Origin of the sequence: Pseudomonas putida (assembly GCF_028682395.1) — a bacterium.
GTDB lineage: Bacteria > Pseudomonadota > Gammaproteobacteria > Pseudomonadales > Pseudomonadaceae > Aquipseudomonas > Aquipseudomonas putida_AB.
The window spans coordinates 55,947-112,418 of record NZ_JANHLC010000008.1 but is presented as its reverse complement, the minus strand read 5'-3'; the positions used below and the strand labels follow the sequence as shown (position 1 = coordinate 112,418).

Genomic DNA, 56,472 nt, shown 5'->3' with positions numbered 1-56,472 from the left:
AAAACCCACACCGCAAGAGCACGGTCGCCGGCGACGCGATAGAAGTGGAAAAGGGCGAAATCTAGCTAGATCGCTACCTGGTGGGGCTGGCGACGCCAGTCCGGCCGGGAGGGGCGGGTTAAGCCGGGATGGTCGTCAGCGGTCATGGCGGCGAGGATTTCCATGGCGCTGTGGCCCTGTTCGATGGCAATACCGAATTGAACGCTTTCGATCAGGCGCTTCAGGCGCCGTGGGTCGTTGCGCTGGGCGGCGCTGATCAGGCGTTTGGCGACGATCCCGTGGGCGTTGGACAGGGTCAGCACAATGCTGCCATCGAGCCCCTGGATGCTCAGGTTGACCCGGTATTCGGGTTGGAAAGCATCCGTGATGAGTTGAAAGGGATTGTCCATGGTGCGTCACCGGTTGATGGAAAACATGCAGTCATTGACCGGCAGCACAGGGCATTGGTTCGCGCGTTCAGATCGGCGGCCGGCCCGTTTGACTTAGCAAGGCCCATGCCGCCATTTGCCGATGCTCTGCAGGAGCGAGTGTTACGCGATGCAAAGCTCGCGCCTGCAGGTCCCCGGTCAGGCGGTGAAGGAGAACAGGATCGCCGACAGGGCTATCAGCCCGATCACCACCACGAACACATTCGACAGTTTGCCCGAGTACTGGCGCAGCGCGGGCACTCGGCGAATCGCGTACATCGGCATCAGGAACAACAGGCAGGCAATCACCGGGCCGCCAAGGGATTCGATCAGCTTGAGGATGCTCGGGTTGAGGGTCGCGACCAGCCAGCAGGCCAGCACCATAAACAGCGCCGTCAGGCGTTCCAGCCAGACCGCTGAAATCTGTCGGTCGCGCGAGCGCAGGCTCTTGATGATCAGCCCCTGGAAACCTTCGCTGGCGCCGATGTAGTGGCCCAGAAACGACTTGGTAATGGCGACCAGTGCGATCAGTGGCGCCGCATAGGCGATCACCGGTGTCTGGAAGTGATTGGCCAGGTACGACAGGATCGAGATGTTCTGCTCCTTGGCGGCAGCCAGGTCGGCAGGCGACAGTGCGAGGATGCAACTGAAGCAGAAGAACATCACCGTGACCACCATCATCACGTGGGCCGCCGCCAGGATCCGGCTGCTCTTGGCTTCGGCCTGGTCGCCGTAGCGGTGTTTCTGCTCGACCGCAAAGGCGGAAATGATCGGTGAGTGGTTGAAGGAGAAGACCATCACCGGAATGGCCAGCCACAGGGTTTTAAGAAAGGTCGACCATTCCATGCCCTGGGAGGCGGTGGCGAAGAAGGCGCCGTTCCAGTTCGGGATCAGGCTCAAGGCCAGCAGCAAGAGGGCGGCGACAAAGGGATAGACCAGAACGCTCATGGCCTTGACGATCACGCCCTGGCCGCAGCGGACAATCGCCATCACGCCGAGGATCAACAGGAGCGACAACACGACTCGCGGCGGTGGGTCCATGTGCAGCTGGCGTTCCATAAAGCTGCTCAGGGTGTTGGTCAGCGCCACGCTATAGACCAGCAGGATCGGGAAGATGGCGAAGAAGTACAGCAGCGTGATCAGCTTGCCGGCGCCAGCGCCGAAGTGTTCTTCGACAACTTCGGTAATATCTTCGTTGGCCCCGGCCCGACCGGACAGCACGAAGCGCGTCAGGCCACGGTGGGCGAAGAAGGTCATGGGGAACGCCAGCAGCGTCAGCACCAGAAGTGGCCAGAAGCCACCTATCCCGGCATTGATCGGCAGGAACAAGGTTCCGGCGCCAATCGCAGTGCCAAAAAGGCCCAGCATCCAGGTGGTGTCGTGCTTGCTCCAGGCCTGCGAAGTCGCGGAGGCGGGAGCGGTGGCGCATACGTTTTCTACGGCGGAGTTGGCATTGGTCATTGGCATCCGCGGATTTTAGGGTTTTTGCTCGATGAAGAACAGCAACGCCAGTCGGAACGCCTGATCAAGGCGCGCGCCGGTGCCATGCCTGGCAGGGGAAAAGGAGGGCTTGGAAGCGGGTTGCAAGGTGGCTCAACTCCCGACCATAACAGCGCTTTTGCCCTTTGTCCGGCTTTATTTGCGATGCAGGCATTATCTTTTTTTAGGGGTTGAATTGTTCAGCCAACTGCCCAATTCTGTAGGTAAGAGGTCTGGTTTTACACACCGCGAAGGTGTGTCGGGATCCTCTCGCGAGCTAGCTGAAATAAGGGATGAACTATGCAAATCCAGGTCAATAGCGATAACCATATTCAAAGCAGCATCCGACTGGAGGAGTGGGTACGTACTACCGTTGAAAGCACGCTGGAACGCTACGAAGAAGATCTGACCCGTGTCGAGGTCCACCTGCGGGACGAGAACGGCGACAAGCCCGGTCCCCACGATATGCGCTGCCAGATGGAGGCGCGGCCAAAAGGCCATCAACCGATTTCGGTCACCCATAAAGCCGATACGCTGGAACAGGCGATCGATGGGGCGGCCACCAAGCTCGAGCATGCGCTGGAGCACCTGTTTGGCAAGTTGCGCGGCAAACGTGCCGTCGCGGCGCCGACCGAACGCCGGGACCTGGGCGATGCCCTGCTCGAAGAGGAGTTTCTGGAAACCCAACAGGCAGCACTCAATAGCTGACGCCTGACCCCGACAAAAAGGGCCTGCATTGCAGGCCCTTTTTTTTTCTTTGTCGCGCGAGTTTGAAAAACGGCTCGCAGTTCGCAACATCACTTCAGGCCCGTGCACACCAACCGTTGGTGCCTATTCAACTGAACGCTGTTGTTGCTCCGGCTGCCGTCGGCGGGCAGCTGACGTTGATCCCGGGCGCGGGTCATTAGCAGTGAGCTTCGCTGGGGCAATTGCAGTACGCAATCAGTGCGGGCCGACGACGAAGAACCCGGTCGGTCAGAGTGCTTTGCACATGAGAATATTTATCATTAATATTGGCGCCCTGTTCGCGGGCTGTGAATTCATGGCCCGCGCTATCCTTTTTCATCCCAGGGTTCACGCATGAAGCGCAACGCCGGCTCGCCCCCCATTGCCTATCGCCTGGCCGTCACCTCCCGGGTGCTGGCGGCGGTTGTGGGGGGGTATGTGCTGGCGGCGCTGGTCAGCGTCTGCATGGCACTGCTGTTGCCCATGGCGCCGGCCGAGGCCGTGGTCAGCGGAATGCTGAGCTCGTTTGTGGTCTATCTGCTGGCTGTGCTCTGGTGTTTTGCCTGCCGCACGCCGCGTCTGGCGTGGCTCGGGTTGATGCTGCCAGCGTCCGTGCTGGCGACGCTCGCCGCGTTGGCCTATTGGCTGGGGCGCCTATGAAAGAGGGCTTTCGACAGTCCATGGCCTGGCTCCACACCTGGAGCGGGCTGGTCTTTGGCTGGTTGCTGTTCGCGATTTTCCTGACCGGCACCCTGGCGTACTTCAACGATGAGATAACGCGCTGGATGCAGCCGGAAATCCACACCGGCCCCAGTGAGCCCGCCGCGTCCCTGCGCTTGGCCCAAGACTACCTGCAAGAGCATGCCGACGGTTCCGCGCGCTGGTTTATCGGCATGCCGTCGGCCCAGTCGCCAGCCCTCTCGCTGGATTGGCAAAAGCCCGGCACCCCGGGGCGCCGTGGCGATTTCGAGGGGGTCAAGCTCGACCCGCAGACCGGCGCCCGGTTGCAGGGCCGCGAGACTGCCGGCGGCAATTTCTTCTACCGCTTCCACTTCGAATTGCAGATGCCCAGGCCTTGGGGCCGCTGGCTCTCGACGGCGGCGGCAATGATGATGTTGGTCGCACTGGTCACCGGGATCATCACCCACAAGAAAATCTTCAAGGACTTCTTCACCTTTCGTCCGCGCAAGGGGCAACGCTCCTGGCTGGACGGGCACAACGTCCTGGGTGTGCTGGTGTTGCCGTTCCATTTGATGATCACCTTCAGCAGCCTGGTGATTTTTATGCACATGGTGATGCCGGCCGGGATCGCGGCGGTGTATGGCAATGACAGTCGGGCATTTTTTGATGAGGTCTTTCCCGCGAGCAATGCGCCTGCCGCGCAGGGGCAACCGGCGCCGCTGGTGGCATTGGACTCATTGCTCGAGCGCACACAGGCCCGCTGGGGCGGCGAGGTGCCGGGACGGATCACGGTCAGCAACCCCGGTGATAGCAATGCCCATATAACGATCCAGCGCTCTCGGGCCGCCAGCATCGCCCGTGACCCGTATGACCGGCTTGAATTCAGTGGTGCCAGCGGCGAGCTGCGCACGGTGAGCGCCGGGGCGACCCCGACGCCCATGCTGATTGCCGCGACCTTCTATGGCCTGCATATGGGCCAGTTCGCCGGGCCGTTGATGCGCTGGCTGTATTTTCTGGTCGGCCTGGCCGGCACGGCGATGATTGGCACCGGGCTGGTGATCTGGCTGGGCAAGCGCCAGCTCAAGCACGCCAAAAGTGCGGTGATGCCTGTCGAGCTGCGGCTGGTGGAGGTGCTGAATATCGCCAGCATGGCCGGGTTGGTGCTGGCGGTCGCTGGCTACTTCTGGGCCAATCGCCTGTTGCCGGTGGACCTGGTTGCTCGGGCAGATTGGGAGATCAACAGCTTCTTCGGCCTCTGGGGCCTGAGCGTGGTGCACGCCTGCTGGCGTCGCGGGCGGCAGGCGTGGGTCGAGCAGTTGGGCCTGGGCGCGTTGCTGTTCGCGACGATCCCGTTGCTCAATGCCCTGACCACTTCGGCACATCTTGGGCGGTACGTGGCGCAAGGCGACTGGACGCGGGCGGGCTTCGACCTGACCTGTCTGGCGAGCGGGTTGCTACTGGGATGGGCGGCGTGGCAGATGCAGCACCGGGTGTCGCCGGTAACGACGAAGGCAGCCCGCGCCACGCGGGGCACCGTATCGAGTGAGGTGGGTTGATGCTGCTGGCGACCTTGTTGAGCTACGCCGGTTTTAGCGCGTTGTGCCTGTCGCGGGATCGGCACCATAGCGAGGTGTTCGCTGGCAAACCTGGCGTGCTTCGCCGCCTGGCGCTGCGTCTGGGCGGCTGGCTGCTATTGGGCCTGTCTTTGCCCGCCGCGATCCTGGCCAGCGGCTGGAGTTTCGGCCTGGTCGAATGGACGGCTGGATTGATGGCCAGTGCGTCGCTGCTGGTCTGGCTGTTGCCTTATCGACCCCGTGCGGCCGTGGGCCTGGCGGCGCTGGGGTTGCTCGCCTGCCCGTGGGCGGTGCTGTCATGAGCGAGCGGCCGGTCGAGCCGGCTGGCGCCGAGGGCGGCGAGCCACAAGCCGGGCGTGCGCATTTTCTCCGGGTGTTCCTGGCCCAGCGCTCGCAGATGGAGGCCCTGGTCAGCCGGCGTGTGGGTTGTCGGGCGACCGCCGCCGACCTGGTGCAGGACCTGTTTGTGCGGTTCTGGCGCCGGCCCCTGGTGCAGGTCGAAGAATTGAGTACCTACCTGTTGCGCTGCGCGGGCAACATCGCCATCGATCATTTGCGCAGTGAAGGCGCGCGGGTGCGCAGCAGCGAAGGCTGGTTGCCCGAGCAGCAGAGTCACGCCGCCAGCGAACCCCAGGCCGCGCTGGAAGCCGGCAATGATCTGCGTTCCATCGAGGCGGCGTTGCGTGGCTTGCCCGAGCGCACGCGGCAGATTTTCCTGCTCAACCGCATCCATGGCCGCACCTATGCCGAGATCGCCAGGGCCATGGGGCTGACCCAAAGCGCGGTAGAAAAACATATGATGCGCGCCCTCGGGGCCTGCAAGGCGAGCCTGCGGGAACCGACGATCGTACGCCAGCCAGGGACAGCGCCTAGATGAAGCACTCGGATTGCACGATTACACCGGCCCAGGAAGAGGCCGCGCTGGCCTGGATGAGCCTGTTGAACGACTACCCTAGCAGCGGCGATCAGGCCACGTTCAGGCGCTGGTTGCAGGCGGACCCGGCCCATGTCCAGGCCTACGCCCAGGCCCAGGTGCTGTGGGTATTGAGCGAAGGACCGGCGCGCAGGCTGGCCCGGGAAGAGGCGGGTGCGCTGCAAGGCTATCTGGAGGCCATGGACCGTGCGCCTCGATCTTCCCTGCGGCGTTGGTCGGGCGCTCTGGCGATGGCCGCGAGCCTGGTGTTAATGGTCGCCCTGGGCGGTGGCTGGCAACCACTGCGCTGGTTCGATGATCTGGGCGCGGACCATGTTTCCGCACCGGGGCAGATCCGCACCGTGACTCTGGCCGATAACAGCCAGGTCACCCTGGATGCCGACAGCGCTATCGCGGTGAATTTCAGCGCCGGCGAACGTCATGTGCAGCTGCGTCGTGGCGTGGCGTTTTTCAGCGTGGAGCATACCGGCGAGCCGTTTGTAGTCGATGCCGGCGGCGGTGAGGCGCGTGTGCTGGGCACCCAGTTTGAAGTGCGGCTGCAACCCCAGGGGGCGCAAGTGACGGTGTTGTCAGGGCGGGTCGCGGTCACGGCGCGGGCGGGCGAGCCGCGCCAGGTACTGGCGGCCGGCGAGCAGGTGGCCTACGCACAAGGTCGGGCCGATGTGCTACACGCGGTGGATAGCCAGGCCCAATTGGCCTGGCGCCAGGGCTGGCTGAACTACTACAAGACCCCGTTGGCCGAGGTCATCGCCGATCTGGGGCGCTACTACCCGGGGCGGATCGTCTTGCTGAACCGCGAACTGGCCGAACGACGCATCAGCGGCAGCTTTCCCAATAGCGATCCACAGGCGGTGCTGAACTCACTCAGTGGCGTTCTGGGTTTTGAGCAGCACAAGGTGCTGGGACGATTGATCGTCCTGCGCTAAGCGGCTGGGCGAGGGCGGGCTTGGGGCGAGAGTGCTCGCCCCGGTAGGCAGCCTGAATTTTTTTTTGAAAAAAATGTGAGGTATTCCCCGGGTTGTTCCGTGTAGTGAGTGAAAGTGCGATTCATTCGTATCTAAAGCTCCTTAACTCACGAGTCATCAGCATGAAGTCCAGGGCAATATCGGCGACAGGCGGTTTGGTTAAACAATGGTTCGGTGCCTCGGTACTGGTGGTTTCGGGCCTGGCCCTGTTGCCCCTGGCTGTGGCTCAGGCGACAGAAGATCCCAGCCCGCAGCACAGCGCCGTGTTTAGCTTTGCCATCGCTGCCAAGCCCTTGCCCCAGGCACTGAGCGAGTTCAGCCGGGTGACCGGATTGAGCGTGGTCTACACCGACGAAGCGCCCTACGGCCAGCAGGCCCCGGCGCTCAATGGCCAGTTCAGTGCCGAACAGGCGTTGCAGCGTTTACTGGCGCGCTCCGGGCTGACTTTCCGGCGCACCGATGCGCGGACCCTGGCCCTTGAGCCGCTGCCCAGCGAAGGGACGCTGAACCTGGGCGCCACCACCATCAATGCCACGGCCCAGACCTCGGCGACCAGCTATCAGCCGCCGCCCACCTCGTCGATCATGCGTTCCGGCGCAACGCTGCAGGAGACCCCGCAGACCGTCAATATCGTGCCGGCCCAGGTGTTGCGCGACCAGGCCCCGCGCAATCTCGATGACGCCCTGGCCAATGTCAGCGGCATCACCCAGGGCAATACCCTGGGCAGCACCCAGGACTCGGTGATGAAGCGTGGTTTTGGCGACAACCGCGACGGCTCGATCATGCGCGACGGCATGCCGGTGGTGCAGGGCCGTGCGTTGAATGCCACGGCCGAGCGGGTCGAAGTGCTCAAGGGCCCGGCTTCGCTGCTTTATGGCATCCAGGACCCGGGCGGCGTGGTCAATGTGGTCAGCAAGAAGCCTGAGCTACAGGCCTACAACGCCTTGACGCTGCGCGGCTCGACCTACGGCGATGGCAAGAATGGCAGCGGTGGCGGTCTGGACAGTACCGGTGCGCTGGGCGATTCCGCCCTGGCTTACCGCCTGATCCTCGATCATGACGACGAAGACTACTGGCGCAACTTCGGCAAGCATCGCGAGACCCTGATCGCGCCTTCCCTGGCCTGGTACGGCGAGGACACCCAGGTCCAGGTGGCCTACGAACATCGTGAGTTTCTCTCGCCGTTCGACCGTGGCACGGCCATCAACCCGGACACCCTGCGTCCGCTGAATATCCCCCGCGAACGTCGCCTGGATGAGCCGTTCAACAATATGCAGGGGCGCTCGGACCTGTACCGCTTCGAGGTCGACCACGCGCTCAACGACGATTGGAAGGTCCACTTTGGCCTGAGCTACAACCGCGAAACCTACGACGCCAGCCAGGTTCGCGTCACCGGGATCAATACCAAGACCGGCACGTTGACGCGCAAGATGGACGGCACCCAGGGCGCCTTGAGCAATGATCGGTTTGCTACTGTCAGCTTCGAGGGCAAGCTCAATCTGGCCGGCCTGCAGCATGATGTGGTGGTCGGCATGGACGATGAGCATCGCAAGATCTATCGGGCCAAGCTGATTCGCCAGAACAGCCTGACCAGCTTCAGCTACCTCGATCCGGTGTATGGCCGCGAGGTGGCCGGCACCACGGTCGGCCTGCCGGACAGTGCCCAGACCGACAAGCTGCGCAGCGATTCGCTGTTTATGCAGGACTCGATCCACCTGAACGATCAGTGGATCCTGGTGGTCGGTGGGCGCTTCCAGGCCTACGATCAGTACGCCGGCAAAGGCATACCGTTCAAGGCCAATACCGACAACAGCGGGCAAAAATGGGTGCCGCGCGCGGGCCTGGTGTACCGCTACACCGACGAGCTGTCGTTCTACGGCAGCTACACCGAGTCGTTCAAACCCAACTCGACCATTGCCCCGCTGAGTGGCAGCACCATGATCCTTGACTCGGCGGTGGCGCCGGAAGAGGCCAAGTCGTGGGAGTTGGGCGTGCGCTTCGACCGTCCCGGTAGCCTGACCGGGAACATCGCCCTGTTCGATATCACCAAGCGCAATGTGCTGGTGGCCAATGCCGAGGGCCCGGTCACCTTGTACAGCGCGGCCGGGGAAGTGCGCTCGCGCGGGTTGGAAGTGGACATGACCGGGCAGTTGAGCGAGCGCTGGAGCGTGATCGGCAACTATGCCTATACCGATGCCGAGGTGACGAAGGACATCACGTACCAGGACAAGCGCCTGGCGAACGTCGCGAAGAACAGTGGCGCGTTGTCGGCGGTCTATGACGTTGGCAGCCTGTTGGGCGGCGACCAGTTGCGGATCGGTGCCGGGGCGCGCTATGTCGGGGAGCGGGCGGGCAATGCGATCAACGATTTCGACCTGCCGGGCTACACCGTTGCCGATGCCTTTGCCACGTACGACACGCAACTGGACGGGCAGAAGGTCAAGTTCCAGCTCAATGTGAAGAACCTGTTCGACCGCACGTATTACACCTCCAGCGTCAGCCGCTACTTTGTGTCCATGGGCGATGCGCGACAGGTGTCGTTGTCGAGCACGCTGGAGTTCTAGGGCGAGCCTGCTGCCAGGGCGCTGTTAGCGCCACACCGCCAGGCGATATTCTCCCGGCGTGCCACCCAATGCCTGTTTGAAGCGGTTGGCAAAGTGGCTGGCGCTGGCAAACCCGCAGGCCAAGGCAACCTCGCCCAATGGCTGTCGGCTATTGCGCAACAGCTCGCGGGCCCGGGCCAGGCGCCGCGCCAGCAAGTACTGATGGGGCGGCAGGCCAAAGCTTTCGCGGAACATCCGCGCAAAGTGGTACTCCGACAACGCGCATTGCCCGGCCAGTTCGCCGAGGCTGATCGGCTGCTCCAGGTGTTGCTCGATATAGTCGACCAGATGCCGGCGCTGGTGTGCTGCCAGGCCGCCCTTGAGCCGCAGCCCTTGGCGCAGGCCCACCTGGCTGAGCAGGGTATGGCTGAGCAGGGAATGGGCCAGGCTGCTGGTGAGCAAGCGTTCGCCCGGTTCGTCCCAGTTCAGCTCGATCAGTTGGCGAAAGCGCTGGGCCTGCTGCGGGTCTTCGAGGAAGGTGCTTTCGCGCAATTGCATTTCCCGCGGCTCGCGATCGAGCAGGGTGATGCAGCCCAGGGCGAACTGTTCCTGGCTGAAGTACAGGTGCGCCAGGCGAATCTGGCCATTGATGACCCAGGCCGATTGATGACCGGCGGGCAGGATGCAGAGTTTGTCCGGGGCCCCCTTGGCGTCGGGCTGCTCGCGCCTGAACGTGCCCGTGCCACCGGCGATATAGCAGGACAGCGTGTGGTGGCTGGGGCCTTCGTATTCCTGGGCGTCGTGATGGTTGCTCCACAGGGCTGCGGCCATGCCGTCACCGAGTTCGGCGCTGTGCTCCAGGCGAGCATTGGGCGAACGGTTGAGGGCTTGGAACACTTGCAGGGTTTCGAGTGCGGGCATGATCACGTCTCCAACGCTTCGCATCCTACGCCCAGATGGGCCATGTGCCAGCCCTGTTCGCGATAAAAGCGCAAGTTTATGCAAGCGTGCGTTCAGCCCAGGCGCGAGACTTGAGCCAAGCACACTTGCAGTTGGGTCTGGAGCCGTAGCATGAACCTCTCGTTGTATCTGTTGACCGTACTGATCTGGGGCACCACCTGGATCGCCCTGAAACTGCAACTGGGCGTGGTCGCGATCCCCGTCTCCATCGTTTACCGTTTTGCCCTGGCCGCGCTGGTGTTGTTTGCCCTGCTGTTGCTCAGTCGCAAGCTGCAACCGATGAATCGCCGTGGCCACGGTATTTGCCTGGCTCAGGGGGTGTGCCTGTTCTGTATCAACTTCCTGTGTTTTCTCACCGCCAGCCAGTGGATCCCCAGCGGGCTGATCGCCGTGGTGTTTTCCACGGCGACCTTGTGGAATGCCTTGAATGCACGGGTGTTCTTTGGCCAGAAGGTGGCCCGCAATGTACTGCTGGGGGGGGGCTTGGGGCTGTTGGGGTTGGGCCTGTTGTTCTGGCCGGAACTATCCGGGCACAGCGCCAGTCCAGAAACCTTGCTCGGCCTGGGCTTGGCGCTGTTCGGCACGCTGTGCTTCTCGGCGGGTAATCTGCTTTCCAGTCTGCAACAGAAGGCCGGGCTGAAGCCGCTGACCACTAATGCCTGGGGCATGGCCTATGGCGCGGCGATGTTGGCCGGCTATTGCCTGGTTCAGGGGATCCCGTTCGACATGGAGTGGAACAGTCGCTATATCGGCTCGCTGCTGTACTTGGTGATACCCGGCTCAGTGATTGGCTTTACCGCCTATCTGACCCTGGTCGGACGCATGGGACCGGAGCGCGCGGCGTACTGCACGGTGTTGTTCCCGGTGGTGGCGTTGAACGTTTCCGCCTATGCCGAAGGTTACCAGTGGACCCTGCCCGCGTTGTTCGGGCTGGTCCTGGTGATGCTGGGCAATGTGCTGGTGTTTCGCAAACCCAAGCCACTGAACAATGCGCCGGGGCCGGCCAAGCTGGCCTGAGGACTGGGTGATGGCGGCGCTTGGGGCGCCATCACCCAGCAGCGGATCGCTTCAGCCTTTCCAGACCTGGGGATTGACCAGGTCCTGCGGGCGTTCGCCCAGCAGGGCGCTGCGCAGGTTATCCACAGCCCGGTTGGCCATGGCCTCGCGGGTTTCGTGGGTGGCCGAGCCGATATGGGGCAGGGTCACGGCGTTCTTCAACTGGAACAACGGCGACTCGGGCAGTGGCTCCTTCTCGTACACATCCAGTCCGGCGCCGCGCAGGGTGCCGTTTTGCAAGGCCGCGATCAGGGCCGGTTCGTCGACCACCGGGCCGCGGGAGATGTTGATCAGAATCGCGCTGGGTTTCATCAACGCCAATTCGCGTTCGCTGATCAAGTGGTGGGTCTTGTCGCTGAGCGGTACCACCAGGCAGACGAAGTCAGCTTCGGCCAGCAGTGCGTCGAGGCTGCGCATTTGCGCGCCGAGTTCCTGCTCCAGCTCGGTCTTGCGACTGTTGCCGCTGTAGATCACCGGCATATTGAAGCCCAGGCGGCCACGGCGCGCGATGGCGGCGCCGATATTGCCCATGCCGACGATACCCAATGTCTTGCCATGTACATCACTGCCGAAATGGGCGGGTTGCACGGTGGCTTGCCACTGCCCGGCCTTGGTCCAGGCATCCAGCTCCGTGGCGCGGCGGGCGCTGCACATCAACAGGGTGAAGGCCAGGTCGGCGGTGCTTTCGGTCAGCACATCAGGGGTGTTGGTCAGCATCAGCCCGCGTTCATTGAAGTAGGCCAGATCATAGTTGTCGTAGCCCACCGAAACGCTGGACACCACCTCCAGTTGGGCGGCGTTTTCCAGTTGCGCGCGGCCCAGCTTGCGGCCGACGCCGATCAGCCCGTGGCTCTCGGGCAGGGCTTCATTGAACTGTGCATTCATATCGCCGAGCTTGGGGTTCGGCACGATCACGTTGAAGTCCTGCTGGAGGCGCTCAACCATGGCGGGCGTGATACGGCTGAAGGCAAGTACGGTCTTTTTCATTGTTAGGCTGGCTCGTCGGTCGCAGGAGAAAGCAAGCAAGCTAACATTCTCGCTGGTTTTTTGCAGCGTTGGCTTGTACTGGGTCGTGGTTGGAGCTGACAAGCCTGATCGGAGCTTCCAGGCCAAACAGATCTTTGGTTGGGCAGGTCGCAAAGACGGAGTGATGCGTGAGCTGAAACGCCCGCACCGTTCAGGCATGGCACGAAGGCTATATGAATGTGGATAAAAGGCTGCTGGCCGAACTGTTCGCAGCGGTCGGGGAAATTCTGCCGTGTGCGCGGCATACCCTGAGTAGCAGCCGATTTTTTGCCTAGCGGCTTGCCCTCTGCTTTCGCAAAGGGCAAGCCGGTGGCTCAGTTGGCCAGCCGCAGGCTGCTCACGTCATAGGTTGCCAGCTCGGCTTGATGGGCGGCCAGAATCTCCGGCAGCGAGCCGCGCAGGTATTCGACCCAGGTCTTGATCTTGGCATCCAGGTACTGGCGCGACGGGTAGATGGCGTACAGGTTCAGCTCCTGGGAGCGGTAGCTGGGCATCATGCGCACCAGGCTGCCGTTGCGCAGGCTTTCGATGGCGGCATACACCGGTAGCACCCCCACGCCCATGCCGCTGATGATCGCGGTTTTCATCGCGTCGGCGGAGTTCACCAGGAAGGGGGAGCTGTTGATCACCACCTGCTCCTGGCCCTCGGGGCCGTCGAACTGCCATTTTTCCAGAGCAATCACCGGGCTGACCAGGCGCAGGCACGCGTGGTTGAGCAGATCGCTGGGCTTGTTGACGGCGCCGTTGGCTTTTACATAGGCCGGCGAGGCACACACGATGCTGTAGGTGATGCCCAGGCGCTGGGACACAAAGCCTGAATCCGGCAGTTCGCTGGCCAGGACAATGGAAACGTCGTAGCCCTCGTCCAGCAGGTCCGGCATGCGGTTGCTCAGGGTCAGGTCGAAAGTCACGTCCGGGTGGGTCTTGCGATAGCGGGCAATGGCATCGACCACGAAGTGCTGGCCGACGCCGGTCATGGTGTGCATTTTCAACTGTCCGGACGGCCGGGCATGGGCGTCGCTGGCCTCGGCTTCGGCTTCTTCGACATACGCCAGGATCTGTTCGCAGCGCAGCAGGTAGCGCTTGCCGGCTTCGGTCAGGGCAATGCGGCGGGTGGTGCGGTTGAGCAAGCGGGTTTGCAGATGGGCCTCCAGGTTGGAGACCGCGCGCGAAACGTTGGCCGTGGTGGTATCCAGCTGCACCGCAGCGGCAGTGAAGCTGCCAGCCTGGGCGACGGTGCTGAAGGCGCGCATGTTTTGCAAAGTGTCCATGGAGTGCTCTCGGGGGTGATAGCAAATTGTGACATGAAGTAACGGGCGAGTGGGTACTCGACCAAGGGATTATCGCGTTAACGGTAATAAAGATTCACAGGAACGCCAGCTTATCGCCTTGTTGGCCGACGCCTAGAATTGCCCACGTTGTAGGCGCTGACGAAGGCTGCGAAGAACCCACCCGCCGGCGGTATGGCCATCAGCGCGGGAGCTCGCCAAGCATGGGTCCGCACGACGACTGCTGTGCAGCCGGTCGCAGCCTTCGCCAGCGCCTATGGGTCAGCCTCCTTTATCCATGTCGGGAATTTGCAGCAGTGCCGCGTCGCATCAGCAGGGAGTTGAAGACTCTCAGTGTATGGGCTTTATCGTTAGCAATCGGCGGCTGCATTGGAACCGGAGGTATTGCCCCACAGGGCAAGACGCTCCCCGCCAACTCCTTGGCCACTGACGCCGCGATCCAGAGCGCGGCGCAGGATGCCCATTGGCCCACCAGCCAGTGGTGGCGAGCCTATGGCGACCCACAGCTCGATCGCTGGGTCGACCTGTCTGTACAGGGCAGCCCGAGCATGGCCATGGCCGCCGCCCGGGTGCGCCAGGCCCGCGCCCTGGCCGGGCTCGCCGAGTCCGCCGAGTCGTTGCAGGTCAATGGCACGGCTAACCTCAAGCGGCATGGCTGGCCGACGGACCAGTTCTACGGTCCCGGCGCCCTGGCCGACAGCAACACCTGGGATAACAACGCCGCCCTGGGTTTCAGCTATGCCCTCGATCTGTGGGGCAAGGAAAAGAACGCCACCGAACGTGCCGTTGACCTGGCCCATATGAGTGTGGCCGAAGGGCGCATGGCCCAGCTGGAACTGCAGAACAACGTGGTGCGCGTGTATATCCAACTGTCGTTGCACTACGCCCAGCGCGATATCGTCAAGGCCACGCTTGAGCAGCAGACGCAGATTCTCGACCTGGCGCAAAAGCGCCTGGATGGCGGGATCGGCACTCATTTCGAAGTCAGCCAAGCCGAAACGCCACTGCCCGAAACCCATCGTCAGCTCGATGCCCTCGACGAGGAGATCGCTCTGGCCCGTAACCAACTGGCGGCCCTGGCTGGCAAAGGTCCGGGGGACGGTGCGCAGTTGCAGCGCCCCACGCTATCCCTGCAGGCCGAGCTGAAATTGCCGTCGACGCTGCCTGCGCAATTGCTCGGGCAGCGCCCGGATGTGGTTGCCAGCCGCTGGCAGGTCGCGGCTCAGGCCCGGGGCATCGATGTCGCCCATGCCGGTTTCTACCCCAATGTCGACCTGGTCGGCAGCCTGGGTTTTATGGCCACCGGCGGGAGTGCCCTGGGGTTTCTGACCGGCAGGAAATTCAATTACAACGTCGGCCCGGCCATCAGCCTGCCGATCTTTGACGGTGGCCGCTTGCGTGCCGAACTGGGCGAGGCATCGGCGGGTTACGACCTGGCCGTGGCCCATTACAACCAGACCCTGATCGTGGCCCTCAAAGGCATCTCCGATCAATTGATCCGCCGCGAGTCGATGGCCAAGCAGCAGGTGTTCGCCGCCGAGTCCGTGGCCGCCGCGCGCAAGACCTATGACATCGCGATGATCGCCTATCAGCGCGGCCTGACCGACTACCTCAATGTGCTCAATGCCCAGACGCTGTTGTTCCACCAGCAGCAGATCGAGCAACAGGTCCGGGCCGCCGGCCTGAGCGCCCATGCCGAGTTGGTCACGGCCCTGGGTGGTGGCCTGGGCGCGGGCCACGATGTGCCGGCCGAGCAGCAGATCCAACCGAGCAAGACCCCGGCGGCGCTGGCCGTCTTCGATCACTGAGAAGGCCGCAATGACTCCCTTGCCCGCACCGTTGCGCTGGCTGTATTCCCTGGAATGGCGCCGCGGTTTCTTTGACTGGGCACGCAGTGACGGCGTGACCTGGGTGTACATCTTCAAGGTGTTGATTGCCGCGTTTCTGACCTTGTGGCTGGCGATGCGCCTGGAGTTGCCGCAACCACGCACAGCGATGATCACGGTATTTATCGTCATGCAGCCGCAAAGCGGCCAGGTGTTTGCCAAGAGCTTCTATCGCTTTCTCGGCACATTGGCCGGCTCCTCGGTGATGGTTGCGCTGATTGCCCTGTTCGCGCAGAACACCGAGCTGTTTCTCGGTTCGCTGGCGATCTGGGTCGGTATCTGCTCGGCCGGTGCCGCGCGCTGCCGTAACTTTCGGGCCTATGGTTTTGTCTTGGCGGGCTACACCGCGGCGATGGTCGGCCTGCCGGCCCTGGCTCATCCGGAAGGTGCCTTTATGGCGGCGGTCTGGCGGGTGCTGGAGATCTCCCTGGGGATTCTCTGCGCCACCCTGGTCAGCGCGGCGATCCTGCCGCAGACCGCCAGTGCGGCAATGCGCAATGCGCTGTACCAGCGCTTTGGGGTGTTTGCGCTGTTTGTCACCGACGGCCTGCGCGGGCGCAGCCGGCGGGATAATTTCGAGGCGAGCAATGTGCGCTTTATCGCCGAGGCGGTCGGCCTGGAGGGGCTGCGCAGCGTGACGGTATTCGAAGACCCGCACATGCGGCGACGCAACGGTCGGTTGAGTCGCCTGAACAGCGAATTCATGGCCCTGACCACGCGCTTCAATGCCCTGCACCAATTGCTCGAACGCCTGCACGGCAGCGGCTCTGATGCGGTGGTGGCGGCGATTCGCCCGGGCTTGCAGGACCTGGCCGAACTGCTCGACGGTTTTTCCGGGCGGGCCCTGACCGACGCCGATGCGGCGCGCCTGGCGACGGAGTTGGCGGCCTATAAACAGGGGCTTCCCGAGCGAGTGCGCAGCTTGCGTACGCAGTTCCAGGAGAGCAGTCCCAGCGCGGGCGAACAGCTGGATTTTCATACCGCCTATGAACTGCTCTATCGCTTTGTCGATGAGATGCATGGCTATGCCCAGACCCATGCGTCCCTGGCCGATCACAGCCATGCGCGCGAGCAGTGGGACGAGCCCTTCACGCCCCAGACCAATTGGCTGGCGGCCACGGCTTCGGGCGTGCGCGCGGCCTTTATCCTGATTGTGCTGGGCAGTTACTGGGTGGCCACGGCCTGGCCGAGCGGGGCGACCATGACCCTGATTGCCGCGGCGACTGTCGGCCTCTCGGCCGCCACGCCGAACCCCAAGCGCATGGCCTTCCAGATGGCTTGCGGGACGTTTCTCGGGGCCCTGATCGGGTTTGTCGAAATGTTCTTCGTGTTCCCCTTTATCGATGGCTTCCCGCTGCTGTGCGTGATGCTCGCGCCGGTCATCGTGCTGGGCGCGTTCCTGTCTTCGCGGCCGCGCTTTGCCGGGGTCGGCCTGGGGCTGCTGATCTTTTTCAGCACCGGTTCGGTGCCGGACAACCTGACGATCTACAACCCCTACACCTTTATCAATGACTACATCGCCATGGTCATGGGCATGCTGGTGTGTGCCGCAGCCGGGGCGATCATCCTGCCGCCCAACAGCCGCTGGCTGTGGCGCCGGCTGGAAGCCGACCTGCGCGAGCAGGTGGTCTATGCCATCAGCGGCAAGCTGCGCGGCTTGGGTTCGAGCTTCGAGAGCCGCACTCGCGACCTGCTGCACCAGGCCTACGGCCTGGCGGCCGGCCAGCCGAAGGTACAGAGCGAGCTGCTGCGCTGGATGTTCGTGGTGCTGGAGGTCGGCCACGCGATTATCGAATTGCGCAAGGAGCAGGCGATCCTGCCGGTGCACCCGGCCTATGCCGAGTCGCAGCCCTGGCGTCAGGCGATCCGCGTGATGGGGCGGTCCCTGGTGCGGCTGTTCCTGCAACCGAGCGCGAGCAATCTGGAGCGCGGGCTGATCGCTGTCGACCACGCCATCAGCCGCGTACAGGCCACCGACGAACCCTTTGCCCGGCACTTCGACACCTCGGCCCTGCGTCGGGTACAGAGCTACCTGCATTTTATCCGCACCTCGCTACTCGACCCGCAATCGCCCCTGGCCGCCTACGCCAAGCCCCAAGGACTGCCCCATGCCCCGTGAGATCGCCTTTCATGGCGTGTATATGCCGACCATGACCTTGATGTTCCTGATCGCTGCCGGCGTGGCCTGGGCGCTGGACCGTTTTATCGCCGGGTATGACGGCTACCGGTTTTTCTGGCACCCGGCGTTGCTGCGCCTGAGCCTGTTCTGCTGCATTTTCGGCGCCATGGCGCTCACTGTTTACCGTTGAGAACGACCTGATGAAAAAGCTGTTCAGCCTGATCGCCACCCTGTTGGTCCTGGCCCTCGCGATCTGGATCGGCCACACGCTCTGGGAGCATTACATGCACACGCCCTGGACCCGTGATGGGCGGGTACGTGCGGACATTATCAACGTGGCGGCGGATGTCACCGGCGAGGTGGTCGACGTGCCCGTGCGCGATAACCAGTTGGTGAAAAAGGGTGACCTGCTGATGCAGATCGATCCTGAGCACTACCGCATCGCGGTCAAGCAGGCCCAGGCGCTGGTGGCCTCGAAGAAAGCCACCTGGGAAATGCGCAAGGTCAATGCCCATCGCCGGGCGGATCTGGACAACCTGGTGATCTCGCGCGAGAACCGTGACGACGCGAGCAATATCGCCGACTCGGCCCTGGCCGATTACCAGCATGCCCAGGCACAACTGGAGGCTGCCGAACTGAATTTGAAGCGCACCCAGGTGCTGGCGGCGGTGGACGGTTATGTGACCAACCTGAACGTGCACCGTGGCGATTACGCGCGGATTGGCGAGCCGAAAATGGCCGTGGTCGATATGAATTCGTTCTGGGTCTATGGGTTTTTCGAAGAGACCAAGCTGCCCCATGTGCGGGTCGGTGACCAGGCTGAAATGCAACTGATGAGCGGCCAGGTGATGACCGGCCATGTGGAGAGCATTTCCCGCGGTATCTACGACCGTGACAACCCCGAGAGTCGCGAGCTGATTGCCGACGTCAACCCGACGTTCAACTGGGTGCGGCTGGCCCAGCGGGTGCCGGTGCGCATCCATCTCGACGGAGTGCCGGACGACGTGCTGCTCGCCGCGGGGATTACCTGCACCGTGGTGGTGAAGCCTGCGGCCGAGGCCGAGTAAGTACAGCGCTACGGTCGCAGGATCCGCCTGGAGTAGCCCTGTAGCTGCTGCCGCAGGCGCCGTTCTGCTGGCCCTGCCGGCTACAGATGTTTGTTCAAGCCAAAGCGCTTCATCAGCACTTTTTCCAGCAACCCCTTGGGCAGCAGGCTGGCCAGCAGCGGTAGCGCCCGGCTGCCATTGCCCAGGCGCAGCAGGCGGGGCGGGTGCGTTTGCCCCACGGCCTTGAGCACATCGGCGGCAAACTCGCCGGCCGGGGTCGGCTGGTCCTGGGACGCCTTGGCCCGGGCGCGGATACCCTCGCGCAGCGGCCACCAGGGTGACTGCTCATTGAGCAGTTGTTCGGCGGCATGCCCGGCATGCTTGGCGAAGCTGGAGGCGATGGCGCCCGGCTGCACCTCCATCACCTGAATGCCAAAGGGCGCCAGCTCCATGCGCAAGGCGTCGCTCAGCGCATGGACGGCAGCCTTGGAGGCGCAGTAGGCACCGGCGAACGGCGTGACCAGCACCCCGGACACGCTGCCGATATTGACCACCAACCCACGGCTGCGCCGCAACACAGGGAACATCGCACGGGTTACGCCGACCACAGAAAACACATTGGTTTCGAATTGGCGCCGCATCGAATCGACGCCGCCATCGAGCAGCGGGCCCATGGCGCCATAGCCGGCATTGTTGATCAGCACATCAAGGCCGCCGAATTGCTGATTGATCCACTCACTCAGGGCCTCCAGGGCCGGGCCGTCATTGACATCCAGGGGCAGCGCCACCAGGCCCTCGGCCTCCAGCGCGGCGAGGTCTTCAGGTTTGCGGGCGGTGGCCAGGACGTTATAGCCGGCGGCCTTGAAGGCCTGAGCCAATGCGCGGCCAATGCCGCTGGAACAACCGGTGATCAGTGCAACGGGCATGGCGCGGTCCTTGTGCTGAAGCTGAAAAGGCGAGTGGATCAATCGGAGAAACTACCCTGTAAGCGCTCGGCACGAAACTCCAGGGTTTGCGGGCGGTAACCGGGCCGCAGCGGTGGCATGGGCAGGCAGTCTTCCCAGGTCGCCCCGGCCTGCAACTGGCCGGGGCCCCGATAGCGCGGCGCCGCGTAGAGGTTTTCCGCAAGGTTGACCGTGTCGCCCGGGGCATAGGCCGCGATGCGCCAGCGCAATTCTACCAGGGGGACCGGATTGTCGTTCTTCATGACCAGGTGCAGCGGCCGGTCGGCCGGGCAGTGCTGCGGGGCGTAGCGGATCAGCATATCCAGGCGAGCCAGTTGCTGCGCTTCGCGGCTGTCGAGCCAGGACACCCAGAGGGCCACCAGGCCCAGCCCGCAGAGGGCGGCGAGGGAAACCGGCAGGGCCTTGGACGGGTAGCGCAACAGCAGCACCAGCCAGGTGATGATCAGCGCAACGCCTATAAACATGGGTAAACCTCGACGCGAGTAGACGGGCATCCTAACCAAGGGTGGGGGTCGCTGGCCATGGGCGGGCAGCACCTGGACATTTCAGCGTAATCCTAGGGTTTTGGTCCTACAGCTCTGCTAGCGTGCGCACGGTGTAAATGCACCCGGCACCTACCAGAAGTCTAGCTGGCCTGGCGAGAGGAGCATTGTCCAGAACTGTCGCAGGAGTTGCAGATGACCAGTATCAACGGGTACCAAGGCCCGGAGCCCATAAGCCTCTCCGGGGGGCGATCTAACGAACCAGGCAGAGGCCAGTCGACCTTGCAGGTTGGCACACGTGGGTATCAAATCGATCCTGATGTAGACAAGATCGTGCGTGAACATTGCCGGGGCGATGTGTTTGCCAGATTCTGTACGGCACTTGGCAACCGGTTCAGCGAAGTCCGCATGAAATCGGACACCAGCCAGCTGACCCGCGCGCAGTTCTGTGCCCCAACAGACCGCCAAAAGCAGTTACAGGGTTCTTCAAGTCCCTCCCGCAAACTGTAGGCGCGCAAAGGGAAAAGCCCCCGGACCTTCACCTGCGGATAGGGGACGCAGGTACAGGCTCGGGGGCTTTTCGTTTTGCTCTTGTCGCCGGTTACTGGGCGATGGTTTTTACCGATACCCCGCGTTCGATGGGCGTCGAGCGCCCGTAGATATCCTCGAAACGCTCGATATCGTCTTCGCCCAGGTAGCTGCCCGACTGTACCTCGATAATCTCCAGGGGAATCTTGCCCGGGTTGCGCAGGCGGTGCACCGAGGCAATGGGGATATAGGTCGACTGGTTTTCGGTGAGCAGGAACACGTTTTCGTCACAGGTCACTTCGGCGGTACCCGAGACGACAATCCAGTGTTCGGCGCGGTGGTGGTGCATCTGCAATGACAGGCAGGCCCCCGGTTTGACCGAGATGTGCTTGACCTGGAAACGCCCGCCCATGTCCACCGAGTCATAGGAACCCCACGGCCGGTAAACTTCGCAATGGTTCTGGGTTTCGCTGCGGCCCTGCTCGTTCAGGGTGTTGACCATCTGCTTGACGCCCTGCACCTTGTCCTTGTGGGCGATCATCATGGCGTCCTTGGTTTCCACCACCACGATATTCTCCAGGCCGATCACCGACACCAGTTTGCCGTTGCCGTGGATCATGCAGTTGTGGCTGTCCTGGACGACCACGTCGCCCTTGGTCACGTTGCCGTTGTCGTCCTTCTCGTTGACGTCCCACAGCGAAGACCAGCAGCCGACATCGCTCCAGCCGGCGCTGAGCGGTACGACGCAGGCGCGCTGGGTCTTTTCCATCACCGCATAGTCGATGGAGTTGTCGGGGCAGCAGGCAAAGGTGGCTTCGTCGATGCTGATGGTGTCGTCTTCGCGCTCGCTGCGTTCGAGGGTCAACAGGCAGGTGTCGTAGATATCCGGGTCGTGTTTTTTCAACTCCTCCAGATAACGGCTGGCGCGGAACAGGAACATCCCGCTGTTCCAGAAGTAACCGCCGGCACGGACAAATTCGCTGGCGCGCTTTTCATCGGGCTTCTCGACAAACTGTGCCACCCGGCTGACGCCTTTGGGCAGCAGCGCATCGTTGCTCGACTTGATATAGCCGTAGCCGGTTTCCGGCTTGGTTGCCGGCACGCCAAACAGCACCATTTCGCCGCGCTCGGCGGCCACGGTGGCGAGGGCCAAGGCGCGTTGCAGGGCTTTCTGGTCGTCGATCACATGGTCGGCCGGCAGTACCAGCATTAACTCGTCGCGGCCTTCATTGAGCAACAGCATCGCGGTCAAGGCCACGGCCGGGGCGGTGTTGCGCCCGAACGGCTCCATCACGATGGCCTGGGTGGCGAGTTTGCGGCTGCTCAACTGCTCGTTGACGATAAAGCGGTGGTCCTTGTTGCAGACCACAATCGGCGCCTGCATGCCGTCGAAGACCAGGCGTTCGAGGGTTTGCTGGAACAAGGTGTGCTCGCCGGTCAGGGCGAGGAATTGCTTGGGGAACTGTTTGCGCGAAAGCGGCCAAAGACGTGAGCCGCTACCACCTGACAAAATTACCGGAATCATGTTGTTACTCCTTCATATAGCGTATGGGGTCAGAGCTACTGCGTTCTGTCGTTTCACTCTCTTGTTCTTGTCCGGGAAGCTGCGACAAGCCGGGTTTTGGCTTGCAACTGCGGTTATCGCGTCGAGACCGGGCGCTTGACCCAGACGGGTGCCAGGTTGCTGCCGCTGCCGGTGACGTAGAGCACGGCCGCTTCACCGCGCTCGAGGGCCACGGGCTTGAGGTCGCTGACTTTCTTGTCGCCGTCGAACAGGGCTAGGCTGACTTTCACCGGGTTGATTTCGCGTTCGCCCCGGCCCTTGGCGGCGACGGTCTTGACCACATCGGTCTTGCCATCGGCGGTCTTGAGGGTCAGCGCCTGGTCGCTCAGGTTTTGCACGCGCACCAGGGATTTCTGCTTGTTCTTGAACGGCGGCTCTTCGATCAGTTGCGGCTGGCCGCTGCTGGTGTTGACCAGGGTGTAGTAGTGATCGGCGGCGAGCTTGACCGGGGTGGTCTGGCTGCCGACCTTGGCGCTGTAGTCGCCCTGGGGCATAAAGCCGAAATCGCTGCTGGCCAGGGGCGCCACATCGCCGAGGGCGGTATTGCCGACGCTGGCGTTGACTTCCTGATTGCCGGCGTTGAACAAGCGCACAAAGCTCGACCCTTTTGGAGCCACCGGGCCATAGAGCGCGGCATCGCCGCCGGCCCAGGCCTGCAACGAACAGAGGCTGAGGCCGGCCGCGAGGGCCAGGGTTTTTACGTGGCGGTTGCGGGCGAAGGTGCGAGTGGTCATGAAGGTCATGGTAGGTACCTCTTCTTCAGTTTCGCGCCGAATTCGGCGCCTCGGATGGCGTGCCATTGCTGGCGAGGTTCGGTTGGCGGCTGCCGTTGGCCTTGAGTTCGGCGACCCATTGCGGATCGGCATCGCCGATTTCGTTGGCGACGGGCAGGTAGCGCTCGGGGAACTCCCAGATCAGCACCTGGGGTGGAGCATGTTTGAACGCGTCGCTGCGCAGGTAGCCGAGCATCGGCAGGATTGGCCCGTGACCGTCCTCGGAGTAGTTGACGACATCGCTGTGCAGGGCCTGTTTCAAGGCGCCGACAAAGTTCCAGTTGGGGTTGGCGCTGTAGCTGGTGCCGACCAGCGCCACCGGTATTTCGCGTTCGCTGAACAGGGCGTCGTCGCCGGCTTCCTCGGCGCTGCGGGTCGCACGTTGCTGCAGGGGTTCCTCGGGGGGCAGCAGGTTGCTGAACAGCGGGTCCAGCGGCAGGAAACGCGTCAGGTCGCCTTTGTAGGGCGCGGTCTGCTGGGCTTGGGTAATGAAGCGCTGGGGCTCGCCGCTCAGGGGCGCGTGGCGGGCAATCGCCTGGCCCAATTGGCGTGCGGCGACTTCGGCGCCGGCCGGGGTCCAGTGGGTGTCGGTGCGCAGGAACACCTGGCGGCCGTCCTGCTTGGCCGCTTGCAGGGGGGCCAGTAGATCGGGGGCGAGGATTTTGTCGGCGGCAACCCGGGCATGGAAGTCGTGGTACAGCGCGTCATGCAGCTCGGCCGGTTGGACCTCGCCAATATGCTCGGGATAGAGGCGCACCTTGGCCGGCACGATCGCCATGACCAACTGCACGCCTCGGGCCTTGAGGGTTTGGCGCACGCCTTCGACCAGCGCGTAGTTGTCCTGCAGGTTCTGCTCGGCATTGGCGGTGGGCTTGAACTCCTCGTCGCTGTACAGCCATTGGTCGCGGCCGAGCACCACGCCCGGACGGCCTTCATTGAACAGGGTGAAATCCAGCGCGGCCCAGAGATTGGTGCCCAGGCGCTTGATCGGGAACTCGTCGTCGTAATGGCTCTCGACGGCCTTGGTCCAGCGCCCGTCCAGGACGGTGTCGCCAGGCTGGGTGCTGAAGCCGCGGAAGCTGCCCAGTGACCACAGGCCCAGGCCCAGCAGCAGGGCGAGAAACAGCGCGCTGTAGAGGATGCGTAGTGAACGGTTCATGGTCGGCCCCCTCAGAACTGGAAGTAGAGGAACGGCGAGAAGCTTTGCGCCGAAAGTTTCAGGATCGAAGCGACAAACAGCAGCAGTACGAGGGCGCGCATGGCGTAGCGTGGCCAGTCGGCAACCCAGTAGGCTGGCTGTACCTGGGCGGCCTGGCCGACGCTGTAGCCGGGCTCACAAACACTGCCCGGAACATCACCCGGCACAGCCTTGATCAGCCCTGGTTGAGCGGTGGCCGGGCCATCACTGGTGGTCTTATCCACAGGGCGGTCACGGTAGAAATCGCGCAGGCCGAAGAACGCCAGGGTGGCGTAGGCCACTACCAGGGTCGCCACTTGCAGGCCGGTGAGGTTGGCGCGGTTGAGTTCCGACAGCGACCATTCGCCAAAGCTGAACATGGCGCCGTACATCCGGGCGGCCACGTGCAGGTTTTCCGCGCGAAAGATCACCCAGCCCATCACCACCAGCAGGAAGGTCAGCGCCCAGCGGACCGGGTTGAAACGTCGTGGCGTGGTGTTGAGGCCCAGGGCCTTTTCAATTGCCAGCCAGATCCCGTGCCAGGCGCCCCAGATGATGTAGGTGATATTGGCGCCGTGCCACAGGCCGCCGAGCAGCATGGTCAGGAACAGGTTGCGGTAGGTGGCGAACCGGCTGCCACGGTTGCCGCCCAGGGTGATGTACAGGTAGTCGCGCAGCCAGGTGGACAGGCTGATATGCCAGCGCCGCCAGAATTCGGTGATCGATTGGCTGATGTAGGGCTGCTTGAAGTTCTCCATAAAGCGAAAGCCCATCATCAGCCCCAGGCCGATGGCCATGTCGCTGTAGCCGGAGAAGTCGAAGTACAGCTGGGCGGTGTAGGCCAGTGCGCCGAGCCAGGCATCGCCGGTGCTGGGGTTTTGCAGGGCGAAGCAGTGGTCGGCCACCACCGCCAGGGTGTCGGCGATAAAGACCTTCTTGATAAAGCCCTGCATGAAGCGCGTGGCGCCCTCGGAGAACTTGTCGAGGGTATGGGTGCGGTTGTTGAACTGGTCGGCCAGGTCGCGAAAACGCAGGACCGGGCCGGCGATCAGGTGGGGGAAGATGGCGACAAAGGCGGCGAAGTCGATCAGGTTGCGGGTTGCCGGCGTGTCGCCGCGATAGACGTCGATGATGTAGCTGATGGACTCGAAGATATAGAACGAGATCCCGATCGGCAGCAGCACGTGGGTCAGGATAAAGGGCTCCAGGCCCATGGACGTCATGATGGCGTTGAGGCTGTCGACCCCGAAATTGGCGTACTTGAAGTAGCCCAGGATGCACAGGTCGACGCCCACGCCGAGCAATAGCCAGCGCTGGGCCGGCTGGGTGCGCACCCCGGCGGCCCCGACTTTGAGGCCGATCCAGTAGTTCCACAGGGTGACGGCAGCGAACAGCGCGAGGAAGTCCACCCGCCACCAGGCATAGAACACGTAACTGGCGATCAGCAGCAGTAGATTGCGATAGCGTTGCCCGCTCAGGTAATACAAGCCGAGGAAAATCGGCAGGAACAGGAACAAGAACACGTTGGACGAGAAAACCATCCTGATCTCTCCGTTTGACTCAAGTAGACAGGGGCACAGCCCCCCCAAACCCCCCGCAAAATCGAGGGCCGCATGCCTGTTATCGCTGTAGGCGCGAACGGCTTCGCGCCTACAGCGCAGGTGCGGGTGTATCAGCCGCCTTTTTTGCTTGTTTCATGGGCCGGGTCATAGACCCTGGTCAGGTCGCCACCCAGGCGAAAACTCTTGAACGGTTGCATGCCGTGTTTGCGCTCCAGCACCTGCGCATCGCAGGTGTAGAGGCTGCAATAGGGTTCGAGCCAGGCGAATTTGCTGTCGACCTTGAGGTCGCTCATGTCCTGTTTCTGGCCGCTCTTGCGTTCGAATGCCTCGGGTGTCTTGACCCCGGCCAGTACCCGCTCGCCCAGGCGTTGCAGGGCGCCGTGGTTTTCCGGGCGCAGATCGACACCGTTGACCTGGGCAAAGCTGGCGATCATCGCCAGCGGTGGCAGGGCATAGTTGTGATAGGCGAGGGCGCGCTGTTGGCGCTTGATTTCGTTGGGCAGGAAGCCCTGGTCGTCGACCTGGCTGGCGGCCATCTTGTATTCCTTGACGGCCCAGTCGAACAGGTCGCGGCGGTCAGTCGCCACGGCAGTGGCCATGACCGACCAGGCGGCCCAGTAGGAATGGTTGTTGGTTTTTTCCAGGGGCAGGTTGTCCCAGTCGCTGATCACCTGCTCGGCCAGTTTGGCGAACCAGGCTTCGATCTGCCGGGCCTCTGCCGGATGCGTGGCGAGCGGATGGGAGTCGGAGAACTTCAGGCGCAGGTACGCTGAAGACAGGCTGCCCAAGGCCCATTTGCGCATGGACTTGCCGGTATGGTTGAAGTCCCGGGACAGCAGGGCGTCGGCCTGGGCCCAGCGGGTGAGCCAGTTCAGGGTGCAGTCCAGTTGTTGCGGGCGGCCGTCGCGCATGTACTGCATCACCTGCTTGCTGATGCCGCGCTCCAGCGTGGTGATATCGGCCGTGGCCTCGCGAAAGGCTTTTTCGGACTGCAGATTGAGCGTCGCGCGGGCTTTGTCGGAGCCCTCGTATTTGCTGCGAAATTGCAGCTTGTCGGTGTAAGGCGTGGGCACGGCTTCGCAGCGTCCGGTGTAATCGCCGGTCTTGAAGGCCTCCACGGCGCTGAAGTAGCCCTGGGGTGGGCGCAGTGGCGCTGCGGCCTGGGCGGTCCCGGCAACGATCGCCAGGCCCAGGAGTGTCGGGGCGAGCAGGGTGCGGATGGGCATGGCTGGCGTCCTCATAACCCGGCCTGGGCATTGCGCTGCCCGGTGCCTGGAAACACGTTGCGTTTACACAGTTTCGCTTCGACCTGCTGGGCCTCGGCGCCCGGTTGCGGGCCCTGGATTTCCACGGCCAGCAGGTTCTGCGAGGCCCAGTCTTCGTCGGTGCGCAGTTCGAAGGCGAAGCGCCCGTCGGTGTCGGCGGTCTGCGGTTTGTCGATCTTGATGTCCTCGTGGCGGCCGTTCATGTACCAGAGGGTGGCTTGCAGGGTCTTCACCGATGGGTCGGCGAAACGGATATCGAGCTGATGGCTGGCATTGCGCAGGTCGCGGTTCTGGCTGTTGATCAGCAGTTCGTTCTTGCCCGGTTGCAGCTTGGCGCTGGCGCTCAATTGGCTGGGTTTGCCTTCGCAGCCGTTGTCGAGCAGGGCCATCATCTGGCGGTAGATGGTTTCCTGGTCGAGGCGATACAGCGGCGAGAACTCCCAGATCAGCACCTTGGGCGGGTGCTTCTGGAAGTCCTCGCTGCCCAGGTACTGCAGCATCGAGCCTTCCAGGCCACCGCCGGGGAAGGCGACATTGAGCACATCGGCGCCGATGTACTGTTCCAGGAACCCGGAGAAGTTGTAGTTCTTGCCGCTATGGCTGGTACCGACCAGGGTGATCTCGGGGTTGGCGCTGTCGCCGAACAGATCGCCGTCGCCGGCCTCGCCCTTGGGCTCGGTGCTGAACTGGTCCATGTACTGGATCGCGTAGCTGCTGCCGCACAGTTGCCCGGCCATGTTGTGCAGGGTGCCGGTCTTGCCCATGCGCCCGGAGACCTTGGTTTCGAACTCGCGGCGGGGAATGTCGGCGAAGGCGGGGATTTTCTTCACGGTCTCGGCGACGATCTTCGCGGTGCGCTCGGCGCCATACGGTGTCCAGTGCTGGTCGCCACGAAAGTAGAAATCGTGGGCCTGCTGCTCGTTGGTCAATGGCGAGAGGTCGGGCACGAAGTAGCCCATCTTCGCGAAGCGCATGAGCATCGCCTGGTAGTTCTTCAGGGCCTTGTCGTAGTCATAGCGCTCGCGCTCGGCGGGCAGCAGTTTGTTGCGGTTGACCAGGCCCCGGGTCGGTTGGTAGACCACCACCAACTCCACGCCCTTGCTCTTGAAGGCATCGTGCAGTTGCTGCATGCGCCGGTAGCCGGCGGGGCTGGTGTCGAATTCGGTGCGCAGGTCTTCCTGGGTACGGAACAGCCAGTCGCCCTCGGCCTGGACCAGGGTGGTGAAATTGCGCTGGTAGCGTGTGGTGTAGTTCTTGGCGTCATGGGCCGCAGGGCACAGGTTGCAGCACGGTTCGGCATGGAAGGCCGGGGCCTGGACCTCGGCGGCGCGGGCTCCACCGGCCAGGGCCAGCAGGGCGGCGGCCAGGCTCGAGAGGCCGAGCCGTTTGATGGTATGTGGTTGCATGGTGGTCATCCTCAGTCCTGCAATTCGGTCTGGCGTTCGACAGGGTCGATCAGCACGGCTTTGCGCTGGCGTACCAGCAGGTCGAGAATCTCTTCCTGGCGTTCGCCAAGGATTCCGGAAAAGCTGATACCGCTGGCCTTGGTCGGTGCGAGCAGCGAGACCCGATACAGCTCGACGCTCAGGGGCGAGTCGATGGACAGTGGCCCGCTGCCGTTGCCGGCTAGCTCGCCGCCGACCACGATCAGCGAAACCTCGGCATCGAAAGGGTCGAGTTCGATATCGCGGTCGGTGTCGGTCAGGTCCTTGATATGGCCATAGAGGCCGGTCAGGCCGTTGCCCATGGCGATATTTTCGTAGAGGCGGATGTTCACGCTGTTGCGCACGCGAATACCGTGGCGGCGGTTGGCCATGACCTTGTTGCCCCACAGCAGGTTGTCACCGCTCTCGTAGAGGGTGATGCCGTCGGTGTGGTTGCGGTAGATCTCGTTGTCGGCGATCAGGTTGTTGACGCTGTTGCGGTCGATCACCAGGCCCGAAAGCTTGTTGTCGTAGCTGCGGTTGTTGAAGATAAAGCTGTCGTTCACTTCCCGGGAAATGATGATGCCGTGCTTTTTCTTCGTCCCGTGCACGGTGTTGTCGGCGATGATCAGGCCATGGGAGCGGTCGTGGGGGTCGATGCCGTAGACGATGTTGTCGCGGTAGGTGTTGCCCTTGACCACGAAGTCGCGGGTTTCGTAGCAGTAGAAGCCGTACCACATGTCCGAGAACTCGGAGCCGATGATCCAGCCGGTCGGCTCGTCGCGCTTGAGCACCTTGGCCATGTTCGGCGTGTACTGGGAAATGCTCACGCCATAGGACTTGCTGTTGGCGTAGCCGAAGCTGGCCATGCGGCTGTTGACGATATAGGTCTGGGTGCCGCCCCAGCCCAGCAGGAACGGGCGGAACTCAGTGGGCGAGCGGAAGGTGGCCGGACCATTGTCCTTCTCGCGCCAGCCGGTGACTTGAGTGTCACGGACAAACAGCTGGCCATCGTTGATCAAAAACGAGCCGCCTTCCTGGGACAGGCGCAGCTCGCGGGTCTGCTGGTCGATGTCCAGGATGCCGTGACGGCCGACCACGATGGGCAGGCGGGCCAGGTAGACGCCGGGTGCGGTCTCGCGCAGGTATTTATTGGGGACCTGGCGGGCCAGTTCCTTGAGGTTGACGTAGCCGTCGTCGACGAAAATGGCCTGGGGGATACCGCCCTGGCGCACCACCCACTCGGCCATCTTGTTGTCGCCACCGATAAAGTCCTTGAGCGCGTCTTCCTGCATCATCCGGCGCACGCTGACCTTGCCGGCTTTGCTGCGCACGATCTTCGCCGCGACCGCTTCGGCGGTGTAGCCGTCGAGATCGGGCAGGGCTGGCTTGGGTATTTCCAGGGGCGCGGTGGGCGCGCTGTTGACGGTGTAGGTCTTGGCCTGTTGCAGCTCCTTGGCCAGGGTCGGCGGCTTGGCCGCTTCGAGATTGGCCAGGGCCGGGCCGCTGGCCAGCAGCAGCGCAGCGGCCAGCAGGTTCACGCGGCCGTGTCGGCTTGGATAGAACATGGGCACTCCTTTTTCGGCTCGCATCAGAAGCGCCAGATCACGTCGATAAAGGCGCGGTGCATGTACGAGTCGACGTCCTTGCCGTAGGCGTCGCCGGGCTTGAATACACCGCCACGAAAGCGCACCAGGGCGGCCGGCTCGTCGATGGATTGGCTGAGCGCGGCGGGCAGCAGGCCCTGTTTGAAGTATTTGGTGACGACCAGGTCCATCTCCTGGCCCAGGTCTTTCTTGCCGTCGCGCAAGGGCAGCGAGGTGCTGGAGAGCAGGGCGCCGGTGACATCGTCGTAGTCGTTGTCCACGGCGTTGATGCCATTGCTGCCGACATCTTTCTTGCCGTCCACGCGCCAGAACTTGTGGTAGACCAGGCTGGCGTCGTAGTCCTCGCGCAGTTGCCAGGAGCCGAACAGGGTGGCGGTCTGCATATTGTTCATTTCGCCGCGAAAGGCTTCGCCGAAGCGATGGACCCGCGAGCGGGTGCCGGTGTAGTTCGAGCGGTTGCTTTGCAGGCCGTTCTGTTCGTACTCGGCGCTGGCCCGGGCATAGGCGGCGCCGACCTGCCACTGCGGGTCGAGGCGCAGGCGCACGCCCAGGTCGGTGGCCCAGCCGCTGAGACTGTCATTGCGCTTGGCTTCGAGCGGGCGATTGCCGTCGCCGTCCAGCGGGTTGACGCGATCACGCTCGCCGCGCATGCCGGTGACGCTGGCCCAGTAGTTGACCGGATTGGTATTGCGCCAGTTGTAGGCGTCGCTGTTGGCTTGCAGGCCCAGCCAGGTCAGGTCGCCATTCTGCTTTTTATCCAGCGGGTCGCTGGCTACGCCTGGCTGTGGGACATCGAGCTTGCCATCGTCATGGGTATGGTGGGCGCGCACGCCAACCCAGTGTCCTGGCGTCCATTGCCCGGAGACATCGGCGAACAGGTGCAGGCGGTCCTTGTCCTCGGGCGCCAGCTCCTTGAGGTCGGTGCGGTATTCGCTGAAGCGTTCGGCCACGCCGATATCGGCGCGCAACAGGGTGGTGTCGAAGGTCCAGTCCAGGGCCTCGATGTTGGTGTCGCGCCATTGGCCGTCGTCATTGCGCAGGCGTTGGCGGCCGAACTTGAGGAGCTCGCCGGGGTAGGGCGTAAAGCCGCTGTAGCCGACCCAGAATTCGCGCAGTGCCAGGTAGTTCTTCTTGGTCTTACGGTCATCGTTGGCCGTGGCCTGGGTGTCATCGCCGGCCTGCTGCAGGGTGTCGGTCTCGATAATATCGGTGGCCGTCACGGCCTGGCCCATGGCGTAGGCGCTCCAGTGGCCGCGCTCGCCGTAGACCCAGGGGCGCAGGTCCAGGCCGAGGCCGTTGACGTCGCCGCCGGACAGGGTACCCAGGTCGCGGTCGTCTTCGGACTGGCCGGTGATCTTGACCTCCAGGCCGAAGTGCTTGCTGTCGGTCATCGCGGCCAGGCTCGGGCAGGACCAGATCAGTGCCAGGCCCAGGCTCAGGCCCAGTTGGCTGAGACTGAAGCGTCGGGTGGCGTTGGGGTGCGGGATGACGTCGTGGCTGGCGTTCATAGGGCTTCCTCGCCTTCGTCGGCTTGCAGGGCCTGCAGGCGCAGGGTGTTCTGGCTCAGGCTGGTGCGCAGTTGCTGTTCCTGTTGCAGCAGGCTGCGGGCCTGTGCCTGGCGCTCGACGGGTAGTTGGGCTTGCAGTTGCGCGGCCAGTTCATTGGCCTGCGGGGTGTTCTGCACCTTGGCCAGTTGGCTGAAGACATAGGCGTTGACGGGGTCGACACGGGTGCCCTTGCCCTGGGAGAACAGTTGGGCAATGGCGAAGTCGGCGCTGTTCTGGCCGTTGCGGGCGGCAGTCAGCAGATGGTCGAGGGCTTTCTGCGGCTCGACCTGGCCCAGGTAGCCACGGCGATAGATCTGCCCAAGGTAGTAATCGGCAGCCACCTCCTGGCCCAGCGCCTGCTTGAAGTGCGCCTCGGCCTGGCGGGCGTCGGCCGGTACCCATTTGCCTTCGTAGTAGAGCTTGCCCAGCAGCAGTTCGGCACGCGGCTGGTCGGCGGCACGGCCGTTGTCCAGGTATTCGAGCATCGTGTCGACATCGCCCAGGTCGGGGAAGTCATAGAGCAGTTGCGCCAGGCTGACCCATGCGGCCGGGTAGCCGGGGGCGATCTGCTCCAGCATCTGCTGGGCGGTTTTCGCGTCCGGCGCGCCCAGCGTCGCGTCGCCCAGGACTCGGGCCACGCTGTCCATCCGCTGGGCACTGACGGTACCGCGACTGTAGGCGCCTTGCAGTTGCTTGAGCAGCTCGGCCTGACGGTCCGGCTGTTGGCGTTTCTGGTAGACGGTCGCCAGCTCGACGTAGCAGATATCCGTGCTGGCCAGTGCGCTGCGGCAGATGCTTTCCACTGCGTCCAGATGCTGGTCGTAAGTACCCTGGGTGCGGTACAGCAGGACCTGGGCCAGGCCGGCCTCGGGGTAGCCGTTGGCGCGCCACTGGCTGATCTTCTGCTGGGCGTCGACGTTGGGAAAGCTGTTGGGGTGTTGCAGGTACAGCATGGCCAGGGGAATCAGGGTGTTGCCTTCGCCCTGGGCAAAGGCGCGCTTGAGCAGGCCTTCGGCTTCATGCTGTTCCTCGGGGCTGGCGCCAGGCTTGGCCGCAAGCAGGCGACCGAGGCGGGCCTGGGCCCGGGGCGAGGTATCGGCCGCGGCGCGATAGGTGGCCTCGGCCTGGCGGACTTGGGCCGGATCGCGGCTTTGCACCTGGATATCGGCGAGGCCGACCTGGGCCTCGCTGTAGCCCAGTTCGGCGAGCTTGCGGTAGTTCTGTTCGGCCAGGGCGGTGTCGCCGCGCTTGAGTGCTTCATTGGCCAGGCGCTGGTCGGGCAGGCCGGCACAGCCGGCCAGGGCCATCGCTGCGGCCAGGGGCAGCAGCAGCCTTGGGGTGAGGTGGACCGAGGGGCGCATCATGGTCACAGACCTGCGGCCATGGCTTTGTCGATCAGCCAGTCGAGGGATGGGCCGCGATCGCTGTGCACTTCCACCGGCCGTCCGGCCAGGGCGCTGTCCAGCGGCTCGTCGGGCTGGATGCGCACGCGGATATCCGCCGACAGATCGTCACTGTTGAGGCTGTTGCTGCTGACGATGCGGCCCTGGCGGAATTCGTCGTCGCCGGCGACCTGGAAGTTGACGCGGGTGCCGGGGCGTACATCGGCGAATTGGCGATAGGTGAAGCGTGCGTCGATATTGGCCTCGCTGTTGCGCGGCACCAGTTGGAAGATCACATCGCCCTTGCTGGCGTACTGGCCGTCGGCCACGCGTTGCTGGACCACGGTGCAGTCGCAGGGCGAGGTGAGGGTGCCGGTCATCTGCTTGCCGAATAGCTCCTCGACCTTGGCGGGGGCCAGTTGGTCTTCGTCCAGATGGCCCTTGAGCACATCAAGCATGCTGGTGCTGAACGTCGCCAGCGGTGCGCCCTTGGCCGCCACGCCATCGGCCTTGATCAGGCTTTGCACGGTGCCGTCGCGGGGCATGGTGACGTTCATTCCGGGCACGCTGACCAGGGCGGCCTGGGCGTGGCTGACAAAGTACATGCCGTACACCGATTTGAAGATAAAACCGAAGGCGGCCAGGCCGACGACAAAGATCCCCAGGCTGAAGGTCACGGCCCGTAGACGGCCGAAGGGGGTCATGCCGCTGCCGCCGTCCTTGACCTTGCGCGCCTTGGTGAAGTTGTCACGCTGCAGGGTCGCCAGGACATCGCCCATGCTGACGATATCGCCGCTCAGGTGGGAGGTGATGAGATGGCGCAGGGTGGCGATATCCTGCTGCTCCAGGTTCTGGAACTGGCAACCGACGCGACCGCTCTGGCGGTCGTAGGAACGCACCTGCAACTCCACGTCCATGGCCAGGCCCAGGTTATCGATCACAAACTGCAGGCGACCTTTGTGCACCTCACCCACGGTCAGCGGCTGGCCTGGGGCGTTGAAGCTCAGGCCGCCGGCGGACAGGTCTTGGACCCGAACTTCCAGCGGCTGGCCGGCGCTGGCGAAGAAGCGCAGTTTGGCCGGGATCTTGACCCGGGCATGCTGGCGCTGGGCTTCGGATTCGTGCACCACATTGGCGTTGATGGCCGGGTTGGTGTGAGTGTTCATCGTGTGTCGTTCCTCGTGTGTTCAGGCAAGTCGGCGCATGTCGTCGGTCGGCTTCAGACCATCAGCAGCAGTACGGCGACAAACACGCTGCCGGCAGAAAAGGTCATGGTTCGTGACGACCAGGTGTTGAACCAGCGCTGGAAGCTGGCCAGGTCACGGGTCAATTTGGTGTCCTGGCGGGTCCAGGACTGTTGGTCGAGGCGGAAGAACACGTAGATCTTCACCAGTGCGCCGACGATCTGGTTGTAATAGAGAATCGCCGGGTAGGCGGGGCCGATCCGGTGGCCGGAGCAGGCAAGCAGAAGGGTCAGGATCAGGCGGGTGATACCGATCCACAGCAGGTAGACCAGGATAAAAGCGCTGCCGTACTTGAAGGTCGCGAGCAGGGCCACGGTCAGGCCCAGCAGCGAGGTCCACATCGAGACGCGCTGGTCGAACAACACCACGCTGGTGAACAGGCCCAGGCGTTTGACCCCAAGGCCGAGAGCCCGCGAATTCTGGCGCAGGTTATTGCCGTACCAGCGGAACATCAGTTTGCGGCTGGCCTTGAGAAAGCTCTTCTCCGGCGGGTGTTCGACCGTATTGATCGCGGCATCGGGCACGTAGAACGTGTCGTAGCCCAGGCGCATCAGGCTGAACCAACTGGACTTGTCATCGCCGGTGAGAAACTTGAAGCGGCCCAGGCGCCAGTGTTGCAGCGAATCGCTTTCCACATCGGCGATAAAGGCCGGGTCGGTGACCACGGTGGCGCGAAACACCGACATGCGCCCGGTCATGGTCAGCACGCGCTTGGACAGGGCCATGGAGCACATGTTGATGTGGCGCTGGGCGAAGCGCAGCTTGTGCCACTGGCTCATGATGTAGCTGCCGCGCACTTCGCAGAATTCGTTGGTGGTCAAGCCGCCGACATTGCCGAACAGCTGGAACCAGGGCACGGTCTTGCGTACCACGCCTTCGCCGAGCACGGTGTCGCCGTCGATCACCGCCACCACGGCGCGCTCGTCCGGCAGGTGGCGCGAAATCGCCCGGAAGCCAAAGGCCAGGCCATCGCGCTTGCCGGTGCCGGCGATGCGCACAAAGTCCAGTTTGACCCGCTCCGGCGGATTCAGGCGGGCCCAGAGACTCTTGACCAGCAGCTCATCGGACATTTCGACCAGGGAGCAGACCACCGTGGTGGGGTAGCCACAGTCGATGGCTTCACGGATGACCGAGCTGTAGACCTGGGCGGTGGTCAGGGCATCGATACGAAAACTGGTGACCATCAAAAAAACATGGGACGGGTCTGCCGTCTTGCCCAGCTTGCGTACCTTGCGGCGCAGGTGCGGATACACGACATAGAGAAACAGCATGCCACGCACAAAGTGCATGGCGCCCATGGAGTAGCGCCAGATACCGACGGCGCCGATCAGAAAAATAAACTGCTTCGATTCGGAGTCGAAGACGGACGGGGGCAAGGCCAGGGCGAGGCCCATCAACAGGCTCAGATAGAACAGCCAGCCGGCGGCTTGAAGAAGACTGTGTTTGAGGCTTTGCATAAATGAATTCCAGTTCCAGACGGCAGCGACAAGCGGCAAGTGGGTAGCGCTTGCCGCTGCCTTTTGTCTTACCAGCAGATTCCTTCGGTACGTCCGCTCACGCTGGTCGCCCGGGCCATGAAACCGACCAGGTCGATTACCTGCTTGCCTTGGGGGGCGCTTTCGGCCAAGGCACGGAAGCGCTCGTCGCGGTTGCCGAGCACGATGATGTCGCTGCGCTCGATCACGTCCTCGAAGTCGGCGTTGAGCAGGGACGAGACATGGGGAATCTTCGATTCGATGTAGTCCCGATTCGCCCCGTGGACACGGGCGTACTCGACATTCTTGTCGTAGATGCTCAGGTCGAAGCCCTTGCCGATCAGCATTTCCGCCAGTTCCACCAGCGGGCTTTCGCGCAGATCGTCGGTGCCGGACTTGAAACTCAGGCCCAGTAGGGCGACTTTGCGTTTGTCATGGCTGTCGATGATGTCGAAAGCGTTTTGCACCTGGGACTCGTTGCTGCGCATCAGCGAGTTGAGCAGCGGCGCCTCGACGTCCAGGGAACCGGCGCGGTAGGTCAGGGCGCGCACATCCTTGGGCAGGCATGAGCCGCCAAAGGCAAAGCCTGGACGCATGTAGTACTGGGAGAGATTGAGGGTCTTGTCCTGGCAGACCACGTCCATCACTTCACGGCCATCAACGCCGACGGCCTTGGCGATATTGCCGATCTCGTTGGCAAAGGTGACCTTGGTCGCGTGCCAGACATTGCAGGTGTACTTGATCATTTCGGCGACTTCGATGTCCTTGCGGATAATCGGCGCTTCCAGTTCTTCGTAGAGGGCTTGCAGGACATCGCCGCTGGCTGCGTCCAGTTGGCCGATCACGGTCATGGGTGGGAAGTCGTAGTCCTTGATCGCGGTGCTTTCGCGCAGGAACTCCGGGTTCACCGCAACGCCGAAATCGATACCAGCCTTTTTCCCCGAGCAGTCTTCGAGAATCGGGATGACCACGTTCTTCACGGTGCCCGGCAATACGGTGCTACGGACCACGATGGTGTGGCGGGTGGTTTTGTCACGCAGGACAAAACCGATCTCGCGGCACACCGATTCGATGTAGTTGAGTTCCAGGTCGCCGTTCTTCTTGCTCGGCGTGCCGACGCACAACATGGACAGGTCGGTGTCGCGAATCGCCGCGGCGAAATCCGTGGTGCCCCGCAAGCGGCCAGTGGCGATGCCCTGGGCCAGCAGTGCTTCTAGGCCAGGTTCGACAATCGGCGATTTGCCGCTGTTGATCAGGTCGATCTTGTCTTTGGAGATATCCACGCCCACCACGTCATGGCCCCGTGCGGACAGGCAACCTGCGCAGACCGCGCCGACATAACCCAAACCAAATATGCTGATGCGCATCGTGTTCACCTCTATATTAATCACGCCAATAGTTGGCCGAAGTTAATTAAAAAACTTTGTTTTCGAGCGCTCGTAAGTTTGACTAATTAAGGTCAAGGCTTTGCGAGCAGGCATATACGTACCGAGCGCTTAAATAAGTGCGCTCAAGTTGTGCGGCAACTTGGCCAGTCAGTGGGGGCATGCCCCAGATTGTTGCCAGCCTTCATCGCGAAGCGGCATTTACGGCTGCTAGCGGGCTCTTTTGCCAGGGCTATCAGCTTGTTTTAGAACACAAAACTCATTTAAAAAGACGATTTTCAGGTCGGGTTTTGTCCGATCTTCAGGGATGGATTTTGGTACCGATGCCCCGTCCTTGTTTGATTGAGTTGAGCCGGTGGCGAATTCAGCCTGTGGCACATGGGCTATTGGCTAAATCGTCCTGCCTCTATGTAAGTAATTTCTCACATGCTCTGTAGGAATCGTTACCGGTTGTATGAGCAACCGATTTGGGCATAGTTCCTGACGGTTGATCAGGTGTTTTGAAAAAATTCGAAATTATTTCAAAGATGGCAATGCTTTCATATTGATAGCACTTGAAGATTCGCCCTGTATTAACGGGGAGTTAACAGCGCTAGATAGTTAAGTGCCACTACGGTGTAAAAAAGTAAGTGCCACTATGAAAAAAAGTCACATTTTTCTTGCGACGAAAAACCTGGGACTTGATACGTCTCTATTTTGGCGTCAATTAGTTGGCTTTTTTGCGACTGGTAAGGCGGGGAGGTGCTGCGGCATGCACCGGGTCAGGGCAACCCGGTGCGTACGGGGAGGGGTCATTCAGGGGCGTGATCGCGCAGAAACACCAGGCTGTCAGGTTTCGATTGCTCGGCGCTGAAGCGATAGCCCTGCTCGTCGAACTGCTTGAGGGCCGCCGGGTCGTTGAGGCGTTCGCGAATCACGAAGCGGCTCATCATGCCCCGGGCCTTTTTGGCATAAAAGCTGATGATCTTGTACTGGCCGTTTTTCAGGTCCTTGAACTCGGTATTGATGATCCGTGCGTTCAGGGTCGAGCGCTTGACCGCCGAGAAGTACTCGTTGGAGGCCAGGTTGAGCAGTACGTCGTCGCCCTGCTCGGCCAGGGCCTCGTTCAGCCATTCGCTGATGCGTGTGCCCCAGAAGGCGTAAAGATCCTTGCCCCGGGCATTGGCCAGTTTGGTGCCCATTTCCAGACGATAGGGTTGCATCAGGTCCAGCGGACGGAGCAGGCCATAGAGGCCGGAGAGCATGCGCAGATGGTTCTGGGCGAACTCGAAATCGGCTTCGTTGAAGTCCTCGGCGTTCAGCCCGGTATAGACGTCACCCTTGAAGGCGAGCAAGGCCTGCTTGGCGTTCTCGGGGGTGAAGGCCGGCGTCCAGCTACCGAAACGCGCGGCATTGAGGCCGCCGATCTTGTCGGAAACATGCATCAGCTCGCTGATCTGGGTGGGGCTGAGCTCGCGCAGTTGCTGAATCAGTTCCTGCGAATGGTCGAGGTACTGCGGCTGGGTGAAGCGCTCGGTCACCGGCGGTGTTTCGAAATCGAGGGTCTTGGCGGGGGAAATCACCATCAGCATGCAGTCGTCTCCTTTGATCGTCGGGGGATTCTAGGGGTTGGCGCGCTTTGACTCCACCTATGATGCCGATAGCCGGACCGACGTTCTGTGTCACAAAGGCGATGGGCGGGCCGTAGCGGCGGCGGGCGGCGATCAAGGTATAGTGCGCCGCGGGTTAGGTTATGGAGGTGGTTACCGTGCGCATTGCTCTTTTCTTCTGTGCCTGGCTATGGAGCTTCGCCAGCCTGGCGGCACCTGGCGAGCCAGCGACCCTGGACCGCAGCACCTGGCCAGAGGCCCTGGACACGCCGGCGCTGTTCGATGTCGCGTCGCGGGCGGAGATCTTGATGTTTGCCCGGGCCCTGCTCGCCAGCGAAGCCCTGGATGAGACCGAGCTCAAACAGCGTCTTGGCCTCAAGAGCATCAACCTGCCCTCCATCAGCCACCTGCGTCAGCGCTGGTGGGCGCGCCTGCTGGCCAACTATGACCTGGCCCAGCAGAGCTGTGAGCAGGACGCCTCGTTCTGCTATTACGTCGAGGACATCAACACCCTGCGTGAGCAGGCCGGCAAGTTCGAAGTGGGCGCCGACTCCTTCTATTTCAACTGGGCCGAGCCAAGCCGCCTGTTTCACGAACGCTACCTGGATGAGCAACTGCGCCAGGCTGCGCTGTTTCCCCAGGTCAGCAGCGAGATCGAACGCTACGGCGACTATGAGCGCAATGGCACCGACTTGAACGACCGGCTCTTTGTACTGACCTTCGATGGCGGCCCCGGGCCGATGCTGGGCAATACAGACTGGATGGTCGATTACCTGCGCAAGCAGAAGCTCAGCGCGACCTTCTTTGTGTTGGGCGACGCCTTGCAGAATCGCGTGGACAAAAGCTCGGTGGGCGCGGTGCGTGAACTGTATGCGCACCAGTGCGTGGGCGTGCAGGGCTGGCAGTATCGTTCCCACAGCCATTGGCAGGACTGGGAGGCCTCGATTCTGCGCAGTGTGGCGCTGGCGCGCAGTGTCGTGCCGGACAGCTATGTCCCGCTGTTCCGGCCACCCTATGGCCAGCGCCGTAGCGATGCCGAAGGTTTTTTCCAGTCCCAGGGCGTGCAGGTGGCCTTGTGGAACATCGATTCGCAGGATGCTTCCGGCAAACTCAGTGCCGAGCAGGCCGGGCAACGGGTGTTGACCCTGATGCTGTTGTGGCGGCATGGCGTGGTGGTTTTCCATGACGGCCAGGAGCGCGCGCGCGGTGCCTTGCCCTGGTTGCTCAAGAGCACCGCCCAGAGTGGTATCGGCTGGCAGAAGTGTACGGCGGGTTTTTAACCGGGTTGTGAGCCAGGGCCCGCTTTTGCTGGGTGCAGGGCTATTTCGGGGGGATTTTTTCGGATATTTCGATGCTGGCGGACTTCTGACTTTAACGGTGCTGGCCGGGCTCGCCAAGGGCTATTCGTCAGCCTGAAAAATAAACTTCAAAAAAGCGTCAAAGTGCTTATTCCTGTCATCTGTTTTGCGGTATTACGGAGTCAGACCGCCGAAACCTGCGACACAGGTGGCGTCTTTCAAGACCCACTTTGTGTGCAGCTCACCTGACCCCTCCAGGTGGTTTCGACGGTCACTTCGCGGCGCAGCACCGTTCAGGTATTGCGTCGACCTGGCTCCCACAAAGGTGACCGAGTATGGATGATCACGGACGCGCCCCTTCTTCCAACCAGCCAATCCTTTATGTGCTCGATACCAATGTATTGATTCACGATCCAAACGCGCTGCTGAACTTCGAAGAACACCACGTTGCCATCCCGATGACGGTCCTTGAGGAACTCGACAAGCTCAAGAGTGGCCATCACAGCGTTGCCGCCGAATGCCGCCAGGCGATCCGCCTGATCGACAAGACCCTGGGGGACGCCTCGCCCGAGGACGTCGAACTGGGCGTGCCGATCCAGCGCGGAAAAAGCGGTCCCAAGGGGCTGCTGTCGATCCTGATGAGTAAGCGCGGCGACCCCAATACGCTGTTGCCCGAGCACCTGAACGACAACATCATCATCAATCAGTTGATCGACCTGCACGCGCGCGAGAAGGACCTGCCGCTGGTGCTGGTGACCAAAGACATCAATATGCGCCTGAAGGCGCGTGCCTGCGGGATTGCCGCCGAGGACTACAGCACCGACCAACTGGTCGATGATGTCTCCCTGCTGCCCAATGGCTATCACACCATGAGCGGTTCCTTCTGGGATCGTGTCAGCAAGGTCGAGACCCGCCAGGATCACGGGCGGACCTGGCACCAGGTGCAGTTGATCGACAACCTGCCGGCGGTGCATATCAATGAGTTCATTATCGACGAGCAGGGTTTTGTCGGCTGGATCAAGGAAATCCGCGCGGACCACCTGCTGATTCTCGACCTGCACCAGGAACCCCTGATGCACCAGGAAGCCTGGGGCCTGAAACCGCGTGATATCTACCAGGCGCTGGCGCTGTATGCCTTGCTTGATCCGGATATCCACCTGGTCAACCTGTCCGGCGCCGCGGGCTCGGGCAAGACCATCCTGGCGCTGGCAGCGGCCATCGAGCAGACCATGGTCACTAAGCGCTACCGGCGCATTATCGCGACCCGTAGTGTGCAGGGCCTGGATCAGGAAATCGGCTTTCTACCCGGCACCGAGGCGGAGAAAATGGAGCCCTGGCTGGGGGCCATTACCGACAACCTCGAAGCCCTGCATATGGAAGATGAAAACACCCATGGCAGCGTCGACTACATCCTGAGCAAGGTGCCGTTGCAGTTCAAATCCCTTAACTACATCCGTGGGCGCAGCTTCCAGCAAAGCCTGATCCTGATCGACGAATGCCAGAACCTCACCCCGCACCAGATGAAAACCATCATCACCCGTGCGGGCGCCGGTTCCAAAGTGGTGTGCCTGGGTAACCTGGCGCAGATCGACACCCCTTACCTGTCCGCGACGAGTTCGGGCCTGACCTACCTGACCGAACGTTTCAAGGACTTCCCCAACGGCGTGCATATCACTCTGCAAGGGGTGCCGCGGTCGATCCTGGCCGAATACGCCGAATCACATCTATAAGCAGCAACCAGCGGTAAGCGGCAGGCGGCAAGTGAAGGGCGGACACGCGCTTCGCTTGCCGCTTGCCCTTGCCCTTGCTTAAATGTTTCTCCTATCTGGAGGAACAACCGTGCTGACCCATCTCGATTCCCAAGGCCGCGCCAACATGGTCGATGTCACCGATAAAGCGGTGACGTCCCGCGAGGCGGTGGCGCAAGCCCTGGTGCGAATGCAGCCGCAAACCCTGCAAATGATTGTCAGCGGCGGTCACCCCAAGGGGGATGTCTTTGCCGTGGCGCGCATTGCCGGGATCCAGGCCGCGAAGAAGACCTCCGATCTGATCCCCCTGTGCCATCCGCTGATGCTGACCAGCGTCAAGGTCGAGCTGAGCGCCGAAGGCGTCGATGCCGTCCGGATCATCGCGCGCTGCAAGCTCGCCGGGCAGACGGGCGTGGAAATGGAGGCGCTGACCGCCGCCAGTGTCGCCGCGTTGACGATCTACGATATGTGCAAGGCCGTGGACCGGGGCATGACCATCGAGTCGGTCTGCCTGCTGGAAAAACGCGGCGGCAAAAGTGGTCACTACCAGGTGACGCCGGCATGAAGCTCGATGTGCAGTATTTCGCTCGCTATCGCGAAACCCTTGGCCTGGACAGTGAGTCGGTGGTCGGGGCGTTTACGACCATTGACGATGTTCGCCAGGCCCTGTTGCAGCGTGGCGGGGTCTGGGCGGTATTGGCCGAGCAGAACCTGATGTGTGCCCGCAATCAGGAGCTGTGCGCGCTGGACGAGCCGTTGGGGGATGGTGATGAAGTGGCGTTTTTTCCGACCGTGACCGGAGGCTGAAATGGTGATCCGGGTACAGGCGGTGCCGTTCGATCCGGGGACCGAGGTCAATGCGTTGCATGCGGCCAACCTGGGGATTGGCGCGGTGGTGAGTTTTGTCGGCTATGTGCGCGACTTCAACGATGGCCAGGACGTTGCCGGGTTGTTCCTCGAACATTATCCGGGGATGACCGAGAAAGCCCTTGGCAAGATTGCCGAGGAAGCGGAGCAGCGCTGGCCGCTGCTGCGCCTGGAGATTGTGCACCGTATCGGCGGCCTGGAGCCGGGTGAGCCGATTGTCTTTGTCGGCGTGGCCAGTGCCCATCGCCAGGCGGCTTTCGACGCCTGCAACTTCATCATGGATTACCTCAAGACTCGCGCCCCGTTCTGGAAAAAGGAAACCGGCGCCCAAGGCCCGCGCTGGGTCGAGGGGCGCGCGAGCGATCAGGCGGCGCAGCAGCGCTGGGAAAAATAAGCCCAATCTCTAAGACTTACCGCTCCCTCTAGACGCCCGCGTGCTGGCGGGCGTTGCGGGCCGCTTGAAGTGTTCGCCTGGATGCTGGCGCCGACGGGATCCGGGGCGACGGGTGTGCGTTGACGGTTTGTACGTAAAAGTCCAATATGGATTTATAAGTACAAAAAAGAGTTTTCTCTTCTTTCTTCTGTCTAGCCACACACCTCCAATAACGAGCGGGAGCCCCAGCATGAAGAAGTTCACCCTGATCAGCGGCCTGGCCCTGAGTCTGTTCGCCAGTACGAACCTGTTGGCCGCCGAACAGACCCTGCGCCTCGGCATCGAGGCGGCCTATCCGCCCTTCGCGTTCAAGACCCCGGAAGGCAAGATTGCCGGTTTTGACTACGACATCGGCAATGCCCTCTGCGCGCAGATGCAGGTCAAGTGCGTCTGGACCGAGCAGGAGTTCGACGGGCTGATTCCGTCGCTCAAGGTCAAGAAAATCGACGCGGCCCTGTCCTCGATCACCATCACCGAGGAGCGCAAGAAATCCGTCGACTTCACCCACAAGTACTACTTCACCTCGGCCCGGCTGGCGATGAAGAAGGGCGCGGTGGTGGACAACGACTACGCCAACCTCAAGGGCAAGCGCATCGGCGTACAGCGTGCCACGACCACCGATCGTTATGTCACCGAAGTACTGGTGCCCAAGGGGATCGAGGCGGTGCGCTACAGCAGTAATGAAGAGATCTTTATGGACCTGGCTTCCGGCCGACTGGATGGCGTGTTCGCCGATACCATTCCGCTGGAGCAGGGTTTCCTGGAAACGCCGCGTGGCCAGGACTTCGCCTTTGTCGGTCCGGAACTCAAGGATCCGCATTATGTGGGCGAAGGTTCCGGAATCGCGGTACGCAAGGGTAATACCGAGCTGGTCGGCCAGTTGAACAAGGCCATCGACGATCTCCGCGCCAATGGCGAGTATCAGAAGATCCAGGCCAAGTACTTCAAGTCCGATATCTACGGCGACTGATAGCTCGCCGCCATGGGCAGGCCCGCGAGGGGTTGCCCATGATCAGTCTTGGGCCTTCAATTCCTTCAGGTGTTTGTACACCGTTGCCCGGCCCATCCCCAGTACGTTCGCCACATAGTTGGCCGCGCTCTTGCCCTTGAATGCGCCTTCGGCATGCAGGGCTAGTACCAGCTCGCGCTTATGGTCGCGGGTCAGCAGGTTCAGGCTGATCTGGCGCTGACGCAGCCAGCTGTTGAGAAAGGTATTGATCCGCTCCTGCCAGTCATCGCGAAACAGCGCGTCGGGTTGGGGGATCAGTTTGCTGGGCGAAAGAAACAGGTCCAGCGCCGCCTTGGCGCTTTCAAACAGCGAGATGTTCAGGTTCAGGCAAAGCACCGCCTGCGGCGTGCCCTGGCTGTCACGCAGCACGGTGCTGACGCTGCGAATCTTCTGGCCGTCCCAGTTGAGCTTTTCGTAGGGGCCGATATTCCGGTCGCTGATGTCCTCGCTGAGCATATCGTCGAGGGCCGCGTCGTCGCCGATTTCCCGTTTGGAAATATTGTTGGCGATGTAGTCGACCTTTTGCGTGCGCAGGTCGTGCAGCACCACTTCGGCGTGGGGAAAAAACAGCGTGGCGATGGCATCGGCAATCGCGCGGAAGTTATCCAGGGCAGGGTCTTGTCCAGGGGGCATGGCGGTTTCTCCGGGCGATATCAGCGCCCTTTGGACAAGGGCGCCGCCAGTGTGCCGCAAGCGCGGCGACACGTCATCCGCGCAGGCGGGCGGGGCCGAGCATCTGGGCGTTCAGGCCGAATTCACGCAGTGACTCGGGCAGCGGTTCGCCCCGCACCAGCGCGGCACTGGCCTGACCCATGGCTGGCGAGGTCTGGATGCCATAGCCGCCCTGGCCCACGACCCAATACAGCCCCGGGACGTGCGGATCGAAACCGCTCACCAGATTGCCGTCCTCGACAAAGCTGCGCAGCCCGGCCCAGGTGCGGGTCGGCCGGCGAATGGTCAGGGTGGTCGCTTCTTCGATCTGGTAGATGCCCATGGCGATGTCCAGCTCTTCGGGCTGCACGTCGTGGGGCTCGACCGGGTCGGCATTGGCTGGCGAGCCGAGGAACATCCCCGCGTCGGGCTTCATGTAGAAGGACTCGTCGAGGCTGACCAGCATCGGCCAGTCATGGCATTCCAGGCCTTCAGGTGGCGCAAAAATGAAGGCTGCCCGGCGTTTGGGTTGCAGCCCCAGAGGTTGGGCCCCGGCCAGGGCCCCGATCTGGTCGGCCCAGGCACCGGCGGCGTTGATCACCACCGGGGCGCTAAACACCTGTTCGGCGGTACGCACCTGCCACAGGCCTTCGGCATCCCGCGTCAGGCCCAGGACTTCACAGTCGGTGTGCACTTCGCCCTGTTGGCGGCGGATGCCGCGCAGGTAGCCCTGGTGCAGGGCGTCGGTGTCGATATCGCTGGCACTGGGGTCATAGATCGCACCATGGACCTTGTCCCGCCGCAGGATCGGCAGGCGTGCACAGGCTTCGTCGGCGCTGAGCAACTGCATCTGCGGCACGCTGGCCCTGGCACTCAAGTACTGGCTGTTCAGCTCGACCGGGTCGCCGCTGAAGTCCACGGTCATTTCACCGCGCGGGCTCAACAGCGGGTGCTCACTGAAACCTGCTGGTGGCTGATCGAAGAACGCCCGGCTGGCCAGGGTCAGGGAGCGAACCTGCGGGGTGCCATAGGCGGCGGTGTAGAGTGCGGCCGACCGGCCGGTGGAGTGATAGCCCGGATGAGACTCGCGCTCCAGCACGATGACCCGCCCGTGGGGGGCCAGCCAGTAGCCGGTGGAGGCGCCGGCAATACCGCCGCCGATAATGATGAAGTCTGCCTGGCTCATGCCAAATCTCCTGGGGTGTTCAATGGCAACCGGCTTCAGGCTTGCAGGCGATAGAGGGCATTGGCCAGGGCGATGTCTTCCAGGCCCAGGCCGATGGAGCGGAAGAACACCGAGCGGCTGTACTGCGGCCGTGGCGTTTGTCCGCTGAGCAGTTCGGCCAGGTCGCCCTGGATGGCGCTGCTGTCCCAGCCATGTTCGGCGCTGGCGATCAGCATTTCGCCGGCCGAACCCGGGGTGGTCTTGCGGTAGTCGCAGTAGACCTGCATGTCGCCCAGGCTCACGGGTGGCACCTCATGGGCGCGCGGGGCGTTGGTGCTGATGGAGGTGATCAGCGCTGGCTTGCTCAGCTGGCGTGGGTCGAGCACCGGCCCGGCCGACGAGGTGCAGAGCATGATGACGTCGGCGTCGAGCACGGCAGCCTCAAGGCTGGCGGCGATTTCCAGGCGTGGATCCAGCGCGCTTAGACGAGCCCGTTCTTCGCTGCCTTTGCCCGCCAGGCTGGGCGAGTAGAGATGGATCGACTGCCAGTCGCGCTGGCTTTTTACATAGTGCAGGTGGGCCAGGGCGACCGGGCCGCTGCCGATAATCGCCAAGCGCGTGGCCGTTGCCGGCGCCAGCGCATCGACCGCGACCGCGGTGGTTGCGGCGGTGCGCGCGGTGGTCAGTTCGCCGGCATCGCAGAGCAGCAATGGCTGGCCGGTTTCCATGGACATCAGCAGGGTCCAGGCGGTTACCAGCGGCCCTTGGGCACGCACGATGTAAGGCGAGGTCTTGACCCCATAGACGCGCTCTTCGGCCAGCACGCCCAGGTAGTTGATAAAGTCGCCGCCACCCTGGGGGAATTCCACCAGTTGCTGGGCCGGCTGCACGGCGCTGCCGGCGGCCAGGTCGCGGAACAGCTTGCGCAGAATCTGCGGCACGTCGATCTGCTGCAGGTGCTGGCTGGCTTGCTGGCGGTCAATCACGAGGGGCGTGGACATGAGGGGCTCCAGTCGATGGATTATAAACTAATTTGTCCATTATGGACTTTTTGTTCTGTCTCGCAATCGACAGGCGAAAAAAAACGCCACCTGGAGACGGGTGGCGTTCTTTCGTGGATCACGACCGGCGTCGTGAGTCCCGGTCAGTGCTGGGCGGGCTTGCGCACAACCGGACGCAGCAGCTCGGCTGGCGGTGTCTCGCAGCTGATCTTGCGCCCCAACAGTTCTTCGATAGAGGGCAACTGGTAGGAGTCGTCCTCACCGGCGAAGCTGATGGACACACCGCTGGCGCCGGCCCGACCGGTACGGCCGATCCGGTGCACGTAGTCATCCGGCACTTCGGGCAGGGTGAAGTTGATCACGTGGCTGATGCCGTCGATATGGATGCCGCGCCCGGCCACGTCGGTGGCGACCAGAACGCGGATCTTGCCTTCGCGAAAGCCCTCCAGAGTCTTGATGCGCTTGTGCTGCGGCACATCGCCGGACAGTTGGGCGGCATTGACGCCGTCGCGCACCAGGCGCTCTTCGATACGGCGCACTTCGTCCTTGCGGTTGGCGAAGACCATGACCCGTTCCCAACCGTTGTCGGTGACCAGGTTATAGAGCAGCTTGTACTTGTCGGCACCGGCCACGGCATAGATATGTTGCTCGACGGAAGCGTTGGCAACGTTCTCGGCCTCGATCTCGACGATGGCCGGGTCGGTGGTCCATTGCTTGGCCAGGTTCATCACGTCGTCGGTGAAGGTCGCGGAGAACAGCAGCGTCTGGCGCTCGTTCTTCGGCGGGGTCTGGCGAATGATCTGGCGTACTTGCGGGATAAAACCCATGTCGAGCATGCGGTCAGCTTCGTCCAGCACCATCACTTCGACCATGTCCAGGTGGACTTCGCCGCGCTGGGCGAAGTCCAGCAGACGGCCTGGTGTGGCGACGAGGATGTCGCAGTGGCGGGCTTCGAGTTGCTTGAGCTGTTTGTCGAAGTCCATGCCACCGACAAAGCTCATCACATTAAGGCCGGTGTATTGGGTCAGGCTGGCGGCGTCCTTGGCGATCTGCACCACCAGTTCACGGGTCGGCGCGATGATCAGCGCCCGTGGCTCACCCATGTAGCGTTCTTTGGGCGGCGGGGTCTGCTGCAGCTGGGTGATGATCGAGATCAGGAAGGCGGCGGTCTTGCCGGTGCCGGTCTGGGCCCGGCCAATGGCGTCCTGGCCACGCAGGGTGAAACCCAGTACCTGGGCCTGGATCGGCGTGCAGTATGGGAAGCCCAAGTCGTGGATGGCATGCATCAATTCGGGTGAGAGCTTGAAGTCGTGGAAGCGGGTCTTGCCCTCTTGCGGTTCGACCACGAAGTCTTCGAGTTTCCATGGCTTGGCCACGGGCTTGGGCGCGCGTTCGCGACGAGGCTGTTCTGCCTTGGCGATGGGCGCCGGGGCGGATTCGACCGCGGCCGGCGGGGTAGCCGTCGGCGACTTCGGCTGGCGGACAGGCGCGGCGCGCTCGGGCTGCGACGCATCGTTGCGGCTGCCGGAGGAAGAAGAAGGGGCGCTGGAACCTGACGCGAGCTGCTCAGCCTCGCTTTTACCGAACATTTTCTTGAGTGCTTTGAGCACGGTCATCTCATCAATTGGTTAAGGAATGTACGCCGGCCAGTGTAATGCAAGAAACGGGCGCGGCGTAGTGCGTTACTGCTATCAGCGCAAACGAGCGGCCAGCCAGGTGCCGATGTCGCGTATTTCCTCAGGTAACACTTCATGACCCATTGGGTATTCCTGCCATGTCACGGTGACATCAAGGCGCTTCAAATGCTCGTAGGCCGTGCGCCCCATGGTGTTCTGCACGACTTCGTCGTAGTGCCCGTGCAGGCAGTAGGCCGGGATTCGTTGCTGGCTGGCGGATAACTGCATCGCGTCGCTGAAGCTGGGGGCGTAGGTCGAGAGGGCAAGTACGCCACCCAGCGGACCCTGCCATTTCAGGTAGGCGGTGTGCAGGACTACGGCGCCGCCCTGGGAAAACCCGGCGAGAAAAATCCGCGAAGGGTCTATTCCGTTGGTGCGCTGCTGTTCGATCAGGTCGATGACGCTCTGGGCGGAGGCGTCGAGTTGCTCGCGGTCGATCGCCCGGGCCGGGCTCATGGCGAGAATGTCGTACCAACTTGGCATGGCATAGCCGCCATTGATGGTGACCGCCCGGGTCGGTGCCTGGGGCAGCACGAAGCGGGTGCTGAGCAGGCTTTGCTGCAGGGCTTCGGCCACCGGCAGGAAATCATAGCGGTCGGCGCCCAGGCCGTGGAGCCAGATGACGCAGGCGTCGGCGGTCTTGGCGGGCTCTAGGGTCAGTGTTTCGGTCATGGCTGCTCCATTGTTGGGCGCGCGCCCCGCATTCGGGCGGGGTACAGGTGCACGCTGGGTCGATGGGTGAAGAAGATGTCGCCAATCTGTACGTTCGCGCCTTTAACGGTGGCTGAAACGCTTTAGCGATCGAAATGGTACGGGCCTTGCTATGGATAAAACCGCAATCGATGCATTCACCCCGGCGGTAACACTAACAGGCATCCGCCGGCTGTGGGATAGCAGAGGAACCGGGTGACCGGTTTCGATTCAGGTTCGCCGGTGGCCGAAAGGGCTTAGCGAACAGCGCAAGGGCTGATGCCCGTTCGGCCGATTGGTGAGAGGTGAGTTTTTCATCCGGGAAATTTTCCCCAACTAAACTCATAGCTCAGGTCCTACGCTGCTTGACCCCCACAACACGCCAACACGGGTCAATAGCGCCTCACAAGGGTGCGGCAGGACTCAAGCTCCGACACAACAAGAGCAAACTGGAGGTTTGAATGAAGATGCTGAAATCCACCCTGGCTATCGTGACCGCCGCCGCGGCTCTCGGGGTCAGCGGTTTCGCCCAGGCGGGCGCGACCCTCGACGCGGTACAGAAGAAAGGCTTTGTGCAATGCGGGGTCAGTGATGGCCTGCCGGGCTTTTCGGTCCCTGATGCCCAGGGCAAGATTGTCGGCATCGATGCCGATGTGTGCCGCGCCATCGCGGCGGCGGTCTTCGGCGATGCGACCAAGGTCAAGTTCAGCCAGTTGAATGCCAAGGAGCGCTTCACCGCGCTGCAGTCCGGCGAAATCGATGTGCTGTCGCGCAACACCACCTGGACCAGTTCCCGTGACTCGGGCATGGGCCTGGTCTTTACCGGCGTGACCTATTACGACGGCATCGGCTTCCTAGTGAACAATAAGCTGGGCGTTAAAAGCGCCAAGGAGCTCGACGGCGCCACCATCTGCATTCAGGCGGGCACCACCACCGAGCTGAACGTCTCCGACTACTTCCGTGGCAACGGCCTGAAGTACACCCCGATCACTTTCGACACATCCGATGAGAGCGCCAAGTCGCTGGAATCCGGCCGTTGCGACGTGCTGACCTCGGACAAGTCCCAGCTTTACGCACAGCGCAGCAAGCTGGCTGCGCCGGGTGACTACGTGGTGTTGCCGGAAACCATTTCCAAGGAGCCCCTGGGCCCGGTCGTGCGCAAGGGCGACGAGGAGTGGTTCAGCATCGTCAAGTGGACCCTGTTCGCCATGCTCAATGCCGAAGAGGCAGGCGTGACCTCCAAGAATGTGGCCGAAGAAGCCAAGTCGACCAAGAACCCGGACGTTGCGCGTCTGCTCGGTGGCGACGGCGAGTACGGCAAGGACCTGAAATTGCCGAAGGACTGGGTCGTGAAGATCGTCGGCCAGGTCGGCAACTACGGCGAAGTGTTCGAGCGCAACCTGGGCAAGAGCACGCCGCTGGCCATCGACCGCGGCCTCAATGCGCTGTGGAACAACGGCGGCATCCAATACGCACCACCTGTGCGCTGATGGTTCTGTCACCCGGTGGGCCAACCACCGGGTGACGTTCTGTTCCATGACTCCTGGGGCACTTCATGCAAAATCAAATCGGCGCGCCCAAGCAGAGGTTCTCCCTCAGCGATCCGCGGGTGCGCGCTTGGCTGTTTCAGATCATCACGATTGTCGCGGTGGTCTCGATGGGCTGGTACTTGTTCCATAACACCCAGACCAATCTGCAACACCGGGGCATCACCTCGGGTTTCGATTTCCTCGAGCGCAGTGCCGGCTTCGGCATCGCGCAACACCTGATCGACTACACCGAATCGGACAGCTACGCGCGGGTCTTTGTGATCGGCCTGCTCAATACGCTGCTGGTGACAGTGATCGGGGTGGTCCTGGCGACGCTGCTGGGTTTTGTCATCGGCGTTGCGCGGCTTTCGCCCAACTGGATCGTCAGCAAGCTGGCCACGGTTTATGTCGAGATCTTTCGCAATATCCCGCCATTGCTGCAAATCCTCTTTTGGTACTTCGCGGTGTTCCTGACCATGCCGGGACCGCGCAACAGCCACAATTTCGGCGATACGTTCTTTATCAGCAGCCGCGGTATCAATATGCCAGCAGCGATTGCGGCCGACGGCTTCTGGCCGTTCGTGGTCAGCGTGGTGCTGGCAATTGTCGCGATCGTGGCCATGTCGCGCTGGGCCAAGCGACGCTTTGAAGCCAGCGGCGTGCCTTTCCACAGTGTCTGGGCGGGGCTGGCGCTGTTGCTGGTGATTCCCGCGCTCAGCGTGCTGCTGTTCGGTGCGCCGGTGCATTGGGAGCTGCCCGAGCTCAAGGGCTTCAACTTTGTCGGTGGCTGGGTGCTGATCCCCGAGCTGTTGGCCCTGACCCTGGCGTTGACGGTGTATACCGCGGCCTTCATTGCCGAGATCGTGCGGTCGGGGATCAAGTCGGTCAGCCATGGCCAGACCGAGGCGGCCCGCTCCCTGGGGCTGCGCAACGGGCCGACGCTGCGCAAGGTCATCATTCCCCAGGCGCTGCGGGTGATTATCCCGCCGTTGACCAGCCAGTACCTGAACCTGGCGAAGAATTCCTCGCTGGCGGCCGGTATCGGCTATCCGGAAATGGTCTCGCTGTTTGCTGGCACGGTGCTCAACCAGACCGGGCAGGCCATTGAGGTCATTGCCATCACCATGAGCGTGTACCTGGCGATCAGCATCAGCATTTCCCTGCTGATGAACTGGTACAACAAGCGCATTGCGCTGATCGAACGCTGAGGAGAGGCGCATGACGACACATACCTTCAAGCCCGACATGCCACCGCCTAGCAGCAGCATCGGCATCGTGGCCTGGATGCGGGCCAACCTGTTCTCCAACTGGCTCAACACCCTGTTGACGCTGCTGGCGTTCTACCTGATCTGGCTGGTGGTCCCGCCGATCATCAGCTGGGCCTTTGTCGACGCCAACTGGGTCGGCACCACGCGCGCCGATTGCACCAAGGAAGGCGCCTGCTGGGTGTTTATCCAGCAGCGGTTCGGCCAGTTCATGTACGGCTATTACCCGAGCGAGCTGCGCTGGCGGGTCGACCTGACCGTCTGGCTGGCGGTGATCGGTGCCGCGCCGCTGTTTATCGCGCGCTTCCCGCGCAAGGCGGTCTACGGTCTGAGCTTTCTGGTGATCTATCCGATCGTGGCCTACAGCCTGCTGCACGGCGGGGTGTTCGGCCTGAGCAACGTCGCCACCAGCCAGTGGGGCGGCCTGATGCTGACCCTGGTGATCGCTACCGTGGGCATTGCCGGGGCCTTGCCGCTGGGGATTATCCTGGCCCTGGGCCGGCGCTCGAAGATGCCGGCGATTCGCGTGGTCTGCGTGACCTTTATCGAGTTCTGGCGGGGTGTGCCGTTGATCACCGTGCTGTTCATGTCCTCGGTGATGCTGCCGCTGTTCCTGCCCGAGGGCATGAATTTCGACAAGCTGCTGCGAGCGCTGATCGGGGTGATCCTGTTCCAGTCGGCTTATGTTGCCGAGGTGGTGCGCGGTGGTCTGCAGGCCATTCCCAAGGGGCAGTACGAAGCCGCCGCGGCCATGGGCCTGGGGTACTGGCGTAGCATGGGGCTGGTGATTCTGCCGCAAGCCCTCAAGCTGGTGATCCCGGGGATCGTCAATACCTTTATCGCGCTGTTCAAGGACACCAGCCTGGTCATCATCATTGGCCTGTTCGACCTGCTCAACAGTGTCAAACAGGCTGCCGCCGATCCGAAATGGCTGGGTATGGCCACCGAAGGCTATGTCTTCGCCGCCCTGGTGTTCTGGATTTTCTGTTTTGGTATGTCCCGCTACTCCATGCATCTGGAGCGCAAGCTGGACACAGGCCACAAGCGTTAGGAGTTGAGTGATGAGTGAAGCGAACAAACAGCCTGTGAGCCCGCAAGGCATTATCCAGATGCAGGGCGTAAACAAGTGGTACGGGCAATTCCACGTCCTCAAGGACATCAATCTGAACGTCCAGCAGGGCGAACGCATTGTGCTCTGCGGGCCGTCGGGGTCCGGCAAGTCGACCACGATCCGTTGCCTCAATCGCCTGGAAGAACACCAGCAGGGGCGCATTGTGGTCGATGGCGTGGAGCTGACCAACGACCTCAAGCAGATCGAGGCGATCCGCCGTGAAGTCGGCATGGTGTTCCAGCATTTCAACCTGTTCCCGCACCTGACCATCCTGCAGAACTGCACACTGGCGCCGATGTGGGTGCGCAAGTTGCCCAAGCGCAAGGCCGAGGAGATCGCCATGCATTACCTGGAGCGTGTGCGTATCCCCGAGCAGGCGCACAAGTACCCGGGGCAGTTGTCCGGGGGGCAGCAGCAGCGCGTGGCGATTGCCCGGGCGCTGTGCATGAAACCGAAGATCATGCTGTTCGACGAACCGACTTCGGCCCTTGACCCGGAAATGGTCAAGGAAGTGCTCGACACCATGATCGGTCTGGCCGAAGACGGCATGACCATGCTCTGCGTGACCCATGAAATGGGGTTTGCCCGCACGGTGGCGAACCGGGTGATCTTTATGGACAAGGGCGAGATCGTCGAGCAGGCCGCACCGAACGATTTCTTCGACCACCCGCAGAACGACCGCACCCGGCTGTTCCTGAGCCAGATCCTGCATTGATGCACTGAGCTCCTGTTGAAGTCCTGTAGGCGCGAGCCTTGCGCCTACAGGGCTGGGGTTTTTGCTGGCGGTTAGCGAGGCATGTGATTAAGCTGCGTCAATTCGTCCGATGATTGGATGTTAAGGCGAGCCCCATGTCGAACACGCTTCCCCTGATAAAGCGTTCCCTGGTCGATCAGGCCCTGGAACAGTTGCGCAAACGCATCAACAGCGGCACCTGGGCGATTGGCGAACGCCTGCCCACCGAGCCCGAACTGGCGGCCGAGCTGGGTATCAGTCGCAATACCGTGCGCGAGGCCATGCGTGTGCTGGCGTTTTCCGGGCTGATCGAGATCCGCCAAGGCGACGGCAGCTACCTGCGTGCCCTGGTCGACCCGCTGGCGACCCTGCAGGCCTTGTCCCGCTGCTCGCTGGACCAGGCCCGGGAAACACGGCATATCCTTGAGGTCGAGGCCATCGGCCTGGCCGCCCTGCGCCGTACCGAGGAAGACCTGGCGGGCCTGCGCGAGGCGCTGTCGGTCAGTGGCAATCACTACCACGGTGATCTGGACAGCTACATCGCCTGCGACCTGATTTTCCACCGACGCCTGGTGGATGCCGCGCACAACCCGATGCTCAGCGAGCTGTACCGCTATTTCTCCAACGTGATCGGCGGCGCGCTGCGCCAGACCCTTACGCTCACCCCACGTCGCCAATCGGTGTTCGACCTGCATGTCGAGCTGCTGGCGGCGGTCGAGCAGCAAGATCCCGAACGAGCCAAAGCCCTCTGCCGGACCTTGATCAATGAACCCTGAATCCGAGATGCCAATGCCCACACCCTCCAGCCAGGGCGCTATCAATGCGCCTGCGAGTACCGCGGTCGAACTCGACCAACTGTTGATCGACGCCGAGGCCGATGATGAGCAGGTCCAGCACAGCCATCCGCTGGTACGCCGGCCCTGGCTCCTGCTGCTCGGGCTGGTTCTGGTGGCGTTGAACCTGCGCCCGGCCCTGTCGAGTGTCGCGCCGCTGCTCGGCGACGTGTCGGCGAGCTTGGGCCTGTCGGCGGCCCAGGCCGGCCTGCTGACCACATTACCGGTGCTGTGCCTGGGACTGTTCGCGCCGTTGGCGCCGATGCTGGCGCGACGCTTTGGCAGCGAGCGAGTGGTGCTGGGGATTCTGTTGACCCTGGCGGGCGGGATTATCCTGCGCAGCTCGTTTGGCGAGGTCGGGCTGTTTGCCGGGAGCATTCTGGCCGGTGCCAGTATTGGCGTGATTGGGGTGTTGCTGCCGGGTATCGTCAAACGGGATTTCGCCCGGCACGCAGGCAGCATGACCGGCGTCTACACCATGGCGTTGTGCTTGGGGGCGGCGCTGGCGGCGGGCTCGACGGTGCCGCTGAGTGAGTATTTTTCGGGTAGCTGGGCCATGGGGCTGGGCTTCTGGATGGTGCCGGCGTTGATCGCAGCGGTGTTCTGGTTACCGCAGGTCGGCCCGAAGCAGGGCGCTCATCAAGTGGCTTATCGGGTTCGCGGTTTGTTGCGCGATCCGCTGGCCTGGCAGGTGACCCTGTATATGGGCCTGCAATCTTCACTGGCCTATATCGTCTTTGGCTGGTTGCCGTCGGTCCTGATCGGCCGCGGGCTAACGCCGACCCAGGCAGGGCTCGTGCTCTCGGGTTCGATAGTTATCCAGTTGGGCAGCTCGCTGGCGGCGCCCTGGCTGGCCACGCGCGGCAAGGATCAGCGGCTGGCGATCCTGGTGGTGATGCTGCTGACCCTGGCCGGTCTGTTCGGGTGCCTGTATGCCCCGCTCGACGGGCTGTGGGGCTGGGCGATTCTGCTGGGCCTGGGGCAGGGCGGTACGTTCAGCCTGGCGTTGACCTTGATTGTGCTGCGTTCACGCGATGCCCATGTGGCGGCGAACCTATCGGGCATGGCTCAGGGCATTGGTTACACCCTGGCGTCCATCGGGCCGTTTGCCGTCGGGCTGGTGCATGACCTGACCGGCAGTTGGGAGGCTCTGGGTTGGATCTTCGCGGTCATTGGCACGGGGGCGATCATCGCCGGGATGGGCGCCGGGCGAGCACAATACGTGCAGGTCAAGGCCGAGAAGCTCTAAGCGATGCGTACTACGGGCATTCGGCCAGCGAATGCCCGTAGTCAGCCAGGCCATTGCGGACTATCGTGCAGGCACCTTTTGCCTTCTCGGAGCCTGCCCATGAGTGACGCCCACACTGCCCTGATCACGCAGTTCTACACAGCCTTCCAGCGGCTCGATGCCGAGGCGATGAGCGCTTGCTACACCGATGACGTGGTCTTCAGCGATCCGGCCTTCGGCGAGTTGCGTGGGCGTGATGCCGGCGATATGTGGCGCATGCTCACCACCCGGGCCAAGGATTTTTCGCTGACGTTCGACCTGGTGCGGGCCGATGAACGCAGCGGCAGCGCTCACTGGGTCGCCACCTATCTGTTCAGCCAGACCGGCAATACAGTGGTCAACGATATCCAGGCGCGCTTTGTCTTTCGAGACGGCAAGATCTGCGAGCACCACGATCACTTTGACCTCTGGCGCTGGGCACGCCAGGCCCTGGGTACCAAGGGCCTGCTGCTGGGCTGGACGCCGCTGGTGAAGAATGCCGTGCGCGCCCAGGCCCTCAAAGGGCTCAAGGCCTT

General features: G+C 62.6%; 51 protein-coding genes (2 of these 51 running past the window's edge). 26 read left to right on the top strand and 25 right to left on the bottom strand.

The genetic code is table 11. The features are described 5' to 3' along the window. Positions 1-65, top strand: the end of a protein-coding gene (locus NPS46_RS18740) for a phosphate-starvation-inducible protein PsiE (RefSeq protein WP_274109765.1). Its footprint begins 433 nt before the window's first position; only the last 65 of its 498 coding nucleotides appear in the window; the start codon falls outside the window, past its left edge; its stop codon occupies positions 63-65. Here NPS46_RS18740 and NPS46_RS18735 read toward each other — a convergent pair whose 3' ends face one another. Together NPS46_RS18735 and NPS46_RS18730 are read right to left on the bottom strand one after the other, a co-directional pair. Next, positions 66-389, bottom strand: a complete 324-nt coding sequence (locus tag NPS46_RS18735) for a DUF3509 domain-containing protein (protein ID WP_274109763.1) — start codon at positions 387-389, stop codon at positions 66-68. Between the two features lie 177 nt (positions 390-566). Further along, on the bottom strand, positions 567-1,868 hold the full coding sequence (locus tag NPS46_RS18730; protein WP_274109761.1) for a serine/threonine transporter: 1,302 nt from the start codon (positions 1,866-1,868) through the stop codon (positions 567-569). A 318-nt stretch (positions 1,869-2,186) separates the two neighbouring features. Between NPS46_RS18730 and NPS46_RS18725 the strand changes: the two genes are divergently transcribed. The 7 genes from NPS46_RS18725 to NPS46_RS18695 all read left to right on the top strand — a co-directional run bounded on the left by NPS46_RS18725 (position 2,187) and on the right by NPS46_RS18695 (position 9,330). Then, positions 2,187-2,594 carry an HPF/RaiA family ribosome-associated protein gene (locus NPS46_RS18725; RefSeq protein WP_274109759.1) on the top strand — a complete coding sequence of 136 codons (408 nt, stop codon included), beginning with the start codon at positions 2,187-2,189 and terminating at the stop codon, positions 2,592-2,594. Positions 2,595-2,966: 372 nt separating this feature from the next. Next, positions 2,967-3,272 carry a DUF3649 domain-containing protein gene (locus NPS46_RS18720; protein WP_274109757.1) on the top strand — a complete coding sequence of 102 codons (306 nt, stop codon included), beginning with the start codon at positions 2,967-2,969 and terminating at the stop codon, positions 3,270-3,272. After that, a complete protein-coding gene (locus tag NPS46_RS18715) occupies positions 3,269-4,849 on the top strand; it encodes a PepSY-associated TM helix domain-containing protein (protein WP_274109755.1) in 1,581 nt (526 codons plus the stop codon). Before NPS46_RS18720 ends, NPS46_RS18715 begins: the two co-directional genes overlap by 4 nt. Next, positions 4,849-5,169: a DUF3325 domain-containing protein gene (locus tag NPS46_RS18710; protein ID WP_274109753.1), complete on the top strand. Its 321-nt coding sequence runs from the start codon at positions 4,849-4,851 to the stop codon at positions 5,167-5,169. The genes NPS46_RS18715 and NPS46_RS18710 overlap by 1 nt, the downstream gene beginning before the upstream one ends. Further along, a complete protein-coding gene (locus tag NPS46_RS18705) occupies positions 5,166-5,744 on the top strand; it encodes an RNA polymerase sigma factor (RefSeq protein WP_274109751.1) in 579 nt (192 codons plus the stop codon). The genes NPS46_RS18710 and NPS46_RS18705 overlap by 4 nt, the downstream gene beginning before the upstream one ends. Next, complete coding sequence (locus NPS46_RS18700; RefSeq protein ID WP_274109749.1) at positions 5,741-6,727, top strand: FecR family protein; 987 nt, start codon at positions 5,741-5,743, stop codon at positions 6,725-6,727. Before NPS46_RS18705 ends, NPS46_RS18700 begins: the two co-directional genes overlap by 4 nt. Positions 6,728-6,888: 161 nt before the next feature. Then, complete coding sequence (locus NPS46_RS18695) at positions 6,889-9,330, top strand: TonB-dependent siderophore receptor (RefSeq protein WP_274109747.1); 2,442 nt, start codon at positions 6,889-6,891, stop codon at positions 9,328-9,330. A 24-nt stretch (positions 9,331-9,354) separates the two neighbouring features. Here the strand turns inward: NPS46_RS18695 and NPS46_RS18690 are convergent, their stop codons facing one another. Further along, entirely contained in the window at positions 9,355-10,230 is an 876-nt protein-coding gene (locus NPS46_RS18690; protein ID WP_274109746.1) for an AraC family transcriptional regulator, read from the bottom strand. Between the two features lie 150 nt (positions 10,231-10,380). Here NPS46_RS18690 and NPS46_RS18685 point away from each other — a divergent pair, with 150 nt between their 5' ends. Further along, positions 10,381-11,286, top strand: coding sequence for a DMT family transporter (locus NPS46_RS18685; protein ID WP_274109744.1), 906 nt, complete (start codon positions 10,381-10,383; stop codon positions 11,284-11,286). A 51-nt stretch (positions 11,287-11,337) separates the two neighbouring features. Here NPS46_RS18685 and NPS46_RS18680 read toward each other — a convergent pair whose 3' ends face one another. Together NPS46_RS18680 and NPS46_RS18675 are read right to left on the bottom strand one after the other, a co-directional pair. Continuing rightward, positions 11,338-12,312: a 2-hydroxyacid dehydrogenase gene (locus NPS46_RS18680; protein ID WP_274109742.1), complete on the bottom strand. Its 975-nt coding sequence runs from the start codon at positions 12,310-12,312 to the stop codon at positions 11,338-11,340. A gap of 353 nt (positions 12,313-12,665) precedes the next feature. Next, a complete protein-coding gene (locus tag NPS46_RS18675) occupies positions 12,666-13,622 on the bottom strand; it encodes a LysR family transcriptional regulator (protein WP_274109740.1) in 957 nt (318 codons plus the stop codon). Between the two features lie 314 nt (positions 13,623-13,936). Here NPS46_RS18675 and NPS46_RS18670 point away from each other — a divergent pair, with 314 nt between their 5' ends. The 4 genes from NPS46_RS18670 to NPS46_RS18655 are packed head-to-tail and all read left to right on the top strand — an operon-like array spanning position 13,937 to position 18,712. Then, positions 13,937-15,448, top strand: a complete 1,512-nt coding sequence (locus tag NPS46_RS18670; protein ID WP_274109739.1) for an efflux transporter outer membrane subunit — start codon at positions 13,937-13,939, stop codon at positions 15,446-15,448. A gap of 10 nt (positions 15,449-15,458) precedes the next feature. After that, positions 15,459-17,645 (top strand): FUSC family protein, encoded by a 2,187-nt coding sequence (locus tag NPS46_RS18665; protein WP_274109737.1) that lies wholly within the window; start codon positions 15,459-15,461, stop codon positions 17,643-17,645. Next, positions 17,635-17,835: a DUF1656 domain-containing protein gene (locus NPS46_RS18660; protein WP_274109735.1), complete on the top strand. Its 201-nt coding sequence runs from the start codon at positions 17,635-17,637 to the stop codon at positions 17,833-17,835. Before NPS46_RS18665 ends, NPS46_RS18660 begins: the two co-directional genes overlap by 11 nt. A gap of 10 nt (positions 17,836-17,845) precedes the next feature. Beyond that, positions 17,846-18,712: an efflux RND transporter periplasmic adaptor subunit gene (locus NPS46_RS18655; protein WP_274109733.1), complete on the top strand. Its 867-nt coding sequence runs from the start codon at positions 17,846-17,848 to the stop codon at positions 18,710-18,712. 80 nt (positions 18,713-18,792) lie between these two features. Here NPS46_RS18655 and NPS46_RS18650 read toward each other — a convergent pair whose 3' ends face one another. From NPS46_RS18650 to yaaA, 15 genes are all read right to left on the bottom strand, one after another. Then, entirely contained in the window at positions 18,793-19,617 is an 825-nt protein-coding gene (locus NPS46_RS18650) for an SDR family oxidoreductase (protein WP_274109731.1), read from the bottom strand. 38 nt (positions 19,618-19,655) lie between these two features. Continuing rightward, on the bottom strand, positions 19,656-20,120 hold the full coding sequence (locus NPS46_RS18645) for a multidrug transporter (RefSeq protein WP_274109729.1): 465 nt from the start codon (positions 20,118-20,120) through the stop codon (positions 19,656-19,658). A 619-nt stretch (positions 20,121-20,739) separates the two neighbouring features. Beyond that, the gene (locus NPS46_RS18640; protein ID WP_274109727.1) at positions 20,740-22,191 is read right to left on the bottom strand and encodes a mannose-1-phosphate guanylyltransferase/mannose-6-phosphate isomerase; all 1,452 of its coding nucleotides are present in this window, start codon (positions 22,189-22,191) and stop codon (positions 20,740-20,742) included. Between the two features lie 113 nt (positions 22,192-22,304). Next, a complete protein-coding gene (locus NPS46_RS18635) occupies positions 22,305-22,973 on the bottom strand; it encodes an alginate O-acetyltransferase AlgF (RefSeq protein WP_274109725.1) in 669 nt (222 codons plus the stop codon). 16 nt (positions 22,974-22,989) lie between these two features. Continuing rightward, the gene (locus tag NPS46_RS18630; protein WP_274109723.1) at positions 22,990-24,162 is read right to left on the bottom strand and encodes an alginate O-acetyltransferase; all 1,173 of its coding nucleotides are present in this window, start codon (positions 24,160-24,162) and stop codon (positions 22,990-22,992) included. Between the two features lie 11 nt (positions 24,163-24,173). Continuing rightward, positions 24,174-25,721, bottom strand: a complete 1,548-nt coding sequence (locus NPS46_RS18625; protein WP_274109721.1) for an MBOAT family O-acyltransferase — start codon at positions 25,719-25,721, stop codon at positions 24,174-24,176. A 131-nt stretch (positions 25,722-25,852) separates the two neighbouring features. Then, positions 25,853-26,968: a mannuronate-specific alginate lyase gene (locus NPS46_RS18620; protein WP_274109719.1), complete on the bottom strand. Its 1,116-nt coding sequence runs from the start codon at positions 26,966-26,968 to the stop codon at positions 25,853-25,855. A gap of 11 nt (positions 26,969-26,979) precedes the next feature. Next, positions 26,980-28,413, bottom strand: a complete 1,434-nt coding sequence (locus NPS46_RS18615) for an alginate O-acetyltransferase (protein ID WP_274109717.1) — start codon at positions 28,411-28,413, stop codon at positions 26,980-26,982. A gap of 11 nt (positions 28,414-28,424) precedes the next feature. After that, positions 28,425-29,999 (bottom strand): mannuronan 5-epimerase AlgG, encoded by a 1,575-nt coding sequence (gene algG, locus NPS46_RS18610; protein WP_274109715.1) that lies wholly within the window; start codon positions 29,997-29,999, stop codon positions 28,425-28,427. 23 nt (positions 30,000-30,022) lie between these two features. Continuing rightward, positions 30,023-31,546 carry an alginate export family protein gene (locus NPS46_RS18605; protein WP_274109713.1) on the bottom strand — a complete coding sequence of 508 codons (1,524 nt, stop codon included), beginning with the start codon at positions 31,544-31,546 and terminating at the stop codon, positions 30,023-30,025. Then, positions 31,543-32,949 (bottom strand): alginate biosynthesis TPR repeat lipoprotein AlgK, encoded by a 1,407-nt coding sequence (gene algK / locus NPS46_RS18600; protein ID WP_274109711.1) that lies wholly within the window; start codon positions 32,947-32,949, stop codon positions 31,543-31,545. The genes NPS46_RS18605 and algK overlap by 4 nt, the downstream gene beginning before the upstream one ends. Before the next feature lie 2 nt (positions 32,950-32,951). After that, positions 32,952-34,133 carry an alginate biosynthesis protein Alg44 gene (locus NPS46_RS18595; RefSeq protein ID WP_274109709.1) on the bottom strand — a complete coding sequence of 394 codons (1,182 nt, stop codon included), beginning with the start codon at positions 34,131-34,133 and terminating at the stop codon, positions 32,952-32,954. 53 nt (positions 34,134-34,186) lie between these two features. Then, positions 34,187-35,668 (bottom strand): mannuronan synthase, encoded by a 1,482-nt coding sequence (gene alg8, locus NPS46_RS18590; protein WP_274109707.1) that lies wholly within the window; start codon positions 35,666-35,668, stop codon positions 34,187-34,189. A 68-nt stretch (positions 35,669-35,736) separates the two neighbouring features. Beyond that, positions 35,737-37,053 (bottom strand): nucleotide sugar dehydrogenase, encoded by a 1,317-nt coding sequence (locus tag NPS46_RS18585; RefSeq protein ID WP_274109705.1) that lies wholly within the window; start codon positions 37,051-37,053, stop codon positions 35,737-35,739. A gap of 809 nt (positions 37,054-37,862) precedes the next feature. Further along, the gene (gene yaaA, locus NPS46_RS18580; RefSeq protein ID WP_274109704.1) at positions 37,863-38,642 is read right to left on the bottom strand and encodes a peroxide stress protein YaaA; all 780 of its coding nucleotides are present in this window, start codon (positions 38,640-38,642) and stop codon (positions 37,863-37,865) included. 176 nt (positions 38,643-38,818) lie between these two features. Between yaaA and NPS46_RS18575 the strand changes: the two genes are divergently transcribed. From NPS46_RS18575 to NPS46_RS18550, 6 genes are all read left to right on the top strand, one after another. Beyond that, a complete protein-coding gene (locus NPS46_RS18575; RefSeq protein ID WP_274109702.1) occupies positions 38,819-39,940 on the top strand; it encodes a polysaccharide deacetylase family protein in 1,122 nt (373 codons plus the stop codon). 353 nt (positions 39,941-40,293) lie between these two features. Next, on the top strand, positions 40,294-41,688 hold the full coding sequence (locus NPS46_RS18570) for a PhoH family protein (RefSeq protein ID WP_274109700.1): 1,395 nt from the start codon (positions 40,294-40,296) through the stop codon (positions 41,686-41,688). Between the two features lie 109 nt (positions 41,689-41,797). Then, positions 41,798-42,271 (top strand): cyclic pyranopterin monophosphate synthase MoaC, encoded by a 474-nt coding sequence (gene moaC, locus NPS46_RS18565; RefSeq protein ID WP_274109698.1) that lies wholly within the window; start codon positions 41,798-41,800, stop codon positions 42,269-42,271. Beyond that, positions 42,268-42,513 (top strand): MoaD/ThiS family protein, encoded by a 246-nt coding sequence (locus NPS46_RS18560; RefSeq protein ID WP_274109696.1) that lies wholly within the window; start codon positions 42,268-42,270, stop codon positions 42,511-42,513. Before moaC ends, NPS46_RS18560 begins: the two co-directional genes overlap by 4 nt. 1 nt (position 42,514) lies before the next feature. Continuing rightward, positions 42,515-42,967: a molybdopterin synthase catalytic subunit MoaE gene (gene moaE / locus NPS46_RS18555; protein WP_274109694.1), complete on the top strand. Its 453-nt coding sequence runs from the start codon at positions 42,515-42,517 to the stop codon at positions 42,965-42,967. 229 nt (positions 42,968-43,196) lie between these two features. Further along, positions 43,197-43,976, top strand: a complete 780-nt coding sequence (locus NPS46_RS18550) for an ABC transporter substrate-binding protein (RefSeq protein WP_274109692.1) — start codon at positions 43,197-43,199, stop codon at positions 43,974-43,976. Between the two features lie 42 nt (positions 43,977-44,018). On the opposite strand, the gene NPS46_RS18545 is transcribed toward NPS46_RS18550, so the two are convergent. The 5 genes from NPS46_RS18545 to NPS46_RS18525 all read right to left on the bottom strand — a co-directional run bounded on the left by NPS46_RS18545 (position 44,019) and on the right by NPS46_RS18525 (position 49,180). Beyond that, positions 44,019-44,648, bottom strand: coding sequence for a helix-turn-helix transcriptional regulator (locus NPS46_RS18545; protein WP_274109690.1), 630 nt, complete (start codon positions 44,646-44,648; stop codon positions 44,019-44,021). Positions 44,649-44,721: 73 nt separating this feature from the next. Further along, positions 44,722-45,852 (bottom strand): NAD(P)/FAD-dependent oxidoreductase, encoded by a 1,131-nt coding sequence (locus NPS46_RS18540; RefSeq protein WP_274109688.1) that lies wholly within the window; start codon positions 45,850-45,852, stop codon positions 44,722-44,724. Between the two features lie 35 nt (positions 45,853-45,887). Beyond that, positions 45,888-46,832 (bottom strand): ornithine cyclodeaminase family protein, encoded by a 945-nt coding sequence (locus NPS46_RS18535; RefSeq protein WP_274109686.1) that lies wholly within the window; start codon positions 46,830-46,832, stop codon positions 45,888-45,890. Between the two features lie 143 nt (positions 46,833-46,975). Next, a complete protein-coding gene (gene rhlB, locus NPS46_RS18530) occupies positions 46,976-48,442 on the bottom strand; it encodes an ATP-dependent RNA helicase RhlB (RefSeq protein WP_274109684.1) in 1,467 nt (488 codons plus the stop codon). An 81-nt stretch (positions 48,443-48,523) separates the two neighbouring features. Then, on the bottom strand, positions 48,524-49,180 hold the full coding sequence (locus tag NPS46_RS18525; protein ID WP_274109682.1) for an alpha/beta hydrolase: 657 nt from the start codon (positions 49,178-49,180) through the stop codon (positions 48,524-48,526). Positions 49,181-49,659: 479 nt separating this feature from the next. Here NPS46_RS18525 and NPS46_RS18520 point away from each other — a divergent pair, with 479 nt between their 5' ends. From NPS46_RS18520 to NPS46_RS18490, 7 genes are all read left to right on the top strand, one after another. Further along, positions 49,660-50,688, top strand: a complete 1,029-nt coding sequence (locus NPS46_RS18520; protein ID WP_274109680.1) for an amino acid ABC transporter substrate-binding protein — start codon at positions 49,660-49,662, stop codon at positions 50,686-50,688. Positions 50,689-50,753: 65 nt separating this feature from the next. Then, the gene (locus NPS46_RS18515) at positions 50,754-51,935 is read left to right on the top strand and encodes an amino acid ABC transporter permease (protein WP_274109679.1); all 1,182 of its coding nucleotides are present in this window, start codon (positions 50,754-50,756) and stop codon (positions 51,933-51,935) included. Positions 51,936-51,945: 10 nt separating this feature from the next. Beyond that, positions 51,946-53,043, top strand: coding sequence for an amino acid ABC transporter permease (locus NPS46_RS18510; protein ID WP_274109678.1), 1,098 nt, complete (start codon positions 51,946-51,948; stop codon positions 53,041-53,043). A 10-nt stretch (positions 53,044-53,053) separates the two neighbouring features. Beyond that, positions 53,054-53,818 carry an amino acid ABC transporter ATP-binding protein gene (locus NPS46_RS18505; RefSeq protein ID WP_274109677.1) on the top strand — a complete coding sequence of 255 codons (765 nt, stop codon included), beginning with the start codon at positions 53,054-53,056 and terminating at the stop codon, positions 53,816-53,818. 134 nt (positions 53,819-53,952) lie between these two features. Further along, the gene (locus tag NPS46_RS18500; RefSeq protein ID WP_274109675.1) at positions 53,953-54,612 is read left to right on the top strand and encodes a FadR/GntR family transcriptional regulator; all 660 of its coding nucleotides are present in this window, start codon (positions 53,953-53,955) and stop codon (positions 54,610-54,612) included. Beyond that, positions 54,602-55,918 (top strand): CynX/NimT family MFS transporter, encoded by a 1,317-nt coding sequence (locus NPS46_RS18495; RefSeq protein WP_274109673.1) that lies wholly within the window; start codon positions 54,602-54,604, stop codon positions 55,916-55,918. The genes NPS46_RS18500 and NPS46_RS18495 overlap by 11 nt, the downstream gene beginning before the upstream one ends. Positions 55,919-56,017: 99 nt before the next feature. Continuing rightward, positions 56,018-56,472, top strand: partial view of a nuclear transport factor 2 family protein gene (locus tag NPS46_RS18490; RefSeq protein ID WP_274109671.1) — the 5' portion only. Its footprint extends 16 nt past the window's final position; the window shows 455 of its 471 coding nt (coding positions 1-455); the start codon lies at positions 56,018-56,020; its stop codon lies off the right edge, out of view.

What these genes read in the sequence shown, in the direction of transcription:
- NPS46_RS18735 (WP_274109763.1), bottom strand. Translation starts at nt 389, where the DNA reads ATGGACAATCCCTTTCAACTCATCACGGATGCTTTCCAACCCGAATAC.
- NPS46_RS18730 (WP_274109761.1), bottom strand. Translation starts at nt 1,868, where the DNA reads ATGACCAATGCCAACTCCGCCGTAGAAAACGTATGCGCCACCGCTCCC.
- NPS46_RS18725 (WP_274109759.1), top strand. Translation starts at nt 2,187, where the DNA reads ATGCAAATCCAGGTCAATAGCGATAACCATATTCAAAGCAGCATCCGA.
- NPS46_RS18720 (WP_274109757.1), top strand. Translation starts at nt 2,967, where the DNA reads ATGAAGCGCAACGCCGGCTCGCCCCCCATTGCCTATCGCCTGGCCGTC.
- NPS46_RS18715 (WP_274109755.1), top strand. Translation starts at nt 3,269, where the DNA reads ATGAAAGAGGGCTTTCGACAGTCCATGGCCTGGCTCCACACCTGGAGC.
- NPS46_RS18710 (WP_274109753.1), top strand. Translation starts at nt 4,849, where the DNA reads ATGCTGCTGGCGACCTTGTTGAGCTACGCCGGTTTTAGCGCGTTGTGC.
- NPS46_RS18705 (WP_274109751.1), top strand. Translation starts at nt 5,166, where the DNA reads ATGAGCGAGCGGCCGGTCGAGCCGGCTGGCGCCGAGGGCGGCGAGCCA.
- NPS46_RS18700 (WP_274109749.1), top strand. Translation starts at nt 5,741, where the DNA reads ATGAAGCACTCGGATTGCACGATTACACCGGCCCAGGAAGAGGCCGCG.
- NPS46_RS18695 (WP_274109747.1), top strand. Translation starts at nt 6,889, where the DNA reads ATGAAGTCCAGGGCAATATCGGCGACAGGCGGTTTGGTTAAACAATGG.
- NPS46_RS18690 (WP_274109746.1), bottom strand. Translation starts at nt 10,230, where the DNA reads ATGCCCGCACTCGAAACCCTGCAAGTGTTCCAAGCCCTCAACCGTTCG.
- NPS46_RS18685 (WP_274109744.1), top strand. Translation starts at nt 10,381, where the DNA reads ATGAACCTCTCGTTGTATCTGTTGACCGTACTGATCTGGGGCACCACC.
- NPS46_RS18680 (WP_274109742.1), bottom strand. Translation starts at nt 12,312, where the DNA reads ATGAAAAAGACCGTACTTGCCTTCAGCCGTATCACGCCCGCCATGGTT.
- NPS46_RS18675 (WP_274109740.1), bottom strand. Translation starts at nt 13,622, where the DNA reads ATGGACACTTTGCAAAACATGCGCGCCTTCAGCACCGTCGCCCAGGCT.
- NPS46_RS18665 (WP_274109737.1), top strand. Translation starts at nt 15,459, where the DNA reads ATGACTCCCTTGCCCGCACCGTTGCGCTGGCTGTATTCCCTGGAATGG.
- NPS46_RS18660 (WP_274109735.1), top strand. Translation starts at nt 17,635, where the DNA reads ATGCCCCGTGAGATCGCCTTTCATGGCGTGTATATGCCGACCATGACC.
- NPS46_RS18655 (WP_274109733.1), top strand. Translation starts at nt 17,846, where the DNA reads ATGAAAAAGCTGTTCAGCCTGATCGCCACCCTGTTGGTCCTGGCCCTC.
- NPS46_RS18650 (WP_274109731.1), bottom strand. Translation starts at nt 19,617, where the DNA reads ATGCCCGTTGCACTGATCACCGGTTGTTCCAGCGGCATTGGCCGCGCA.
- NPS46_RS18645 (WP_274109729.1), bottom strand. Translation starts at nt 20,120, where the DNA reads ATGTTTATAGGCGTTGCGCTGATCATCACCTGGCTGGTGCTGCTGTTG.
- NPS46_RS18640 (WP_274109727.1), bottom strand. Translation starts at nt 22,191, where the DNA reads ATGATTCCGGTAATTTTGTCAGGTGGTAGCGGCTCACGTCTTTGGCCG.
- NPS46_RS18635 (WP_274109725.1), bottom strand. Translation starts at nt 22,973, where the DNA reads ATGACCTTCATGACCACTCGCACCTTCGCCCGCAACCGCCACGTAAAA.
- NPS46_RS18630 (WP_274109723.1), bottom strand. Translation starts at nt 24,162, where the DNA reads ATGAACCGTTCACTACGCATCCTCTACAGCGCGCTGTTTCTCGCCCTG.
- NPS46_RS18625 (WP_274109721.1), bottom strand. Translation starts at nt 25,721, where the DNA reads ATGGTTTTCTCGTCCAACGTGTTCTTGTTCCTGTTCCTGCCGATTTTC.
- NPS46_RS18620 (WP_274109719.1), bottom strand. Translation starts at nt 26,968, where the DNA reads ATGCCCATCCGCACCCTGCTCGCCCCGACACTCCTGGGCCTGGCGATC.
- NPS46_RS18615 (WP_274109717.1), bottom strand. Translation starts at nt 28,413, where the DNA reads ATGCAACCACATACCATCAAACGGCTCGGCCTCTCGAGCCTGGCCGCC.
- algG (WP_274109715.1), bottom strand. Translation starts at nt 29,999, where the DNA reads ATGTTCTATCCAAGCCGACACGGCCGCGTGAACCTGCTGGCCGCTGCG.
- NPS46_RS18605 (WP_274109713.1), bottom strand. Translation starts at nt 31,546, where the DNA reads ATGAACGCCAGCCACGACGTCATCCCGCACCCCAACGCCACCCGACGC.
- algK (WP_274109711.1), bottom strand. Translation starts at nt 32,949, where the DNA reads ATGATGCGCCCCTCGGTCCACCTCACCCCAAGGCTGCTGCTGCCCCTG.
- NPS46_RS18595 (WP_274109709.1), bottom strand. Translation starts at nt 34,133, where the DNA reads ATGAACACTCACACCAACCCGGCCATCAACGCCAATGTGGTGCACGAA.
- alg8 (WP_274109707.1), bottom strand. Translation starts at nt 35,668, where the DNA reads ATGCAAAGCCTCAAACACAGTCTTCTTCAAGCCGCCGGCTGGCTGTTC.
- NPS46_RS18585 (WP_274109705.1), bottom strand. Translation starts at nt 37,053, where the DNA reads ATGCGCATCAGCATATTTGGTTTGGGTTATGTCGGCGCGGTCTGCGCA.
- yaaA (WP_274109704.1), bottom strand. Translation starts at nt 38,642, where the DNA reads ATGCTGATGGTGATTTCCCCCGCCAAGACCCTCGATTTCGAAACACCG.
- NPS46_RS18570 (WP_274109700.1), top strand. Translation starts at nt 40,294, where the DNA reads ATGGATGATCACGGACGCGCCCCTTCTTCCAACCAGCCAATCCTTTAT.
- NPS46_RS18560 (WP_274109696.1), top strand. Translation starts at nt 42,268, where the DNA reads ATGAAGCTCGATGTGCAGTATTTCGCTCGCTATCGCGAAACCCTTGGC.
- moaE (WP_274109694.1), top strand. Translation starts at nt 42,515, where the DNA reads ATGGTGATCCGGGTACAGGCGGTGCCGTTCGATCCGGGGACCGAGGTC.
- NPS46_RS18550 (WP_274109692.1), top strand. Translation starts at nt 43,197, where the DNA reads ATGAAGAAGTTCACCCTGATCAGCGGCCTGGCCCTGAGTCTGTTCGCC.
- NPS46_RS18545 (WP_274109690.1), bottom strand. Translation starts at nt 44,648, where the DNA reads ATGCCCCCTGGACAAGACCCTGCCCTGGATAACTTCCGCGCGATTGCC.
- NPS46_RS18540 (WP_274109688.1), bottom strand. Translation starts at nt 45,852, where the DNA reads ATGAGCCAGGCAGACTTCATCATTATCGGCGGCGGTATTGCCGGCGCC.
- NPS46_RS18535 (WP_274109686.1), bottom strand. Translation starts at nt 46,832, where the DNA reads ATGTCCACGCCCCTCGTGATTGACCGCCAGCAAGCCAGCCAGCACCTG.
- NPS46_RS18525 (WP_274109682.1), bottom strand. Translation starts at nt 49,180, where the DNA reads ATGACCGAAACACTGACCCTAGAGCCCGCCAAGACCGCCGACGCCTGC.
- NPS46_RS18520 (WP_274109680.1), top strand. Translation starts at nt 49,660, where the DNA reads ATGAAGATGCTGAAATCCACCCTGGCTATCGTGACCGCCGCCGCGGCT.
- NPS46_RS18515 (WP_274109679.1), top strand. Translation starts at nt 50,754, where the DNA reads ATGCAAAATCAAATCGGCGCGCCCAAGCAGAGGTTCTCCCTCAGCGAT.
- NPS46_RS18510 (WP_274109678.1), top strand. Translation starts at nt 51,946, where the DNA reads ATGACGACACATACCTTCAAGCCCGACATGCCACCGCCTAGCAGCAGC.
- NPS46_RS18505 (WP_274109677.1), top strand. Translation starts at nt 53,054, where the DNA reads ATGAGTGAAGCGAACAAACAGCCTGTGAGCCCGCAAGGCATTATCCAG.
- NPS46_RS18500 (WP_274109675.1), top strand. Translation starts at nt 53,953, where the DNA reads ATGTCGAACACGCTTCCCCTGATAAAGCGTTCCCTGGTCGATCAGGCC.
- NPS46_RS18495 (WP_274109673.1), top strand. Translation starts at nt 54,602, where the DNA reads ATGAACCCTGAATCCGAGATGCCAATGCCCACACCCTCCAGCCAGGGC.